At 73.1% G+C, this 57,671-nt stretch carries 44 protein-coding genes, 3 pseudogenes and 1 riboswitch (2 of these 48 running past the window's edge); of the genes and pseudogenes, 20 read left to right on the forward strand and 27 right to left on the reverse strand.

Going from position 1 to position 57,671, the window contains the following annotated elements; genetic code table 11:
• Window positions 1–125: the beginning of a DUF6214 family protein gene (locus tag ABZT03_RS14480; RefSeq protein ID WP_356038428.1), read on the reverse strand. It extends 331 nt beyond the left edge of the window; 125 of the gene's 456 nt are visible here — the first part of the coding sequence; its start codon is at window positions 123–125; the stop codon falls past the left edge of the window.
• Between the two features lie 201 nt (window positions 126–326).
• Between ABZT03_RS14480 and ABZT03_RS14485 the strand changes: the two genes are divergently transcribed.
• On the forward strand, window positions 327–1,673 hold the full coding sequence (locus tag ABZT03_RS14485; RefSeq protein ID WP_356038431.1) for an FAD-dependent oxidoreductase: 1,347 nt from the start codon (window positions 327–329) through the stop codon (window positions 1,671–1,673).
• A 109-nt stretch (window positions 1,674–1,782) separates the two neighbouring features.
• Here ABZT03_RS14485 and ABZT03_RS14490 read toward each other — a convergent pair whose 3' ends face one another.
• Window positions 1,783–2,139, reverse strand: coding sequence for a helix-turn-helix domain-containing protein (locus ABZT03_RS14490; protein ID WP_356038433.1), 357 nt, complete (start codon window positions 2,137–2,139; stop codon window positions 1,783–1,785).
• A 155-nt stretch (window positions 2,140–2,294) separates the two neighbouring features.
• On the opposite strand from ABZT03_RS14490, the gene ABZT03_RS14495 reads away from it, so the two are divergent.
• Complete coding sequence (locus ABZT03_RS14495) at window positions 2,295–3,374, forward strand: NADH:flavin oxidoreductase/NADH oxidase (RefSeq protein ID WP_356038436.1); 1,080 nt, start codon at window positions 2,295–2,297, stop codon at window positions 3,372–3,374.
• A gap of 380 nt (window positions 3,375–3,754) precedes the next feature.
• On the opposite strand, the gene ABZT03_RS14500 is transcribed toward ABZT03_RS14495, so the two are convergent.
• Window positions 3,755–5,071, reverse strand: coding sequence for a PHB depolymerase family esterase (locus ABZT03_RS14500; protein WP_356038439.1), 1,317 nt, complete (start codon window positions 5,069–5,071; stop codon window positions 3,755–3,757).
• 384 nt (window positions 5,072–5,455) lie between these two features.
• Here ABZT03_RS14500 and ABZT03_RS14505 point away from each other — a divergent pair, with 384 nt between their 5' ends.
• Complete coding sequence (locus ABZT03_RS14505) at window positions 5,456–6,436, forward strand: polysaccharide lyase family 1 protein (RefSeq protein ID WP_356038442.1); 981 nt, start codon at window positions 5,456–5,458, stop codon at window positions 6,434–6,436.
• A gap of 92 nt (window positions 6,437–6,528) precedes the next feature.
• Entirely contained in the window at window positions 6,529–7,338 is an 810-nt protein-coding gene (locus tag ABZT03_RS14510) for a pectate lyase (protein ID WP_356038445.1), read from the forward strand.
• A gap of 118 nt (window positions 7,339–7,456) precedes the next feature.
• Here ABZT03_RS14510 and ABZT03_RS14515 read toward each other — a convergent pair whose 3' ends face one another.
• Window positions 7,457–8,224 (reverse strand): PaaX family transcriptional regulator C-terminal domain-containing protein, encoded by a 768-nt coding sequence (locus tag ABZT03_RS14515; protein ID WP_356038447.1) that lies wholly within the window; start codon window positions 8,222–8,224, stop codon window positions 7,457–7,459.
• Between the two features lie 72 nt (window positions 8,225–8,296).
• Here ABZT03_RS14515 and ABZT03_RS14520 point away from each other — a divergent pair, with 72 nt between their 5' ends.
• Window positions 8,297–9,943 (forward strand): DNA alkylation response protein, encoded by a 1,647-nt coding sequence (locus ABZT03_RS14520; protein ID WP_356038450.1) that lies wholly within the window; start codon window positions 8,297–8,299, stop codon window positions 9,941–9,943.
• Between the two features lie 135 nt (window positions 9,944–10,078).
• On the opposite strand, the gene ABZT03_RS14525 is transcribed toward ABZT03_RS14520, so the two are convergent.
• A complete protein-coding gene (locus tag ABZT03_RS14525) occupies window positions 10,079–10,660 on the reverse strand; it encodes a hypothetical protein (RefSeq protein WP_356038453.1) in 582 nt (193 codons plus the stop codon).
• A 270-nt stretch (window positions 10,661–10,930) separates the two neighbouring features.
• Between ABZT03_RS14525 and ABZT03_RS14530 the strand changes: the two genes are divergently transcribed.
• A complete protein-coding gene (locus ABZT03_RS14530; protein ID WP_356038455.1) occupies window positions 10,931–12,016 on the forward strand; it encodes an exo-alpha-sialidase in 1,086 nt (361 codons plus the stop codon).
• 186 nt (window positions 12,017–12,202) lie between these two features.
• Here ABZT03_RS14530 and ABZT03_RS14535 read toward each other — a convergent pair whose 3' ends face one another.
• Both ABZT03_RS14535 and ABZT03_RS14540 read right to left on the reverse strand, forming a co-directional pair.
• Window positions 12,203–12,616 (reverse strand): signal peptidase I, encoded by a 414-nt coding sequence (locus ABZT03_RS14535; protein WP_356038458.1) that lies wholly within the window; start codon window positions 12,614–12,616, stop codon window positions 12,203–12,205.
• A gap of 84 nt (window positions 12,617–12,700) precedes the next feature.
• On the reverse strand, window positions 12,701–13,906 hold the full coding sequence (locus ABZT03_RS14540) for a glycosyltransferase (protein ID WP_356038461.1): 1,206 nt from the start codon (window positions 13,904–13,906) through the stop codon (window positions 12,701–12,703).
• 534 nt (window positions 13,907–14,440) lie between these two features.
• On the opposite strand from ABZT03_RS14540, the gene ABZT03_RS14545 reads away from it, so the two are divergent.
• On the forward strand, window positions 14,441–15,025 hold the full coding sequence (locus tag ABZT03_RS14545) for a hypothetical protein (protein ID WP_356038464.1): 585 nt from the start codon (window positions 14,441–14,443) through the stop codon (window positions 15,023–15,025).
• Window positions 15,026–15,189: 164 nt separating this feature from the next.
• On the opposite strand, the gene ABZT03_RS14550 is transcribed toward ABZT03_RS14545, so the two are convergent.
• Window positions 15,190–15,867, reverse strand: a complete 678-nt coding sequence (locus ABZT03_RS14550; protein WP_356038467.1) for a uracil-DNA glycosylase — start codon at window positions 15,865–15,867, stop codon at window positions 15,190–15,192.
• Between the two features lie 227 nt (window positions 15,868–16,094).
• Between ABZT03_RS14550 and ABZT03_RS14555 the strand changes: the two genes are divergently transcribed.
• Both ABZT03_RS14555 and ABZT03_RS14560 read left to right on the forward strand, forming a co-directional pair.
• Entirely contained in the window at window positions 16,095–17,096 is a 1,002-nt protein-coding gene (locus ABZT03_RS14555) for a BadF/BadG/BcrA/BcrD ATPase family protein (RefSeq protein WP_356038470.1), read from the forward strand.
• Between the two features lie 184 nt (window positions 17,097–17,280).
• The gene (locus ABZT03_RS14560) at window positions 17,281–18,204 is read left to right on the forward strand and encodes a hypothetical protein (protein WP_356038474.1); all 924 of its coding nucleotides are present in this window, start codon (window positions 17,281–17,283) and stop codon (window positions 18,202–18,204) included.
• Window positions 18,205–18,351: 147 nt separating this feature from the next.
• On the opposite strand, the gene ABZT03_RS14565 is transcribed toward ABZT03_RS14560, so the two are convergent.
• Window positions 18,352–19,383: a lactonase family protein gene (locus tag ABZT03_RS14565; protein ID WP_356038477.1), complete on the reverse strand. Its 1,032-nt coding sequence runs from the start codon at window positions 19,381–19,383 to the stop codon at window positions 18,352–18,354.
• Window positions 19,384–19,511: 128 nt separating this feature from the next.
• Window positions 19,512–21,005, reverse strand: coding sequence for an FUSC family protein (locus tag ABZT03_RS14570; protein WP_356038480.1), 1,494 nt, complete (start codon window positions 21,003–21,005; stop codon window positions 19,512–19,514).
• A gap of 313 nt (window positions 21,006–21,318) precedes the next feature.
• On the opposite strand from ABZT03_RS14570, the gene ABZT03_RS14575 reads away from it, so the two are divergent.
• A complete protein-coding gene (locus ABZT03_RS14575) occupies window positions 21,319–21,795 on the forward strand; it encodes an Lrp/AsnC family transcriptional regulator (RefSeq protein ID WP_356038484.1) in 477 nt (158 codons plus the stop codon).
• Between the two features lie 57 nt (window positions 21,796–21,852).
• On the opposite strand, the gene ABZT03_RS14580 is transcribed toward ABZT03_RS14575, so the two are convergent.
• From ABZT03_RS14580 to ABZT03_RS14590, 3 genes are all read right to left on the reverse strand, one after another.
• Window positions 21,853–23,268 carry an FAD-binding oxidoreductase gene (locus ABZT03_RS14580; RefSeq protein ID WP_356038487.1) on the reverse strand — a complete coding sequence of 472 codons (1,416 nt, stop codon included), beginning with the start codon at window positions 23,266–23,268 and terminating at the stop codon, window positions 21,853–21,855.
• A gap of 100 nt (window positions 23,269–23,368) precedes the next feature.
• Entirely contained in the window at window positions 23,369–25,978 is a 2,610-nt protein-coding gene (locus ABZT03_RS14585; protein WP_356038490.1) for an AAA family ATPase, read from the reverse strand.
• Window positions 25,979–26,234: 256 nt separating this feature from the next.
• Window positions 26,235–27,011, reverse strand: coding sequence for a LysR family substrate-binding domain-containing protein (locus tag ABZT03_RS14590; protein ID WP_356038492.1), 777 nt, complete (start codon window positions 27,009–27,011; stop codon window positions 26,235–26,237).
• A 58-nt stretch (window positions 27,012–27,069) separates the two neighbouring features.
• Between ABZT03_RS14590 and ABZT03_RS14595 the strand changes: the two genes are divergently transcribed.
• Window positions 27,070–27,456, forward strand: coding sequence for a DUF5997 family protein (locus ABZT03_RS14595; RefSeq protein WP_356038495.1), 387 nt, complete (start codon window positions 27,070–27,072; stop codon window positions 27,454–27,456).
• Between the two features lie 125 nt (window positions 27,457–27,581).
• Here the strand turns inward: ABZT03_RS14595 and ABZT03_RS14600 are convergent, their stop codons facing one another.
• Complete coding sequence (locus tag ABZT03_RS14600) at window positions 27,582–28,451, reverse strand: fructosamine kinase family protein (protein ID WP_356038497.1); 870 nt, start codon at window positions 28,449–28,451, stop codon at window positions 27,582–27,584.
• 46 nt (window positions 28,452–28,497) lie between these two features.
• On the opposite strand from ABZT03_RS14600, the pseudogene ABZT03_RS14605 reads away from it, so the two are divergent.
• The 6 genes and pseudogenes from ABZT03_RS14605 to ABZT03_RS14630 form a co-directional block, all read left to right on the forward strand.
• Window positions 28,498–28,809, forward strand: a pseudogene (locus tag ABZT03_RS14605) (glucarate dehydratase); the annotation flags it as partial.
• Between the two features lie 197 nt (window positions 28,810–29,006).
• A complete protein-coding gene (locus ABZT03_RS14610; RefSeq protein ID WP_356038500.1) occupies window positions 29,007–30,065 on the forward strand; it encodes an NAD-dependent epimerase/dehydratase family protein in 1,059 nt (352 codons plus the stop codon).
• A gap of 136 nt (window positions 30,066–30,201) precedes the next feature.
• Window positions 30,202–30,373, forward strand: a riboswitch (cyclic di-AMP (ydaO/yuaA leader).
• Between the two features lie 56 nt (window positions 30,374–30,429).
• The gene (locus tag ABZT03_RS14615; protein ID WP_356038502.1) at window positions 30,430–31,824 is read left to right on the forward strand and encodes an NlpC/P60 family protein; all 1,395 of its coding nucleotides are present in this window, start codon (window positions 30,430–30,432) and stop codon (window positions 31,822–31,824) included.
• A gap of 506 nt (window positions 31,825–32,330) precedes the next feature.
• Complete coding sequence (locus ABZT03_RS14620) at window positions 32,331–33,698, forward strand: cytochrome P450 (RefSeq protein WP_356038505.1); 1,368 nt, start codon at window positions 32,331–32,333, stop codon at window positions 33,696–33,698.
• Window positions 33,682–34,689 (forward strand): (-)-alpha-amorphene synthase, encoded by a 1,008-nt coding sequence (locus ABZT03_RS14625; protein WP_356038508.1) that lies wholly within the window; start codon window positions 33,682–33,684, stop codon window positions 34,687–34,689. Before ABZT03_RS14620 ends, ABZT03_RS14625 begins: the two co-directional genes overlap by 17 nt.
• Window positions 34,690–34,924: 235 nt before the next feature.
• Window positions 34,925–37,834: an AAA family ATPase gene (locus ABZT03_RS14630; protein ID WP_356038511.1), complete on the forward strand. Its 2,910-nt coding sequence runs from the start codon at window positions 34,925–34,927 to the stop codon at window positions 37,832–37,834.
• 98 nt (window positions 37,835–37,932) lie between these two features.
• On the opposite strand, the gene ABZT03_RS14635 is transcribed toward ABZT03_RS14630, so the two are convergent.
• From ABZT03_RS14635 to ABZT03_RS14655, 5 genes are all read right to left on the reverse strand, one after another.
• On the reverse strand, window positions 37,933–39,489 hold the full coding sequence (locus ABZT03_RS14635; RefSeq protein WP_356038514.1) for an MFS transporter: 1,557 nt from the start codon (window positions 39,487–39,489) through the stop codon (window positions 37,933–37,935).
• 127 nt (window positions 39,490–39,616) lie between these two features.
• Complete coding sequence (locus ABZT03_RS14640) at window positions 39,617–40,756, reverse strand: XdhC/CoxI family protein (RefSeq protein WP_356038516.1); 1,140 nt, start codon at window positions 40,754–40,756, stop codon at window positions 39,617–39,619.
• A complete protein-coding gene (locus tag ABZT03_RS14645; protein WP_356038519.1) occupies window positions 40,749–42,878 on the reverse strand; it encodes a xanthine dehydrogenase family protein molybdopterin-binding subunit in 2,130 nt (709 codons plus the stop codon). Before ABZT03_RS14645 ends, ABZT03_RS14640 begins: the two co-directional genes overlap by 8 nt.
• Complete coding sequence (locus ABZT03_RS14650) at window positions 42,875–43,867, reverse strand: xanthine dehydrogenase family protein subunit M (RefSeq protein WP_356038521.1); 993 nt, start codon at window positions 43,865–43,867, stop codon at window positions 42,875–42,877. Before ABZT03_RS14650 ends, ABZT03_RS14645 begins: the two co-directional genes overlap by 4 nt.
• A complete protein-coding gene (locus ABZT03_RS14655) occupies window positions 43,864–44,433 on the reverse strand; it encodes a 2Fe-2S iron-sulfur cluster-binding protein (RefSeq protein ID WP_356038524.1) in 570 nt (189 codons plus the stop codon). Before ABZT03_RS14655 ends, ABZT03_RS14650 begins: the two co-directional genes overlap by 4 nt.
• Window positions 44,434–44,645: 212 nt before the next feature.
• Here ABZT03_RS14655 and ABZT03_RS14660 point away from each other — a divergent pair, with 212 nt between their 5' ends.
• Window positions 44,646–45,224: a TetR/AcrR family transcriptional regulator gene (locus ABZT03_RS14660; protein ID WP_356038527.1), complete on the forward strand. Its 579-nt coding sequence runs from the start codon at window positions 44,646–44,648 to the stop codon at window positions 45,222–45,224.
• A 27-nt stretch (window positions 45,225–45,251) separates the two neighbouring features.
• Here the strand turns inward: ABZT03_RS14660 and ABZT03_RS14665 are convergent, their stop codons facing one another.
• From ABZT03_RS14665 to ABZT03_RS14680, 4 genes and pseudogenes are all read right to left on the reverse strand, one after another.
• Window positions 45,252–46,721 carry an alpha-amylase gene (locus tag ABZT03_RS14665; protein ID WP_356038530.1) on the reverse strand — a complete coding sequence of 490 codons (1,470 nt, stop codon included), beginning with the start codon at window positions 46,719–46,721 and terminating at the stop codon, window positions 45,252–45,254.
• Window positions 46,718–46,936: pseudogene (locus ABZT03_RS14670) on the reverse strand (hypothetical protein); the annotation flags it as partial. The gene ABZT03_RS14665 and the pseudogene ABZT03_RS14670, both read right to left, overlap by 4 nt.
• A gap of 141 nt (window positions 46,937–47,077) precedes the next feature.
• On the reverse strand, window positions 47,078–50,452 hold the full coding sequence (locus tag ABZT03_RS14675) for a pyruvate carboxylase (protein ID WP_356038533.1): 3,375 nt from the start codon (window positions 50,450–50,452) through the stop codon (window positions 47,078–47,080).
• Window positions 50,453–50,583: 131 nt separating this feature from the next.
• The gene (locus ABZT03_RS14680; protein WP_356038536.1) at window positions 50,584–51,006 is read right to left on the reverse strand and encodes a YjbQ family protein; all 423 of its coding nucleotides are present in this window, start codon (window positions 51,004–51,006) and stop codon (window positions 50,584–50,586) included.
• An 89-nt stretch (window positions 51,007–51,095) separates the two neighbouring features.
• Here ABZT03_RS14680 and ABZT03_RS14685 point away from each other — a divergent pair, with 89 nt between their 5' ends.
• The gene (locus ABZT03_RS14685; RefSeq protein WP_356038539.1) at window positions 51,096–52,178 is read left to right on the forward strand and encodes an NAD(P)-binding domain-containing protein; all 1,083 of its coding nucleotides are present in this window, start codon (window positions 51,096–51,098) and stop codon (window positions 52,176–52,178) included.
• Between the two features lie 13 nt (window positions 52,179–52,191).
• Here the strand turns inward: ABZT03_RS14685 and mltG are convergent, their stop codons facing one another.
• Both mltG and ABZT03_RS14695 read right to left on the reverse strand, forming a co-directional pair.
• Complete coding sequence (gene mltG, locus ABZT03_RS14690) at window positions 52,192–53,031, reverse strand: endolytic transglycosylase MltG (RefSeq protein WP_356038542.1); 840 nt, start codon at window positions 53,029–53,031, stop codon at window positions 52,192–52,194.
• Between the two features lie 43 nt (window positions 53,032–53,074).
• Window positions 53,075–54,877: an ABC transporter ATP-binding protein gene (locus tag ABZT03_RS14695; protein WP_356038546.1), complete on the reverse strand. Its 1,803-nt coding sequence runs from the start codon at window positions 54,875–54,877 to the stop codon at window positions 53,075–53,077.
• 93 nt (window positions 54,878–54,970) lie between these two features.
• Between ABZT03_RS14695 and ABZT03_RS14700 the strand changes: the two genes are divergently transcribed.
• Entirely contained in the window at window positions 54,971–55,426 is a 456-nt protein-coding gene (locus ABZT03_RS14700; protein ID WP_356038549.1) for a MarR family transcriptional regulator, read from the forward strand.
• A gap of 89 nt (window positions 55,427–55,515) precedes the next feature.
• Here the strand turns inward: ABZT03_RS14700 and ABZT03_RS14705 are convergent.
• Together ABZT03_RS14705 and ABZT03_RS14710 are read right to left on the reverse strand one after the other, a co-directional pair.
• A pseudogene (locus tag ABZT03_RS14705) lies at window positions 55,516–57,045 on the reverse strand (peptide-N4-asparagine amidase); the annotation flags it as partial.
• Window positions 57,046–57,293: 248 nt separating this feature from the next.
• On the reverse strand, window positions 57,294–57,671 hold the 3' end of the coding sequence (locus ABZT03_RS14710; RefSeq protein ID WP_356038552.1) for a hypothetical protein. It continues 465 nt past the right edge of the window; the window shows 378 of its 843 coding nt (coding positions 466–843); the start codon falls outside the window, past its right edge; the stop codon is at window positions 57,294–57,296.

The raw sequence follows: 57,671 nt of genomic DNA on the forward strand, positions 1-57,671 counted from the left end.
AGCCCGCCTCCGGACACCACCGCGAGGGCGTCGACCCGGGCGCCGTCGGTGAACGCCAGCCGTACATGGAACCACGAGGTGGCGTCGCCGTCCTCCCGCACCTCCCACGCGGGCCACACGGACACCGCACCGTCCGTCGGACAACGATCAGAAAGATTAAGAAAGGATGCTTCCAGCACACACGCAACGTAACCTCATGATCACAATCCATACGAAAGGACACGCGCACCCCGACCGGCCGCCACACCCTGTCAGCGCAGCGGCCGCGGTGCCATCCTGGAGGCGTGAGCGATCTCCGCTGAATCCTCCGGGTAAGGAGTTCCGCCGTGCTGCGTGTCGCCGTCGTCGGCTCCGGGCCGAGCGGGTGCTACACCGCCCAGAGCCTGGTCCAGCTGGACCCCGAGGTGCGTGTCGACGTCCTGGACCGGCTGCCGTGCCCGTACGGCCTGGTGCGGTACGGCGTGGCACCGGACCACGAGAAGATCAAGTCGTTGCAGGGCAATCTGCGGACGGTGCTGGAGCACGAGCGGGTGCGTTTCCTCGGCGGTGTCCGGATCGGGCCCGGCGGACCGTCCGCAGCCCGGCTGCGGGAGCTGTACCACGCGGTCGTGTACTGCGTGGGCGCCGCCACCGACCGGCATCTCGGCATCCCCGGCGAGGACCTGCCGGGCAGCTGGTCGGCGACCGAGTTCGTGTCCTGGTACAGCGCCCACCCGGACGCCGGCGCCGGCGACTTCGTGCTCGGCGCCCGCTCGGCCGTGGTCATCGGCGTCGGGAACGTGGCCGTCGACGTGGCCCGCATGCTGGCGCGGGGCCCGGCGGAACTGAGCCCCACCGACATGCCGCAGCCCGCCCTCGCCGCGCTGGCCGCGAGCCGGGTGACCGACATCCACATCGCGGGCCGGCGCGGCCCCTCGCAGGCCCGCTTCACCACCAAGGAACTGCGCGAACTCGGCGCCCTGCCCGGCACCGACGTGAGCGTGGACCCGGCGGAGCTCGCGCTCGATCCGGCCTGGCTGGACCCCTCGGCGCTGCCCGCCCCGCAGCGGCGCAACGTGGAGGTGCTGCGGGACTGGACGCGGACTCCGGCGACCGGCGCGGCGCGCCGCATGCGGCTGCGCTTCTTCCTGCGTCCCATCGCCCTCCTGCCCGACGGCGGCCGGGTGGGCGCGGTGCGCTTCGAGCGGACACGGCCGGACGGCCGGGGCGGAGTGACCGGCACCGGGCGGTACGAGGACATCGAGGCCCAGCTCGTGCTGCGTTCCGTGGGCTATCGCGGGGTGCCGCTGGAGGGGCTGCCGTTCGACGCGGCGAGCGGCACGGTCCCCCATCTGGCCGGCCGGGTGCTGCGCGAGGGCGTGGTCGCGCCGGGCGAGTACGTGGCCGGCTGGATCAAGCGCGGCCCGACGGGTGTCATCGGCACGAACCGGCCCTGCGCGAAGGAGACGGTGCTGTCGCTGCTGGAGGACGCCGACGTCGTCGCACAGAAGGAGATTCCCGGCGATCCGCTCACGGTCTTGCGGGCCGAGGGGCTCGATCCCGTCGAGTGGCCGGGATGGCAGGCGATCGAGCGGGCGGAGGCGCGGCTCGGGGCGTCGCTCGGGCGGGGCGTCGTCAAGCTCCCCGACTGGGAGTCGCTGCTGACGGCGGCCCGGCAGGCCGGCTCGGGGTAGGTGGCGGCGCCGGCCGCCTGACCGCGATCGCGCCGAACCTGCTCTTCAACCACCTTCCGGACTTTGCAACTCCCTGCCGGTCAGGGCGGGTTCGGCCGATGCCGCGGGCTCAGCCGCCGAGCCGGACGGCCTGCCGCTCGGCGGCGGCGAGCAGGCTGCCGAGAAGCCCGGGGAAGAGGTCGTCCAGGGCGGCGCGGCGCAGGCCGTTCATCTTGGCCGTGCCGCGGTAGGTCTGCCGTACCACCCCGCTCTCGCGCAGCACCCGGAAGTGGTGCGTGGTCGTGGACTTGGTGACGGGCAGCACGAAGTGGGAGCAGGAGAGCTCGCCGCCCTCGGCGGCGAGCTCGCGCACGATCCGCAGCCGCATCGGGTCGGACAGCGCGTGCAGCACCGCCTCCAGCCGGATCTCCTCCCGCGCCGGATGCGGAAGGTCACGGCTGCCTGCGGCGGGGACGGCGGTGGTCACGGCGGGCTCCAGTTCGTCCGGGAGGCTCCCCGTAGCGGGAGGGGCTCCAGTCTACGAGGCTTTGTACGGCAACTCTCGTAGTTTGACATCCACCGTACTACGATGCCTATCGTACGAGTCGTCCACCGGATCCGCGACGAACGGAGCAGCTCTCCATGAGCTCACTCTTCCAGCCCTTCGACCTGCGCGACGTGACCGTCCCGAACCGGGTCTGGATGCCCCCGATGTGCCAGTACTCGGCCGCTCCGCAGGGTCCGGAGACCGGCGCGCCCACCGACTGGCACTTCGCGCACTACGCGGCGCGCGCGGCCGGCGGCACGGGACTGATCGTCGTCGAGGCCACCGCCGTGTCGCCCGAGGGACGCATCTCCCCCTACGACCTCGGCATCTGGAACGACACCCAGGTCGAGGCGTTCCGCCGGATCACGCGCTTCCTCGCCGGCCAGGGCACGGTGCCCGCCGTGCAGCTGGCGCACAGCGGCCGCAAGGCCTCGACCGACCGGCCCTGGAAGGGCGGCGCGCCGGTCGGAGCGGACGCCCACGGATGGCAGCCGGTGGCACCGAGTCCGGTGGCGTTCGACGAACGGCACCCGGTACCGGACGAGCTGACCGTCGCCCAGATCCAGGACGTGGTCGGGCAGTTCGCCGACGCGGCCCGCCGCGCCCTGGCCGCGGGCTTCGAGATCGCCGAGATCCACGGTGCCCACGGCTATCTGATCAACGAGTTCCTCTCCCCGCACTCCAACCACCGCACCGACGGCTACGGCGGCTCGTTCGCCCACCGCGCCCGCTTCGCCCTGGAGGTCGTCGACGCCGTACGGGAGGTGTGGCCGGACGAGAAGCCGCTGTTCTTCCGCGTCTCGGCGACCGACTGGCTGGCGGACGGCGGCTGGACGGCGGACGACACGGTCCGGCTCGCCCACGAACTGCACGCCCACGGAGTGGACCTCCTCGACGTCTCCACCGGCGGCAACGCCTCCGGCGTGCGCATTCCGCTCGGCCCCGGCTACCAGGTCCCCTTCGCCGCCCGTGTGAAGGCCGAGTCGCCGATGCCGGTCGCCGCCGTCGGACTCATCACGGACCCCGAGCAGGCCGAGAAGATCCTGTCGAACGGCGAGGCCGACGCGGTCCTGCTCGGCCGCGAGCTGCTGCGCAACCCGTCCTGGGCACGGCAGGCGGCACGTGAACTCGGCGCCGGGGTACGGGTGCCGGAGCAGTACCACCGCTCGGTCTGACTCACGGCGCCCGGGGGCGCGCCGGGCTCCGCGGGAGCGTGTGACGCCGGGAACGCCCCCCCGAAAAACATGCACATCCCGACGAGTAGGTACTCCCGGAGAAGTACGGGCCACCTCGATGAGTGCTCCCGCAAGATCGGGGTAGATCCCTCCCGGGCACGATGCGCGCGCCCGAGCCGGCGACCAGGCTGGTCGCACCAGGCATGAGGAGGGCGTCATGAACCGCCAGATCCGCATTCGTGTCAGCCGTCGGCCCATTCCGTCCCGTGACCAGACGATCGACCGCAGGACGCCCTCGGGGCGCCTGCTGCCGTACTGATCTCGCCACGACCGGCGGCGGCCCGAGGGAGTTCTCCGGGGCCGCCGCCGGTCCGCGCGTGTCAACCGGCCGTGCACGCCTTCCCGTTGAGCGTGAAGGCCGCCGGTGCCGCGCTGTTGCCCGTGTGCCCGGCCTGATAGCCGATGGTGACGCTCGCGTTCGGCGCCAGCGTCCCGTTGTACGAGGCGTTCGTCGCCGTGACCGCGCCGGAGGCGGGCGCGTAGGTGGCCCCCCAGCCGTTGGTGATGGTCTGGCCGGCGGGCAGCGTGAAGGCGAGCTGCCAGCCGGTGAACGCGGTCGTGCCGGTGTTGGTGAGGGTGACCGAGGCGGTCAGGCCCGTGTTCCAGGCGCTGGTGGTGGCGGTCACCCGGCAGGCGCCCGGCTGCGGCCCGGAGCCGGAGCCGTCCAGGCCGAAGAAGGTGAGCGCGCGGGAGGCCATGCCGTAGCTGTACAGGTTGTGGCCGACGCCCTGGAGGCTGACGGCCTCCACGGGTGCCTGGTCACCGGTGGAGCCGTAGCGGGTGCGGGTCCAGCCGGCTGCGGGTGAGTCGGTCGCGGCCGGGGTCTGGCCGACGCCGAGCACGTTGGTCCACTGCTTGATCTCCTCCCCGAAGTTCGGGTAGCGCAGCACGTCGTCGTCGGTGCCGTGCCACACCTGCATCCGCGGCCGGGGCCCGGCGTATCCCGGGTAGGCGCCGCGCACCAGGTCGCCCCACTGCTGCGGGCTGTGGGTGACGGTGCCGCCGGAGCAGGCGCTGTTCCACTCCGAGCCGTCGGCGGTGGCGAAGCAGCCGAACGGCACGCCGGAGAACGCGGCGCCCGCGGCGAACACGTCCGGGTAGTCGCCCAGCAGGACGTTCGTCATCATCGCGCCGGAGGAGATGCCGGTGGCGAAGATCCGGCCCGGGTCGGCTCCGTAGGTGCGGGCGGTCCAGTCGACCATCGACTTGATGCCGACCGGGTCGCTGCCGCCGCCGCGCTTCAGCGCCTGCGGGGAGGAGACGTCGAAGCACTTGCTCGCGCGGGTGACCGACGGGTACACGACGACGAAGCCGTACCGGTCGGCGAGCGAGGCCCATTCGGTGCCCGAGTACATCGCAGGGCCGGACCCGGTGCAGTAGTGCACGGCCACCACGACCGCCGGGTGGGCGCTGACGTTCACCGGGGCGTAGACGTACATCTGGAGGTTGCTCGGGTTGTCGCCGAAGCCGGTGACCTCGGTCAGGGTGGCGGCGGGGACCGCGCCGGGCGCCTGCGTCCGCGCGGCGGCGGGGGTGGCGGCCAGGGTGGCCGCGAGTAACGGCACCAGTGCGGCGAGGAACGTCAGGAGCAGCGAACGCGGCCTGTTCCAGGCGGTGTTGCGGGGTGTGGGGGACACGTCTTCTCGAACCTTTCCGGTCGCGGCTTCGCGGGCGTGGTTCGGCGGCAGGCGTCCCGTCGGCGGACCGGGACGCGCCGGCTCTCTCGTCGGACCGCCCCTTCGGAAGGGAGGCGTCCGCCGAGCATCGTGGCATGGGCGGGGCCACCATGGAAGCGCTCCCACGGCATCGGATCCCAGGACCTCGGCCGCTTCACGGGTGGCCGAATGCCGTCTGCGCAAAGCGTTGACTAGAAAGCGCTTACCCCCTACGTTCCGTTCAGCAGTGTGACCAAGGGGCGCAGCTGAGTCCCTAACGGGCCGCACTGTCCTCGCATGGCGTTCAACATGGCGTACGGCATTCACGTACACGACCCCACTCGCACCCGGAAGGGACGCACCCGCATGCGTACTCACCCCCCGCGTACACAGCCGCAAAGGTCCAGCCTGGTGACGGTCGCAGCCGTGGCGCTCGCCACGGCGGCCGTCCTCGTCCTCCCGCAGTCGGCAGCCGCGGCGGACACCTCGCCGGTCGGCTTCGGTGCCGGGACCACCGGCGGCGGCAGCGCCTCGGCGGTCACCGTCTCGACCCTGAGCGCCTTCAAGACAGCCGTCACCGGCAGCACGGCCAAGGTCGTCAAGGTCAACGGCCTGATCTCACTGAGCGGTCAGGTCGACATCGGCTCCAACACGACGGTCCTGGGCGTCGGTTCGTCCTCCGGGTTCACCGGTGGCGGGCTGCGCCTGAAGAAGGTGACCAACGTCGTGGTCCGCAACCTGAACATCAGCAAGCCGGTGGCGCCGGCCGACGGCATCACCGTCCAGGCGTCGACGAAGGTGTGGATCGACCACAACTCCTTCTCCGCGGACCGCAATCACGACAAGGACTACTACGACGGTCTGCTCGACATCAACCACGGCTCCGACTACGTCACGGTGTCCTGGAACACCTTCAAGGACCACTTCAAGGGCTCGCTCGTCGGCCACAGCGACAACAACGCGAGCGAGGACACCGGGCACCTGCGGGTGACGTACCACCACAACCAGTTCAGCAACGTCTACTCCCGCATCCCAAGCCTGCGCTTCGGCACCGGCCACTTCTACGACAACTACGTCGTGGGCGCCGAGACCGCCGTGCACTCCCGCATGGGCGCCCAGATGCTCGTGGAGAACAACGTGTTCCGCTCGACGGTGGTCGCGGTCACCACCAGCCGCGACAGCGACGTGGACGGCTACGCCAACCTGCGCGGCAACGACCTCGGCGGAGCCGCCACCGAGATCTCGCGGGTCGGCACCTTCACCAGCGCTCCGTACAGCTACACCGCCGAGCCCGCCTCGACCGTCGTCGCCTCGGTGACCGGCGGCGCCGGCGCCGGGAAGCTCTGACGCCCCCGGCCCGCGTTCCGGACACGGCAGGCAAGACAGGCACGTCAGGCACGCCCCAGACGGACAGAATGACCAACAGAAGGAATCGGGACATGACTTCTGCAGCTCGGCCGCGCGCCCGCACGCGCGCACTGACCGGCGCCATGGCCGCACTCAGCCTCTCGGTTGCCATGATCATGACAGAGGGCGCTCTCACTCCGGCCGCCGCCGCCACCTGGCCCACCGCGAACGGCAGCCAGGCCGTCTCCTCCACCATCTCGGTGTCCGGCACCAAGGACTACGGGATGAAGCGCCTCTACGGCACCGGGGACCTCGGCAGCGGCAGCCAGGACGAGGACCAGGGGCCGATCCTGGAACTGGCCGCCGGCGCGGTCCTCAAGAACGTCATCATCGGCGCCCCCGCCGCGGACGGCATCCACTGCCTGGGCAGCTGCACGCTGCAGAACGTGTGGTGGGAGGACGTCGGCGAGGACGCGGCGACGTTCCTCGGCTCGTCGTCGTCCAACGTCTACACCGTCTCCGGCGGTGGCGCGAAGGAAGCCAGCGACAAGGTGTTCCAGTTCAACGGCGCCGGCACGCTGAACGTCTCGAACTTCGCGGTGAAGAACTTCGGCACGTTCGTCCGCTCGTGCGGCAACTGCAAGAGCGGCCAGTACAAGCGGACGATCAACCTCAACACCATCGAGGCGACCTACAAGGGCAACAAACTCGTCGGCATCAACACCAACTACGGCGACAGCGCGACCCTGAAGGCCATCACGATCGTCGGGGACAGCAGCAAGAAGATCGTTCCGTGCCAGAAGTACATCGGCAACAACACCGGCAAGGAGCCGACCACCAACGGCTCCGGCCCCGACGGCACGTACTGCAAGTACGCGGCGTCGGACATCACGTACAGGTGAGAGGGCGGGTGCCGGGCCGGGAGCGGGCGCCGGGCCGCCCTGACCGGCTCCCCTGATCGCGGCGCGGTGCAGGCGGCCGTATCCGGTGTCCCGCGGGGCGCCGGATACGGCCGCGCTCTCACACCCCGCCGTGCGCGTGCTCCCGCTGCGGGACCGTGTCCGCCAACTCCCGCTGGTATCCCTCGTAGGCGGTGCGGAGGTCAGCGCCCGGCCAGCCGGGCGGCAGGAGTTCGGGGGGCAGCACGGGGTCGGCGAGCAGATGGCGTACGACGGCTGCGAAGGTGGCGAGGCGGTCGGCCGGCCGACGGGTACGGCCCGCGCGGGTGAGCAGGGATCGGGCGACGGCGGACCAGTCGCCCAACGGCCACAGTTCGGCGGCGAGTTCACCGGCCGGGCGGTCCGGCCGGGCCGTGTACTGCTGTGCCACCTCGCCGAGCCGCTCCGGCAGCGGGCGGCGCAGGTTCGCGGGCCGCAGCCAGACGCCCTCGCGCGGTTCGGCCAGCCGGGCGGCGGTCAACCGGGCCCGCAGTTCGGCGCGTTCGGCGGGGCCGCGTCCCGTGGCGGTGACGACGACCATCTCCCAGTCGCCGTCCCATGCCCGCGTGTGCGGGTGGACGGCCTCGTCCTGGCGGTGCTGCCGGGCGAGCAGCCGGTCGCTGAGACGGTACCGGGTCTCGGCGCGGCGCAGATCGCCCGCCGCCACCATCCGGCTCAGCGCTGCCCGCAGCGTGGACGCGCCGACACCGAAGGGCTCCACCGCCCGGACGAGCTCCCTGGCCGACAGCTCCGGCGGGTGCGCTCCCAGCAGCAGGCTCAGGACGACCGACCGCGCGGACAACGGCCGCAGGCCGGCCTCGGGGGGCTGCACTGACACGTTCCTCGGCATGGTCACGTACTGTACGGACCGTCCTGATGTTGCACTATTGCTGCGACCGCAGCGAGAGTGCAACATTGGTCCATGGCCCCGACACCCACGCACGAGCACTCCGCCACGCACGACGTCACCAACCAGCCCCCTCCCCCGGTGCCCTACGACGCCTCCGAGGACACCGCCCTGCTCGAAGGGCTGCGGCGGGAGGGCGCCGGCTGGGCCGAGGAGGACGTCCGGCGGCTCGGGCTGACGGCCGGCAGCGCCGAGGCGCAGGAGTGGGGTGAGCAGGCCAACCGGCACGAGCCGGAACTGCGCACGCACGACCGGTACGGCAACCGGATCGACGAGGTCGAGTTCCATCCGAGCTGGCACCACCTGCTGCGGGTCGCGGTCGCCGAGGGCCTCGCGGGCGCGCCGTGGGCGGACGACCGGCCCGGCGCCCACGTCGCCCGTACCGCCGGCGGACTGGTGTGGGGCCACACCGAGGCCGGACACGGCTGTCCGACGTCGATGACGTACGCGGCCGTGCCCGCACTGCGCAGGCAGCCGGACCTGGCGAAGATCTACGAACCCCTGCTGACCGGCCGCGAGTACGAGCCCGGACTCCGGGTGCCGGCCGAGAAGCCCGGCCTGCTGGCGGGCATGGGGATGACCGAGAAGCAGGGCGGCTCCGACGTCCGTACGAACACCACCGTGGCGACGCCCACGGCCGAGCCCGGCGTCCACACCCTGCGCGGGCACAAGTGGTTCACCTCGGCTCCCATGTGCGACGTGTTCCTCGTGCTGGCCCAGGCGCCGGACGGTCTGTCCTGCTTCCTGGTGCCCCGCGTCCTGCCCGACGGCACCCGCAACACGTTCCGCATCCAGCGGCTCAAGGACAAGCTCGGCAACCGGTCGAACGCCTCCTCCGAGCCCGAGTTCGACAACACGGTCGCCTGGCTGGTCGGTCCCGCGGGGCAGGGCGTCAAGACGATCATCGAGATGGTCAACTGCACGCGTCTGGACTGCGTGATGATGTCGGCCACCCTGATGCGCAAGACGCTCGTGGAGGCGGGGCACCATGTGCGCCACCGCAGCGCGTTCGGCGCCCGGCTGGTCGACCAGCCGCTCATGCGCAACGTACTGGCCGACCTGGCACTGGAGTCGGAGGCCGCGACCACGCTCACGCTACGGCTGGCCGGAGCCGCCGACCGGGCGGTGCGCGGGGACGCCGGGGAGGCCGCGTTCCGCCGGATCGCCACCGCCGTCGGGAAGTACTGGGTCACCAAGCGGGGGCCGGCCTTCACGGCGGAGGCCCTCGAATGCCTGGGCGGCAACGGCTATGTCGAGGAGTCGGGCATGCCCCGCCACTACCGCGAGGCCCCGCTGCTGTCGATCTGGGAGGGCTCCGGAAACGTCAACGCCCTCGACGTCCTGCGGGCGTTGCGCCGGGCACCGGGCGCCGCGGACGCCCTGTTCGGTGAACTCGCCCTGGCGCAGGGGGCGGACGCCCGGCTCGACGGGGCCGTGACCCGACTCGGAAGCATGCTGTCCGAGACGACCGAGGCCGGTGCCCGCCGGCTGGTGGAACTGATGGCCCTGACCCTCCAGGCCTCGCTCCTGGTCCGTCACGCACCCGCCCCGGTCGCCGACGCCTTCTGCGCGAGCCGCCTCGGCGGCGACTGGGGTCACGCCTTCGGCACCCTCCCCGACACGGCCGACCTGACGCGGATCCTGGAACGGGCGCTGCCGTAGCGGCGGGGGCGGTCGGCTGCGAGACGCGGCTTGGTCCGCCTCGCGGCGCGAGTCCTCCGCGCCGGGGGCGCACGCCCCCGGCGGGGCAGGCCCCTCGCGCCGGGCGGTCCGGCGTCGCCGCCGCGTCGATGCCGGTCAGCCGGTCGTGCGCCCCCACATCGGGCCGAAGCGGGACCACTCCGCGTCCCACTGGTCCATACGGCGGCGTTCCATGCGGCCACGCAGCATGCGGCCGCCGACGAAGGGCACGGCCGCGGCGCTCACCCCCACCAGGCCGCCGATCAGCGAGGCCCGCAGCCGGGCCTGGGAGACGGTGGCGGGCCGGGTCACCAGGCGGCCCTGCCGGTCCGTCCACACGGTGACCGGAGCGCCCGGGACGCTGCCGGGCCGTACACGGACCTGCCCGGTGTGGGAGGTGTTCCCGACCGTCCAGGCGACCTTGGCCCACACCCGGTCACCGCTGGCCGAACCCGCGTGCGCGGACGCCGTTCCGGGGGCCCGCTCGGTGAGACGGGCGACGACGGGACGCCACTCCACGCGTTCCCGGGCCAGCCCGTCCTCGACCGACCGGGTCGCCGCGAGACCGGCCAGGACTCCGGCCAGGAGGGTGAGCAGCCAGGCGCCGAGTACGACCCAGGCCTCCACCGCGTCCGCGCGGCGCCTGAGCGGATTGCGCCGCCAGCGCCACAGCCACATCTTCGGACCACGGAACGCCATCGAAGGCATCCTCCTCACGAGCGCGCGAACCTGCCGGACCGCCTTCCCATACGGGGGACGCCTCCGGGATGCTCACGGCGGCTCCCGTGACTCCACCGTCCCATGAGTCCCACGCTCCCGCACGCGCCCCGGCCCGAGGGGGTGCCGGCGCCGGGCGGTGGGTCGCCACCACCGTTCCCACCTGCGACGAAGCGTTTTTCGGGCGTACTGTCAGTGGCGGGGTGCAGACTGGCCGGTGTCTGAGACAAAGATGTCGCGGAGGTGATCGGCATGACCGAAGTACTGCTCGCCGTGGGCACGCGCAAGGGCCTGTTCATCGGGCGCCGGCGCGGTGGCGCCTGGGCGTTCGACGAGAGCCCCTACTTCAACGCGCAGGCCGTGTACTCCGTCGCCATCGACACCCGCGGCGACAGCCCGCGGCTGCTGGCCGGAGGCGACAGCGCCCACTGGGGGCCCTCCGTGTTCCACTCCGACGACCTGGGCCGGACCTGGACCGAACCGGCCAGCCCCGCCGTCAAGTTCCCGCCGGACACCGAGGCCTCGCTGGAGCGGGTGTGGCAGTTGCACCCGTCGGCGGCCGAGCCCGACGTGGTGTACGCGGGCACGGAACCCGCCGCGCTGTACCGCTCGGAGGACCGGGGGGAGAGCTTCGAGCTGGTCCGCCCGCTGTGGGAGCACCCCACGCGATCGAAGTGGGTTCCGGGCGGAGGCGGCGAGGGCCTGCACACCGTGCTCACCGACGCACGCGATCCGCGCGCGGTCACCGTCGCCGTGTCGACGGCGGGGGTGTTCCGCACGACGGACGGCGGGGAGAGCTGGACGCCCGCCAACTCCGGTGTGTCGGCGTTGTTCCTGCCGGACCCCGACCCGGAGTTCGGCCAGTGCGTGCACAAGGTCGCCCGGGACGCGGCGACGCCCGACCGGCTCTACCTGCAGAACCACTGGGGCGTCTACCGCAGCGACGACGCGGGCGGGCACTGGACGGACATCGGGGAGGGCCTCCCCTCCACGTTCGGTTTCGCGGCGGCGACCCACCCGCGCCGCGGCGACACGGCGTACGTGTTCCCGATCAACGCCGACGCGGACCGGGTGCCCGCCGGCCGGCGGTGCCGCGTCTACCGCACGGCGGACGCCGGCAAGAGCTGGGAGCCGCTCACGGCCGGGCTGCCGCAGGAGGACCACTACGGCACGGTGCTGCGCGACGCCCTGTGCACGGACGACGCCGACCCGGCGGGCGTGTACTTCGGCAACCGCAACGGCGAGGTGTTCGCCTCCGCGGACGACGGCGACAGCTGGCAGCAGCTGGCCTCGCACCTGCCGGACGTGCTGTGCGTGCGGGCGTCGGTGATCGGCTGAGGCGGCCCGGTCGAGGCCCGGCCTCGGCCACCGGCCCCTCCCCTTCGGTGTCCGGCCACGTGATCCGCTCGGTCCTCGAGGCGGATACGGCGGCAGGATGAGGCTGTGGCACCGGGTCCCGGCTCGACGTCGTCGAACCGGGCCGGGCCGCCGACTGCCCGGCCGCGGGGGCGGCGTCGCCGGGGTTCAGTGACGGGCAGGGCCGTGCTCGGCGTCAGGACCCGTCCGCTCTTCCTCCTGCGGTACGGCGTATCCGGGCACGGAGGGCCATCGCACGGTCAGCACCACGGACTCCTCCTCGGCGACCCAGGAGTGGTCCACTCCCCGCTTCCAGACGACGTAGTCGCCCTGTTCCTCCAGCAGTACGCTGCGACCGGGGAACTCCATACGGAAGCGACCGTTGATGAGAACCAGGAGCGCTGTCCGCACTTCGCCCTTCACCCACTGAGCTCGCCGTTCACCCCGCGGGTGGACGCCCCACTTGACCTCCACGGCCTCGCTGTGGCGCGGGCCACCGTGCTCCTTGAAGTGCCCGAGCAGCCACCCCTGGTCCAGCGCCGCGTCCTTGCCCGCATTGCCCACGTACACGCCGTCGTCCATGCGCCGGAACGCTAGCAGTCGGCCACTGTCCCGATCACCACGCGATCAACGCCCGGGAAGCGGGTTTCGCGGGCGGGCGGACCCTCACCGGAGGGCGTCGCACAGCAGGCGCGCCGCCACCGCCGCTCCGTCGGTGCGGATCCTGCTGCCCAGAGCCCGCGCCCGCGCCCGGGTCCCGGGTGCCAGGGCCGTCTTGAACGCGAGCTCCAGCAGCTCGCCGGTCGCGGTCGGACCGTCGAGTGCCACACCGATGTCCAGGTCCGCCACCCGCCCCGCCCAGTACGGGTTGTCGGACAGCTGAAGAGGGACCACCACCTGCGGCACGCCCGCCCGGGCGGCCGTCACCGTCGTGCCCGCGCCGCCGTGGTGCACGACGGCGGCCATCCGGCCGAACAGACGCTGGTGGTTGACCTCGCCGACGGCGAAGCAGTCGTCCCGGCCGTCGACCAGGTCGAGGTCCGCCCAGCCACGGGAGACGAGGACACGGTGCCCCTGGGCGAGGATCACCTCGACGGCCCGGTCGGCGATGTCCTCCGACGGGCGCATGCTGCCGAAGCCCACGTAGACCGGTGGCGCGCCCGCGTCCAGGAACGCCTCCAGGTCGGCGGGGAGCGGCCGTTCGTCCGGCAGGCCCCAGGCACCCGTCTGCGTCACGTCGAGGCCGGGGGTCTCCCGCCACGGTCCCAGGACCGGGTCCGCCGCCAGCCACGGCCGGTCGGTGAGGACGTGGTCGCGGACGTTGTCCACCGGTGGCAGACGGAGCGACGCCCGGTGGCTGTTGAGGGTTTCACCGAACTGCGCGTCCACGTGCTGGGCGTCGGCCTCCCACAGTGTCCGGTTGTCGTTCGCCTCCGGCGCGGGCCAGCCCGGCCGCGGGGGCGGCGCGTGGTGCGGCGACGGCAGATGGACCGCCGCATAGCTGGCGTACACGTAGCGGATGCCGGCGGCCTCGGCCACGGACCGTGCGGCGATCTGCGCCAGGCCGGCGGCGACCAGCCCGTCACATCCGGCGGCCGCCGCAGGGAAGGCGTCGAACTGGGTGCCGACCATCTCGGTCCGGTAGCGGGCCAGATCGGCCGCCGAGGGAAGAGTCGTCCCGCGCATCAACGCCCGAACCGGGGGCCCCACCGGCACCAGTTCCACCCCGAGGCCGGCGAGCCGCTCCGCGAACTCGTCGTCGGGCGGGGCGCACATCCGCACCCGCACGCCGAGCTCCCGCAGCCGTACCGCGAGTGCCACCAGCGGCTCGACGTCGCCACGCGTTCCGTATGTGGACAACAGCACCCGCATTCCGCGTCCTCTTTCGTTCTGTCGCGCCAGACGTCCGCGTCGGTGGCCGCCCAGGCGTCGAGCGGTCCTCGTCGACGGCGATACGGCAGCCGTAGCGGGTGTGCGGCAGCAGTATACGTCGCATGATCAGAACGCGGCAGTGGTCCTCGAACACCGAACTGCCGGAGACCGCCTACGCCTTGCCGAGCCAGGTTGGGGAGCAAGTGAGCGACGTCGGAAGCGAGTTGAGGGAAGTCGGACGCGGCCCCTCGTGGACGGTTTCGTGATCGACGCCCTCTCGCGTGAGCCGTCCCCGGTGGTTACGGTGAGCGCCAGCGTGCCTTCCTGGCCGATGGTGCAGCGTCGGCCTTGGGCTGCCCGTACGCGACGAGGCGTGCAAGGTTCCCGATCGTCACACAACCTGAGAGCCACTCCATGCATAGTTCGTCCGCGCCCGTTCCGGATGTCTCGATCGTCTTGCCCTGCGCCGGGTTCGGAACGCGCTTCAGGGCGCCCTACCCGAAGGAGCTGCACTGTCTGGCTCCCGGAGTCACCGTGCTGGACCGCAGCCTGGAGGCCGTCGTCGAACTGGCGAAGAGCGGACTCTCCGTGCGCCTGGTCGTCGTGTTCGGGGCACACAAGCTGGAGACGGTGAGTTATCTCGCGCGCTACGCCGACCTCTTCCAGATGGTCTTCGTCTACCAGGACGAGTCGTTCGAGCCGGGTCTCGACGGCGCGATCCGGTCCGCCCTGCCGATGACGCAGGGACCGGTCGCCCTCGTCCTGCCTGACATCGTTATCAGCGGTCCGGGCAGTGCCGGCAGCCTTCTCGGCGCGCTTCAGCACCTGGGAGTGGCGGGTTGGAGCGTGGTGGCCGCGGAAGAGCGGGATGCCGACACGCTGCGGCAGATGGGCGCGCTCGCGGTGGTCGAGAGGGACGGCGTCGCAACGGTCGGGGCCGCCACCGACAAGCCGGCGGATCCGTCGGGTTACAACGCGTTCTGGGGCATGGTGGCGGTCACCGCGGAGGAGGCGCACCGGTTACCCGACGTGGTGAGCAAGGGGGTGGACAGCCCACTGGCCGGTGCGGTCGCCCTGATGGTGGAGGGCATCGTCAACTACAACACCGTGGCGGGCTGACTCCCCGGGCATCACCGCTCGTGCGCGGGTGGCGCCTCGCACGCTCGCCGAGGTCGGGCCGTCCGGTCCGGCGCAGTTCGGGGACAGGCGCGCCTGACAGACAATCACGAGCGCCATGTCTCACGGTTGTTCGCGTCGTGTCCCAGGGCAGTTCGCGCCGTTCCCTACGGCAGTTGCCAGTCCACCGGCGCGGCCCCCAGGCCGAGCAGCAGCTCGTTGGTCCTGCTGAACGGACGCGAGCCGAAGAAGCCCCGGTCCGCCGACATCGGAGACGGGTGCGCCGACTCGATCGCCGGCAGATCCCCCAGCAAGGGCCGCAGGTTGCGCGCGTCACGGCCCCACAGGACCGACACCAGCGGCTTGCCGCGCGCGGCGAGCGCCCGGATCGCCTGGTCGGTGACCTCTTCCCAGCCCTGCCCGCGGTGTGCGCCGGGCTTGCGCGGAGCCGTCGTCAGCGCCCTGTTGAGCAGCAGCACGCCCTGCTGTGTCCACGGTGTCAGGTCACCGTTCGACGGCCTGGGCAGGCCGAGGTCGGAATGCATCTCGCGGAAGATGTTCTCCAGGCTGCCCGGCAGCGACCGCACCTCGGGCGACACCGCGAAGCTCAGCCCGATGGCCATACCCGGTGTGGGGTAGGGGTCCTGACCGACGATCAGGACGCGGACGTCGTCGAAGGGCTGCTGGAAGGCTCTCAGGACGTTCGCCCCGGACGGCAGATAGGTCCGGCCCGCCGCCACCTCGGCCCGGAGGAAGTCCCCCATGGCGGCGATGCGGTCGGCCACCGGTTCGAGGGCCTTCGCCCAGCCCGCGTCAACAAGTTCGTTCAAGGGTCGTGGTGCCACGGCGCGTCACTCTACTGGCACACACAGGCGTCCCGCATACCCGGCGAAGCCTCCCCCAGGGCCGCCCCGCAAACGCTACTCTTCCTCCGCGTCACGGTCGTCGAGCGGATCACACGGCCGGACACCGAAAGGGAGGGGAGCGTGTTCCGTCCAGTGCCCGAGCCACTCCGCCACGGTCAGCACCCTCCCTCCATCAGGCCTTCGGTCCGCGGCGACCGGCGTCTGCCGTGACCGGCAACCCGGTCGCACCGGGGGCGGACGCGCCCGGATTCCTGGCCGTCGACTCGGGAGGCTCCGGTCTGCGGGTGGCCGTCGGGACGGCGGAGCACGGCGAGCTGGGCCGGCGGCAGACCCGGGAGCCGGTGCGCACCGGGCCGAAGGGTCTCGACCCGGAGCACCTGATGGCACAACTGGTCCCGTTGGTGCGGGCGTTGAGTGCGGAGACGGGGACGGTACGGCTGGACACGGCTGTCGTCGGGGCCGCGGGGACGGCCACCCTGGGCGATGCGCTGCGGGCCGAGCTGCCGGCCGCCCTCCGGCGGGAGCTGGGGGTCGGCACGGTCGCCCTGGCCGCCGACGCCGTCACCGCGTACACCGGCGCGCTCGGGTTCCGGCCCGGTGCCGTCGTCGCCGCCGGCACCGGACTGATCGCGGTCGGCACGGACCTGGCCCGCTGGCGTCGCGCCGACGGCTGGGGGCATCTGCTGGGTGACTGCGGTGGCGGCGCGTGGATCGGGCGGGCCGGGCTGGAGGCGGCGCTGCGCGCCTGGGACGGACGGGCCGGCGGTTCGCGGGGGCTGCTGGCGTCCGCCGAGGAGATGTTCGGCCCGATGCCGGAACTGCCCGGCAAGCTGTATCCGCGCCCGGACCGGCCCGCCGTTCTGGCCTCCTTCGCGCCCCGGGTGGCCGCAGGCGCCGCCGAGGACCCAGTCGCCGCGGGCATCCTGCGGGACGCGGCCCGGCACATCGCCGAAGCGGTGGCCGCCGTGTGCCCCACCGCGGGCGAGCCCCTGGTCGCGCTGACCGGCGGCCTGTCCGCACTGGGCGACCCGCTCCTGCTGCCGCTGGCGAGGGAGCTCGCGCAACGGCTCCCGCACGCGCGGCGGGTGCCCGCCGAGGGCGATCCGCTGTACGGAGCGGTCCGCATCGCGGCCCAGTTGGCGACGGGTGCTCTCACCCTCCCGGGTGACGAGAAGCTGCTGCGGGTGGTGATCACAAAGGAGGACTGAGCACGCCATACGGCACCTGTCCGACAAGGTGGCCCACATCGCGCGCCCACCGGCGTCCTCCCCGGGGAGAACGCGCTGATCACGCGCGATCCGTCCGTAACTCATCAGACAAAACCGGACGGATACCGCTCACCTGCACCCTCCCCGAACAGGGGAACCCCGGAAACCAGTAACATGCGACGCCATGAGCTCCCCCACTGGGCCCGCGTCCGGCCTGCCAGTACGAATGCCGCGACCCCGCCAGCCCGGGCGGCACCGCCGACCTGAGCCCCTGGCGGCTCCCGAGGGCGCGCCCGCGCTCGTCCTCGCGGTGCCGGGCACGCCCGGTCCCGCCACGCGCAGTCTCGCCGAGGAGGTCGTGAGCATCGCCCGCTCCGAGCTGCCCGGCCTCGACGCGCGGATCGGGTACCTCGACGGGGACGACTCCGAATTCCCCACGCTCCAGGTCGTGCTCACGCGGGCCGCCGAGGAGCGCACCGCCCGCTACACGCAGGCCAAGGCCGCCGGCCTGGACGTCCGTGAGCCGGACGGCCCGGTCGCCGTGGTCGTGCCGCTGCTCGCCGGCCCCGACGGGTCGCTGCTGCGCCGCATCCGTCAGGCGGTGATGGACAGCCGCATCGCCGCCGACCTCACCGACGTGCTGGGCCCGCACCCGCTGCTCGCCGAGGCGCTGCACGTGCGGCTGTCGGAGGCCGGCCTCGCCCGCGCCGACCGCGCCCGCCTGTTCACCGTGGCGACCGCGGCGGACGGCATCGTCCTGGCCTCCGTGGGCGGCGAGGAGGCCGTGCAGGCGGCCGGTATCACCGGCATGCTGCTGGCCGCGCGTCTGGCCGTGCCGGTGATGGCGGCGGCGCTCGACGAGGAGGGCTCGATCGCCTCCGTCGCCGAGCAGCTGCGGTCCTCGGGTTCGCAGCAGCTGGCGCTCGCGCCGTATCTGATAGGGCCCGAGATCGACCCGGGCCTGGTCGCGGAGGCCGCCAAGGAGGCGGGCTGCTCGGCCGCCGACCCGCTCGGCCCCTACCCGGCGATCGGCAAGCTGGCGCTGGCCAAGTACACGACCGCGCTGGGCATCGCCCCGCAGCAGACCCAGGGCACGCCGGTGCGCTGACCCGCAGGACATCCCGTACACGGCGAAGGGCCCGCTCCAGGCAGAGGAGCGGGCCCTTCGGCGTGCGGGACGGAGGCAGCCGTACGCCGTGGCGGGCGGCGGTCGCGGCCCGGCCGCGCCGACGGCGCGTGGCGTCCGGGCGGGGTGTCAGCCGAGCACCACGCACGACGCGGCGGGGACGGCGAGGGAGCCCCGGTACCGCGGCAGCCCGGTGTCCGGGTCGACGGCGAACCAGGTGACGTCGCCGGAGCGCTCGTTCGCGACGTAGAGGAACCCGTCCGACGCGGCGATGGCCCGGGGCCAGTGTCCGCCGCAGGGCGTGGTGGCGAGCAGCCTCAGGCCGTCCCCCTCGACCGCGAAGGTGGACAGGACGTCCTCGCCGCGGGTGGCGGTCCACACGAAGCGGCCGTCGGCCGACACGACCACCCCGGACGGGTAGGCGTCGCCGGCCGGGGCGCCGGGCAGCACCGGGATCTCCGCCAGCGGCTTCAGCACACCCAGGGAGGCCTCCCAGCGGCAGACGGTGACGGTCGGGGCGAGTTCGTTGAGGACGTAGGCGTGCGAGCCGGCGGGGTGGAAGGCCAGGTGGCGCGGCCCGGAGGCGGGGCGCAGGGCGGTCTCGTGGTGGACGCGGAGGCGGCCGTCGGCGAGGCCGCACACCCGCACCGAGTCGGTGCCGAGGTCGACGCTGACGGCCCACCGGCCGCTCGGGTCGGGCTGGACCTGATGGGCGTGCGGCCCCTGCTGGCGGGGGGTGTACGGGCCCGATCCGGTGTGGGTGAGGACTCCGGAGGCGGTGGCCGCGAGTGAGCCGTCGACGCGGACGGGTACGGCGGTGACGCTGCCGGAACCGTAGTTGGCGGTCAGGACGTGCCCGGCGAACAGGCTGAGATGGGTGGGGCCGTGGCCGCCGACCGGGACCGGCGGGCCCGCCGGTTCGGGGGTGTCCCGGGTGACGCGGTACGCGGCCACCGCGCCCTCGTCCGTCTCACTGACGGCGTAGAGCGTCCCGCCGTCGGCCGACAGGGTCAGGTAGGAGGGGTCGCGGAGGCCGTTCATGCTGCTCAGCGGGGTGAGCCCACCGGTGTCCGCGGCCACGGCCGCTGTCACGATCCCCGGGCCGCCGGCCGCCGTGAACGATCCGATGAAGGCGCGCCGCCGTCGTCCGCCGTCTGTCACCGTCGTCCCCTTCGCGTCAGTGCTGTCCGGGGCGACGGTAGCAGTCGATCATTTGCGGTCTAGACCAAAGGACTGAAGTGTGCCGATTCGAGATCACCGGCCCAGGACCGCGACCGTGGCGGGGCCGGCTACGCACCGACCCGTGGTGAGGCCGCCGGCGTCCGCAGGGGCGCGGCCAGGTCCGCGAGGGCCCGCTCCACGCCGTGCAGATGGGTCAGGGCGGTGTCCGTCGCGGGCGGCCGGAGCGCGGCGGCGGGTACGTCCGCCGCGCCGCCGGTGAGGGCCTCCACCGCCGACTCCACCCGCCAGCACGCGGCGGCCAGGCGGGCGTCGTGGGAGGCCTCGGGGTCGGCCGCCACGGACACCAGGCCGCGGATCTCGCGGGCGCAGTCGTCGAGCAGGGCGAGGACCTGCCGGGCCCGGCGCTTGCGGCCGACCATCGGGTTCAGCGGGTGCACCAGCGGCGCCACCGACAGCCGTACCCGGCCCAGGAGCTGTTCCAGTTCGACCACGCGCCGCGCCGGGTCGGCGCCGCGGGAGCCGGAGAGCCGCGCGGCGGCCTCGGCGGTGCACGCGTGGACGCAGCGCAGGGCCCGCTGTATCCAGGCGTCGGTGGTGGCGTGCGTCGTGACCGGCAGGACCAGGAAGACGGCGAGTGCGGCGCCGATCGCGCCCACGCCGGTCTCCGCCAGCCGCAGCGCCAGCAGGGCGGGGTTGAGGACGCCGAGGAGGCCGTAGAGGAGCTCGGCGAGGAGCGTCACGCTGAGCATCATCCAGGTGTACGACACGGCGGCCGAGTAGAAGATGCCGAAGACGCAGACGGCGAGGAGCACGGCGGTGGGCAGCGGGGCGCCGTGCAGCGGGACGGCGACGAGCAGACCGAGGCCGATGCCGATCACCGTGCCGAGGACCCGGCGGAAACCGCGGACCAGGGTCTCGCCGCGCGAGCTGGTGTTGACGAAGATCCACCAGGTGGCTCCGACGGCCCAGTACCAGCGCTGGCCGGAGACCAGTTGCCCCACGACGAGGGCGAAGCCCGCGCCGGCGGTCGCCTGGACCGCCTGGCGGGTCGTGACCCGGGCGAGGCCGGTGCCGGCGGAGGGGGCGGCCAGGGCGGCGGGGGGCAGGCGGCGCTCGTAGCACCACAGGCCGAACCGCACCGCGGCGGCCGTCAGCACGGACAGCGCGACGGCGGCGAACAGTTCGGGCAGCCGCTCGGTGGTGGCGTGCAGGAACTGGGCCACGAAGAAGGTCATGAACGCGAACACGCCGAGGCTGTGCCCGCGGGGGCCCCAGCGCCGCGCGTACACGCCCGCGCCCGTCACGGCGAGGAAGGCCAGATCCCGCGCGAGGGGGTGGTCGTGCAGGGTGGCGGCGGCGGTCAGCACGGGCAGTCCCACGGCGGGCAGCAGCGCGGTGGTGACCGCCTGGGCCCGGACCGTGGTGTCCGCGACGGTGAACAGGGCGAGCAGCGCGGCGAGCCCGCCGGTGACGGCCCCGGCGAGGGAGTGCCCGGCGAGGCCGCACGCGACCACCGCGCCGCCGATGCCGAGGACGGCCCGCGCGGCGAAGCGCAGGCGCACCCGTCCCGGGTCCGGAGCCACGAACACCCTCTTCAGCACTGCTCGCTCCCCCTCGGGCACCGGTCCGGGAACCGGCGTTGTTCGGCCGCACGCACCCGCGGGTCTGGGCGCGCACCGGCATGGAAAAGGCGCCGCGGAGTCCGCAGCGCCATCGACACCCCCATGAGAGCACCCCTCCCTCCCCTGGCTCAACCGGCACCGAAAAGGGTGGGCCAATGGCACAGTCCCGGCGCTTCGGGCATGGGCGGGGGCGGACCAACGGACCACGTCACGGTGTCCGTCCGGGGAGCACCCCGCTGGGCCATTGGTACAGTCGGAGGTGATCACCGACGTACGAGGAGGCCGTCGCGCCATGGCCGTGGACGAGCTCGACACCCGCATCCTGCGGCTGCTCCTGGAGCAGCCACGCACGAGCGTGCGCGAGTACGCCCGGGTGCTCGGCGTCGCGCGCGGCACGCTTCAGGCCCGGCTGGACCGCCTAGAGCGGGACGGCGTGATCACCGGCACGGGCCCGTCCCTCTCCCCCGCCGCGCTCGGTCATCCGGTGCTGGCGTTCGTGCACATCGAGGTCACCCAGGGCCATCTCGACGACGTGGGCGACGAGCTGGCCGCCGTACCGGAGATCGTCGAGGCGTTCTCGATCACCGGCGGCGGCGACCTGCTGACGCGGGTGGTGGCGCGCGACAACGCCCACCTGGAGGACGTGATCCAGAAACTGATCAGCCTCCCCGGTGTGGTGCGTACCCGCACCGAGGTGGCGCTGCGCGAACGCGTCCCGCACCGGCTGCTGCCGCTGGTGGAGTCCATCGGCCGTACCGGCCGGAAGTGAACCCGGGCGGCGGATGTCCGCCCGGGCCGGGTGGCGGCGGGGTGTCGGCCCGCCGGTTCAGGGGCGGGTCTCGAAGTGGGGCTTCGGGGCCGGGCGGATGTTCTGGTTGAGCCGGAAGACGTTGTCCGGGTCGCGGTCGGCCTTGACGCGGGCCAGCCGGTCGTAGTTGTGGCGGTAGCTGGCCCGGACGCGTTCCTGCCCCTCGTCCATCATCATGTTCACGTAGGCACCGCCCGCCGAGTAGGGGTGCAGGGCCTCGAAGTAGTCGACGGTCCACCGGGTGACGCGTTCGGCGCCCGCCGGATCGGAGTCGACGCCGGCGTACACCGACGCCCAGCGTGCGTCGCGGTAGGCCCAGGGGGTCTCCTCGGGGCCCACGTCGTGGGCGGCGCCGTCGATCGGGTACATGTGCATCGTGGACTGCATGGTGGGCGCCTCCGCGCCGTACTTGGCGTGCAGTTCCAGGGCCTCGTCGGGGACGTCGTTCACGAAGTCGGCCCGCCAGTACCACTGGTGACCGGGCGGATAGAGCCCGTCGAACATGGCCTGCATGTCGGGGTGCGGCATCGGTCCGGCCGCGTGCAGCATCGGCGCGGGCAGGGCGTCGAGCAGCGGGGCCATCGCGCGGGCCGCCGCCTCGGTGTCGTCGCCGACGTAGCACCACACCACACCGGCCGTCTTGCGCAGCCGGATCTCCTCGGGGAACGGCGGGGCCGGCGGGACGGTGCCGTGCAGGAAGAAGCCGCTGAGCTCGCGGGGCGCGTTCGGGAGGAAGTCGCGGTAGGCGCCGAGGACGTCGGCGCTGACCTCGATGGGCCAGAACGTGGGCCCGGCGATGACGGTGCTCACCTCGTGCAGCCGGAACAGGAACGACGTGACGACGCCGAAGTTGCCGCCGCCGCCCCGGATCGCCCAGAACAGGTCGGTGTTCTCGTCGGCGCTCGCCCGCACCCGCTGCCCGTCCGCCAGGACGAGGTCCGCCTCCAGCAGGTTGTCGATGGTCAGGCCGCACTTGCGGGTCAGGTGGCCGACCCCGCCGCCGGTGGCGATGCCGCCGACGCCGGTGGTGGAGATGATGCCGCTGGGGGTGGCCAGGCCGTGCCGGTTGGTGGCACGGTCCACCTCGCCCCACACGCAGCCGCCGCCGACCCGTACCGTGCGGGCCGCCGGGTCGACCTGGATGTCCTTCAGCAGGGACAGGTCGGCGACCACGCCTCCTTCGACCGTGCCGAGGCCGGCGCCGTGGTGGCCGCCGCCCCGGACCGCGAGCCGCAGCCCGTGGGTGCGGGCGAAGCCGATCACGTCGGCGATTGCGGCCGCGTCGGCGCAGCGCGCGATGAGCGCGGGACGCCGGTCGATCATGGCGTTGTAGACGGCGCGGGCGTCGTCGTAGGCCGCGTCGTCGGGGCCGATGAGCTCCCCGGTGAAGCCGGTCAGTTCCCGGCGGGCTGCCTGGGCAGGTGTACTGGACATGCGGTGTCCCCGTTTCGTTTCGGGTCGATTCGCACGTTCTAGCCCGATTACGGCGGTGTGGGCATCCGTGCCCGTCACCCAGCTCGGCCGGCCGGCATACCTAGCTTTCGTGGCCGTCCAGCAGCCCGAGCTCCGCCGCGCGGACGGAGACCTGGCGCCGGGTGGGCGCGTCCAGCTTCTCCAGCACCGCGCGGACGTGGTTGTCCACCGTGCGGACCGAGACGACGAGCCGGCCGGCGATCTCCGCGTTGGTCAGGCCGTCGGCGAGCAGCCGCAGGACCTGCACCTGGCGTTCGGTGAGACCGGCGGGGTTCTCGCGGGTCGCCGCGAGGGGGCCGCGCGGGACGTGGCGTACGCCGTGGCGCCGCAGGTCGGCCCGGATCAGCCGGGCCTGCGGTTCGGCGCCCAGGGCGTCGAGCGCCGCGAGCGCGGTGAGCCGGTCGGCGGGGTCGGGGCTCTGCGCGAGCGCGACGGCGTGCTCGTAGGGGCAGCCCGCCGCCTGCCAGAGCGCCGCCGCCCGCCGCCATTCCCCGCGTGCCTGGCAGGCGTACGGGTGGTCGGAGCCGTCCGTCTCGGCCGGCCGGCCCGCCCTGGTGAGCCAGTAGGCGAGCTCGGCGCGGTAGGGCACGCCCGGCAGGGAGCGGGCCTGGACGTAGACGGGTTCGGCGGCCGCGCGGACACCGGCCGGGTCGCCGCGCAACCAGGCCGCCTCCGCGCGTGCCGCGGCCACCGGTCCGGTCCGCTGGAGTTCACCGGTCCGTACGGCGGTCTCCCACGCCTCGGTGAGCAGCTCGTCGGCGCCGGGCGCCCCGCCGCGGCGGACGCGGACGCGGGCGAGCACGGTCAGGGCGGGGCAGCGGGCGGGCACGAAGGCGTGCATGCCGTACTCGGCGTGCCGTTCGGCGTGCTCCCAGTCGCCGGCCGCGAAGCGCCGCATGGCCAGCTCGACGTGCAGGTAGGTGAGGAACCCGAGGTGTTCGGCGCGGTCGGCCAGGTCCATCGCCGGGGGCAGGAAGCGGTCGGCCTCGGCGTACTGGAGGTGGTCGAGCAGGGTCCAGATGAGGTTGGCGTAGGCGCGGCATGCGTGTTCGACCTCGCCGGCGGCGAGGGCCACGTCGAGGCTCTCCTCCAGCTGGTCGCGCCCTCGGGGGTCGCCGCCGCGCCAGCGGGCGGTGCCGACGTTGTTCAGGGCGTGCGACAGGATCGCGGGGTCACCCGCCTTCTGCGCCAGGGCGATGGCGCGCTCGCCGTGCGCGACGGCCTCCGCGTAGCGGTCGGACAGCATCCGCAGCTGGGCGGTGTTGCTGACGGCGAGCGCCAGCAGCCGGTCGTCACCCGCGTGCTCCAGGACGGTCACGGCCTCCCGGGCGGCTTCCTGTGCCGGGGCGGCGTCCCCGGCCCACCAGTGGATGCGGGACAGCCAGCGCAGGTCGGCGCCGAGCGCGCGGATGTCGCCGAGTGTGCGGCGCAGGGCGACCGCGTCCCGCTGGGCGGCGACGGCGGCGGCCGAGTCGGCGATGGTGTAGCTCTCCACGGCGTAGCGTTCGAGCAGGTCGGCGAGTTCGGCCGGGGTGTAGCGGTGCCGCGCGCGCAGGACGAGCCGCAGCTGGGCGGCGGCCTCACGGTGGGCTCCGGCCCCGGCGGCGTCCCGGGCGGCGTCGGGTCCGTAGCGGGCGACGGCGTCCTCGTCGCCGGCCTGTGCCGCGTGGTGGACGAGGCGGGCGGCGTCGGACCCGGGACGGGCGACGAGCGCCGCGAGGACGGTGCGGTTGAGTTCGATCCGGCGTGCGGCGGGCAGCGAGTCGGCGACGGCCCGCCGGATCAGGTCGTGCCGGAACGCCACCCGCTCCGGCGCCACCGCCAGCAGACCGCGCTGCTCGGCCGCGGTCAGCCCGGCCACCCCGTCCGCGAGCAGGGCGTCGATGAGGGGCCGCTCCACGGCGGACGGTACGACGGCCAGCTGCTCCAGGGCGGCCACGGTCGCGCTGTCCAGGCCGCGGAGCCGGGCGAGTACGGCGTCCACGACGGTCGGGGGCACGACCCCGGTGCCGCCCGCGGCCAGCACCTCCGCGACGAAGAAGGGGTTGCCCGAGGTCACCTGGTGCACCTCGGCGGGGTCGAGGTCGAGCCGCCCGGCCGCGCTCAGCGTGCGGACGGCGTCCAGGGAGAGTGGGGCCAGTGGGAGCCGGTGGACGCGCTGGGCGCGGGAGACCTGGCCGAGGAGGTGACGCAGGGGGTGTCCGCTGCTCACCTCGTCGTCGCGGTAGGTCAGCACGAGCAGCGCGGGCAGCCGCTCGATGCGCCGTACCAGAAAGCGCAGGGCGTCCAGCGACGCCTCGTCGGCCCAGTGCGCATCCTCTACGACCAGTACGGCGGGATGGGGGGTGCGGGCCAGTTCCTCGTGGAGGGCCGCGTAGACGCGGTTGCGGTCGCCGCCCTCCGTGACGGCACGCGCCAGCTCGGTGCCGACGCTGCCGACGAGGTCGCGGAACGGTCCCAGGGGCCGCCGGGTGGCGAGGTCGTCGCACTCGCCGACGAGCATCCGTGCCTGCCCGGGCAGCCGCTCCGGCATGGCTTTGACCAGGCTCGACTTGCCGATCCCCGCCTCCCCGAAGACGAGCGCGACCGACCCGGCCCCCTCCGCTGCTTCCTGTGCGGCGGCAGCCAGTCGCACCAGCTCGGACTCGCGCTCGAGGATGGGCAGGTCCACGAGGCCGATTCTGCCACTGACCGCCCCGGCACCGGGGGTTCTCGGGCCGTCGGCGGACGCGCAGGACGCGCACGCCGCCAGGCGGAACGAGCGGCTCCGGGGCCGCGAACCTGCTGCGCCCAGGTCCGCCCGGCCTTCGCGCCTTCCGGCCCCTTTGTCGCTTTGTCGCCTTCTCGTTCTGCCGGCCAGTCGCCCTGTCGCCTTGTCGCCGTGCTGTCCGGTCGGACGGGTGCCGCTCCCCCGGCCGGGTGCCGCGCTACGAGCGTCGGCGGGGCTTTCCTCGCTGGGCGCCCTTCGTGGTCCTGGCCCCCTTGGCGCCGCCGCCGGATCCGGTGCCGCGGGAGCTCTTGCCGGTGGCCGGCTTGCGGGCGCCGCCCTTCTCGGGCCGCTTGCCCTCCTGCCGCGTCTCGGCCTCGGGCTTGGCGCGTCCCCGGGTGCTGTTGACCGTGCGGCCCCGGACGATCCCGATGAAGTCGTCGACCAGGTCGGTCGTCGCGTCCTCCGGCCAGGACAGCGCCACGCCGGACTCCGGCGCGTCCACCAGCGGGCGGTACGTCAGGTCCTTGCGGTGGTGGAGCCTGGCCAGCGACTGCGGGACGGCGAGGAGGCCGATGCCCGCCGCGACCAGCTCGACGGCGTCGGCGGTCGTGGCGGGTCGCTCGAAGGCGGGCAGGCCCGGCGGGCGGTCCCAGTCGAGGACGTCGTCCAGGGGGTGCAGCAGGACCTCGTCGGCGAGTTCGGCCGCGGACACCTGGTCGGCGACTGTCACCACGTGGTCGTTGGGGACCATCACGACCGTCGTCTCGGTGTACAGGGGGATCGCGCTCAGAACCGTGCGGTCCACCGGCAGCCTTACCAGGGCCGCGTCCGCGTCGCCGCCGCGCAGCACCTCGGACGCCTCGGCGGCGGGCACCTGCACGAGGGTCAGGGGGACGTCGGGCCGGCGCTCGTTCCAGATCCGCACCCACTTGCCGGGGGTCACGCCGGGGACGTACGCGAGGCGGAAGGAGGAAGGTGCTTGCGAGCCTGTCACCAGGCCAGGCTACCGGGCGTGGTCGGACGTCCCCTCGGCGGTCGATAGTCTTGACACCATGAAGTCGCACCAGAGCGCCCAGACGATGAAGCCCGCCACCGCGGCGAAGAAGCTGGGCGTGTACCTCCCGGCCACCCCCGAGGACTTCCGGTCGGGCGTGGTCTCGCGCGCCGAACTCGGCGAGCTGCAGGAGAACCCGCCCGAGTGGCTCCAGCAGCTGCGGAGCTCCGGCCCGCACCCCCGGCCGGTGGTCGCCGCGAAGCTCGGCGTGTCCATCGCGGGTCTCGCGCGCGGCGGCGTCACCGAGGCGCTCACCACCGAGCAGATCGAGGCGCTGAAGCAGGACCGGCCCGAGTGGCTGGAGAAGGAGCGCGCCACCCAGGCCGAGGTGCGCAGGGAAGCCGCGCGGATCAAGCAGAAGAACGACGAGCAGGACGCTTCCTGACCGCGTGAACGTCTGACCGCCGGACCACGCCACCGGGGGCGGCGGGGCGCGTCTTCACCGTGCGGACGCCGCCCGCGGCCCGGTGCCGCCGTATCGCCTACGGGGCCTGACCGTCCCCGCCCCGCTCACCGTGCGAGCGCCGTCCGTGCCGCGTCCAACGCCTGTACGGCGTATCCGCGTCCGAACAGCACCGTGTGCACCAGCAGCGGGAAAAGCTGGTGCAGGCTGACGCGGTCGGCCCAGTCGTCGGCGAGCGGCCGGGCCCGCCGGTAGCCGTCCAGCACGGACTCCAGGTGCGGGCAGCCGAAGAGGTGGAGCATCGCGAGGTCGGTCTCGCGGTGCCCGCCGTGCGCGGCCGGGTCGATCAGCCAGGCGTGCCCGTCGGCGCCCCACAGCACGTTGCCGTTCCACAGGTCGCCGTGCAGTCGTGCGGGCGGCTCGGCGGGGCCCGCCAGTTCGGGCAGCCGTTCGCAGACCCGCTCCACGACGGCTGCCTCCGCCGGGCGCACGGTCCCGGCGTCGACCGCTCGGCGCAGGTACGGCAGCACCCGGTGCTCGGCGTACCAGGACGGCCAGTCCCGGCCGGGTACGTTGCGCATCGGGGCGCGGCCGATGTACGCGTCCTCGGGACCGCCGGGCGGCGGGGCGCCGAAGGCGGGCGCGCCGGCGGCGTGCAGGGCCGCCAGTTCATGGCCGAGGCGGAGCGCGGCGCGGGCGTCGGGGCGTCCGGCCGGGACGCGGTCGGTGAGCAGCCAGTCCTCGTCGAGCCCGCGCACGGCCGGAACCCGCGCCCCGGCCTCCGCCAGCCAGCGCAGCCCGGCCGCCTCGGCCCGCACCGCGCCGGGTTCCTCACCGGGCTTCACCACGACGGTCGTGCCGTCTCCGAGAGAGATGTCGGTGAGTCCCCCGGCCGCCCCGCGCTCGCCGGTCACCGCGAGTCCGGTGAGCCGGGCCGCCGCGGCCCCGGCTCCCTCACCGCCGTCGCCTCGCCGCATGCCTCGGGCCTCCCCACGTCTCCGGTTGCCGACCCTACTGCGGGCCGCCGCGAAGGTGGCCGTCGGCATGGACGTCTTCGACACCACCGCCGTCGTCGCCGCGATCGACCGGGCCCTGCTGCCGTCGGTGCCCGGTTCCCCCGAGCGCGGCTGGACCACGTCCGCGGTGGAGGCGGCCTGCCTCGACGCGCAGGGCGGACTGCTCGGGTGACCGGTCGGTGACCTGCTAGGCGGCACGGTCCGCGACACGGTTGCCCTTCGCCGCGGCCTCTTCTGCAAGTGGGGGGAACACCCGGCGCTCGACGGCCGGCCCGCCACCGGCGACGACCGGGGCGAGGCCCTCGATCCGGCGGGGATGAAACTGACGTCCGCCTGCGAGGCGTTCGGGCTGGCAGCACGACGGCTGCGAGGCCGGCCCGCACCGCAACAGGGCTGCGGGCGAAGCCTGTTGCCCTCCGGCTGTTCCCATTCCGCCCGGTCATGCCCGAGGCTTCCCCCAGGAATGGGATCGCCGGGAGTCCGGCGGACCTCCGACCAGGACCGGGGAGTGAGAGCGTGGGCGCAGGCGGGGAGACGACCGTGGTGGTGACGGGCGGCAGCGGCTTCGTCGGCAGTCATCTGGTCCGGCGACTGCTGGAGCGCGGCTACCGCGTCCGCGCCACCGTGCGCGACGCCGCCGACCCTGCCAAGGTGAGGCCGCTGCGGGAGATGCGGGAGGCGTTCCCCGGCCGGCTGGACCTGTTCGAGGCGGACCTGCTGCGGGAGGGGTCCTTCGACGAGGCGGTGCGCGGCAGCCGGGTGGTCTTCCATGTGGCGTCGCCGTTCCTCATGCCGGAGAAGATCAAGGACGGCCGCCGGGACATGGTGGACCCGGCGCTGCTCGGCACGCGTAACGTGCTGGCCGCCGTGGAGCGGACACCGACGGTCGAGCGGCTGATCCTCACCTCCACGGTCGGCGCGATCTTCGGCGACTACGCAGACGTCCTGCGCATGGACGAAGGGGTGTTGACGGAGCGGTACTTCAACACCACCAGCACGGTGCGGAACAACCCCTACCACTACGCCAAGACCCTCGCCGAGCGTGCCGCGTGGGAGGCGGAGGCAGCCCAGGACCGCTGGCGCCTGGTGTCCGTCAACCCCGGCCTGATCCTTGGCCCTTCCCTCACCCCGGCGTCGGAATCGGGCAGCCTGTTCCTGTTGGACGAGTTGTTCAAGGGCTACTTCTTCTACGGCGCACCGGACTTCAGCTTCACGACGGTGGACGTGCGGGACGTCGCCGAGGCCCACGTCGCGGCGGCGGAGCGGCCGGAGGCGAGGGGACGCTACATCGTCGCCGCGCAGCACATGACGTCCTTCCACGAGATGTCCCGCGTCATCCGGACCCGGTACCCGCGCGACCTCCGCCTCCCGCGCACCGCGCTTCCGCACTGGCCGGTACGGGTGCTCGGCCCGGCGTTCGGGCTGAGCCAGGACTACATCCGCAAGCACCTCGGCATCCGCTTCCGGGTGGACAACAGCCGCAGCGTGCGCGAACTGGGCGTCTCCTACCGCCCGATCGAGCAGACCCTGCTGGAGCACTACGAGTCCTGGCGGGGCCGGAGAGACGCGAACTGAGCGCCGGGACACCGCCGTACGACGAAGGTCACAATTACGTATCGGACATACCGCGCACCAACCTTCACACAAGGCGCACAAGTTGGTTAAGTTGACGCCAGACCGTTCGACTCGCTCCGGCGGACCCCGCCGGGTCGTACGGCCTCCGCCGAGTTCGGTGCGCCCTGAGGCAGCCGGAGCCGGGGACCCAACCGAAGACTTGGGGTGAATCGGTCCGTCGCCTCTCGGGGCAGGGCCGTAGGGCACACCTTCCGCAGCAGAAGCCCGAACCCGTCAGCTAACCCGGTAGGCGGAGTACGGAAGGAGTACGTCTCTCATGGCGCCGGAACGAACATCGCGCCCCAGAGGTCTCGGCCTCCCCGGCATGGGCGGTTCCGCCCTCGCGACGGCCGCGCTCACCTCGGTGGCCCTGTTCTCCCAGACCGCCGACGCCGTACCCCTCTCGGGGGAGGACATCCCCAGCCGCGACGAGGTCCAGCAGCGGGTCAACACGCTCTACGACCAGGCCGAGAACGCCACCGGCAACTACAACGCGACCCGGGCCATGACGACGGGGGCGCGCCGCCGGGGCGAGCCGGCTCCCACCGCCCGGCCCCGGCGTGACGACCCGTCGCTCGACGCCGTCACCCGGCAGTGGTTCGACGGCGTCCGCGCCCGGCTCGGCCCGACCGTCCCCGCGGTGCTGCCGCGCGACCGGGCACCCGAGGTCGCGGCCCCGGCCCGCCCCGCCGAACGGCCCGTCGCACCGGAGCCGGCGATCGAGCGGGCTCCCGCCGTGCCGGAACTCCCCGCCGCACGGCCCGTCCTGGAGCTGACCGCCGGACCCGCCACAGCCGCCCTGCCCCCCGCGGCCACCGGAGCGATCGCCGCGCTGCCGGCCGTGCCGGGGCCCCGGCAGGAGACGGCCGCCGCGCCGGCCGCCGACACCCAGCGATCCTCGCTGCGGACCTCCAAGGAGCAGAACCAGCGCAAGCTCGCCGAGGCCCGCGACCTGCTGACGCGGTACGCCATGGTGCAGCGCACGCCCGTCGCGGCGATCGCCGCGCCGCCGGCCCAGGAATCCTGGCCCACCTCCCCCGGCCTCCCCGCCGTCACCGACACGACGCCGGCTCTCCCGGTGGCCGAGGAAATGGCCTGGCAGCAGCCGGCTCCCTTCCAGACGCAGACCCAGGTGCCGGTCCCGGCCCCGGTCCCGGCCCTTCCGGTGGCCGAGGAAGTGGCGTGGCAGCAGCCCGCTCCCTACCAGGCGCAGGTGCCGTTCTCCCCGCTCCCGGTGGCCGAGGAAATGGCTTGGCAGCAGCCGGCTCCCTACCAGGCGCAGATTCAGTCGGTCCTCGACACGGGTCATCCGGTCGGCCTCGCCCTCTCCGGTCCGGTGGTTCTGGCGGAACGGGCCAGCGGCGGAAAGGCCGTACGGGCGCTGGAGTTCGCGCGCGCCCAGATCGGCAGGCCGTGCGTGTGGGGCGCGACCGGACCGGAGTCGTACGACTGCGCCAGTCTCACCCAGGCCGCCTGGCGCGCGGCCGGTGTCGCCCTGCCGCGCAACGCGCCCGACCAGGCGAGCGCGGGCACCGTCATCCCGCTCGGTGACGTCCAGCCCGGGGACCTCATCTTCTTCTACGACAACCTGAGCCACCTCGGTCTGTACACCGGCGACGGCATGATGATCCACGCGCCGGGACCGGGGACGTACATCCGTGAGGAGTCGGTGTACTTCGCCGGGGAGTCGGCGGTCCGCGGGGCCGTACGGCTCGCCTGAAACCGGCAGGCACCCGCCGCAGGACCGGCCCTGAAAACCCGAGGAATGCGATACCCGGGAGAGGCCGGTCCTGTCACCGCGCAACGATGCCCTGGCCACCACCCCAGTGCCGTCGTCAAGGCAATCCGGCACGAAAAGGACCGGGCGCAGGGAAGGGATCGCGCGGGATATTTCGCTTTTCCCGTGAATTCGTCGGCGAGCGCCGCCCCAGCGGATGCCGGGCGCCACGAAGGGGGCTCACCCAGTGCTTCCGCGTGCTCCCGTGCGCCCCGGCGTACGGCGGCTTCGGGGAGCCGAAAGCCCCAGCACTGGGCAGGAGATGACACAAACGCAGGTCGGTGGATCAGCCACCGATTTCGTGTGTCGATTGGGGCAGATGGTATTCGATGAACGATACCGCGCCTGAAAAAGAGCACGTCTGGACGGTGGGTACTGCGCCGGGCATATTCCCTTTCACCGGCCACGCCATCCCTTTGTTCCGCCGACCGCTTGCTTTTCTGAATTCTTTGCCGTCCCACGGCGATCTGGTCGAGATCAGGCTTGGTCCCCTGCGCGCCTGGATGGCGTGCCATCCGGATCTGGTCCGCCAGGTCCTGCTGGACACGCGCACCTTCGACAAGGGCGGCCCCTTGTACGACCGGCTGCGGCCGCTCATGGGCGACGGCCTGGTCACCTGCCGGCATGACGTGTACCGGCGGCAACGCGCGCTGCTGCGGCCCGACTTCCGCCCGGCCGGGGTGAGCGCCCACACCGAACTGATGGGCCGGGAGGCCGAGTCGGCGTGCGGCCGGTGGCAGGCGGGCCAGGAGGTCGACGTCAGCGCGGAGATGCTGGCCCTGACCACCCGGGTGATCAGCCGTGTCCTGTTCTCCGACTCGCTCGGCGACGAGCCGGCCGCCGAACTGCGGGACTGCCTCGCCGTCATCGTCCGCGGCCTGTTCGTGCGGACTGCCGTGCCGGTCGACGCCCTGTTCCGGATCCCCACACCCGCCAACCGCCGTTACCGCCGCGCCGTCGCCCGGGTCCACGCGATCGTCGGGGACGCCGTCGGGGAACGGCGGGCCGCACGGTCGGCGGAGCCGCAGGAACGACCCGACCTGCTGGAGACGCTGCTGGCGGCGGCACGCGGGGACAACGGGGTCGCCGCGATCACCGGACAGGAGGTGCACGACCACCTCGTCACGCTGCTCCTCACCGGGGCCGAGAGCACCGCTCTGTGCCTGGCCTCGGCCTTCGACCTGCTCGCGCGCAACCCGCGGGCGGAGCGCCGGCTGCACGCGGAGGTCGACAGCGTGCTCGGCGGACGACGACCTGGCGCCGAGGACCTGCCGAACCTCCCCTACACCCGGTGCGTCGTCAGCGAGACCCTGCGCTGTCGGCCGCCCGGCTGGCTCTTCATGCGCGTGACGACCGGGCCCGCCAGGCTCGCCGGACACCGGCTCCCGGCGGGAGCCACGGTCCTGTACAGCCCGTATCTGCTCCAGCACGACCCGGCCTCGTTCCCCGACCCGGAGCGGTTCCGGCCCGAACGGTGGCTGCCGGAAGGAGCGGCCGGGATCCCGCCGGGCGCGATGCTGCCGTTCGCCTCGGGCGCGCGCAGGTGCCTGGGCGACAGGTTCGCGGTGGCGGAGGCCACGGTGACCGTGGCGGCCGTCGCCGCCCGCCGGCGCCTGCTCCATCTGCCGGGCCCCGCCGAACAGCCCCGCCCAGGCGCCACGTTGGGGCCGCGGTCGCTCGTGATGACCTCTGTCCCCCGACCGCACGGGCCGGCCGGCCCGCCACCTCGCGCCCGTTCGCTCGCCCCCCGGGCAGCCGCGGCGCCCCTCTCGCACGAAGTCCGGACGGCAGGTGACGACGGTGTCGACGACGCATGAGGAAGCCGCGGTCGGCCCGCGGAACGCGCCCGGGGCCGACAGCCTCGGGGACCTGATCGACGCCCACCTCCACATGCCGTTCCCCTTCGCGTGCAACCGGCACGTGTCCGCGGCGACGGCCGGCGTCGACCGGTGGCTCAGCACCTGGGGCCTCACCGACGAGCCGGAGCAGGCGGCGATGATCGCCCGCACCCGCCCCGCCGAACTCGCGGCCTTCACCAGCCCCACGGTCGACGCCGGACTCCTCCAGATCGTGGCCGACCAGATCGCCTACCAGTTCGTCTACGACGACCGGGCGGAGGAGTCGGGGCGGCACGAACCCGGCCGGCTGCTGCCCATGCTCTCCGAGAGCGTCGGCATCCTGCGGGACGGCCTGCCCCCCAGCACCCGCCTCGGGGCCGCGCTCACCGACCTCCACCGCCGGGTGCGGGAACGGTGCACGCCCGCCCAGGCGGCCCGCTGGGCCTGGCACAGCCGTGAGTACGTGCACGGCCTGCTGTACGAGGCGGTCGCCCAGGCGCAGCCGGCGCCGCCGCCGACCGGGCTGTGCACGTCGATACGTTCCCTCATCGCAGGTGTCGAGCCGTTCCATCCGCTGTGCGAGGCCGCGCAGGACACCGAACTCGACGCCCGTGAGCTGCACCATCCCGTCGTACGGCGCCTCGGACGCCTGTCGGCCGACGCGGCGGTCTGGATCCCCGACCTGTACTCCGCCGTCAAGGAGCAGCGCACGGGCGGCATGATCAATCTTGCCCTCGCCTGCCGCCGGGCGCACCGGTGTTCGCTGCCGGGCGCCGTACTGCTGGCGATCCGGCGGATCAACGACACCATCAGGGAGTTCGAGCACCTCCGTGACGAGGTGCGGCCCGAACTGAGCCCGGCCGGTCTGGGGTACGTCGACGGGATGGCCGGGTGGATCAGGGGGTGTTACCACTGGTCGCGCACGGTGCCCCGGTACGCGGACACAGCGGCCGCCTCCGCAGCACCCTGAGAGAAGCCGGCGCACGAGGAACCGCGGCGGGAGGGACCGCCGGCACGAGGAGCCGCTCGCGCGAGGAGCCGCGGAGTCAGCGAAGCCGCGAGATTGTATCCGCAGGACGGACGCACGGGCGGCTCCCGCGGAAAGTTCACCCTTCCCTGTCGTCCTGGTGTCTTAATACGGCCATCCGACACACGCAGGACTTACGCTCGGCGCCCGCCCTCAACGACAGGAAGCGGTAGCGCACATGGCACCTGGGCCGCGGCAACCGATCGACCGGTACCGTCCGTTGCTCGAACGCCGCAGCGAACTGCGCGCCCTCGAATCCGCCGTGTCGGATCTCCGTGGTGCCGACGACGGTGTGCCACGGCCGGCATGCGGCGGATTCCTCGCCTTCGCCGGTCCGGCCGGACTCGGGAAGACCACCCTGATCACGCTCGCCCGCGCCCGCGCCGCCGCGCTCGGGCTCACCGTGCTGTCGGGCAAGGGCGGCGAGAAGGAACAGGGGCTGGCGTTCCACGTGGTCCGCCAGCTCCTGCAGCCCTCGCTGGCCGCGATGGACGAGACCGAGCGCCGGACGTTCCTCGGGAGCTGGTACGACATCGTCGCCGCCGCCCTCGGTCTGGAGGCGGCTGACACGGCCCACGTGCCGGACCCGGTCGGGGTCCGCGACGGCCTGGACTGGATCATGACCCGCCTGACGATGATGAGGGCGCCCGTCGTGCTGCTCCTGGACGACCTGCACTGGGCCGACGCGGAGTCCCTGGGCTGGCTCTCCGCCTTCGCGTCCCGGACCGCGGACCTGCCGCTGCTCGTGGTCGCCGCCTACCGGCCCGACGAACCGCCTCCGGAAGCCGCCGCCTTCCGCACCCTGCTCGAAGCTGGCGGCAACCGCCCCCACCTGCTGGAGCGCCTGAGCGCCGAGGCCGTGGCGGCGATCGTCCGGGAGGAGATCGGGGAGGCGGCGGAGGACGAGTTCTGCCACGAGTGCTGGACGGTCACCGGCGGAAGCCCCTTCGAGGCCGTCGAACTCGCCCTGCGACTCGCCGAGCGGGGAGTGCGGGGCACCCGCGGCGACCTGCCCGCGATGCGGGACCTGGCCGCGGCGGTCAAGGGCCCGGGACTCGTCCAGCGTCTCAAGCGGCTCGGTACCACCACGGTGCGCTTCGCGTGGGCCGCCTCCGTGCTCGGTGGTTCCTTCTCGCCGCAGATCGCCGCCGACCTCTCGGTGATCGGCAGCCAGGAGGCCGCCGAGGCGACGGAGAAACTGCGCGCCGCCCGCATACTGACGGACAGTCACGGGCCGGTCGGGGAGCTGGAGTTCGTCCATCCTCTGATCGCCACGACGGTCTACCGCTCGATCCCGCCGAGTCTGCGCGTGGGACTGCACAACGCGGCCGCCGAAGCGGTCCGCGCCGCGGGATTCGGCCCCACCGCCGCCGCCCGGCATCTGCTGGAGGTCCCCTGCGACGAGCGGCCCGAGGCGGTCGAATGCCTCCGGGCCGCCGGGCGCGAGTACCTGCGCGCCGGAGCCCCCGAGGCCGCCCGGCGGGTCCTCACCAGGGCGCTGCGGGAGCCGCCGCAGCCCGAGGAGCGCGCGGCCATCCTCCACGAACTGGCCTGCTCGACCTTCCTGATCGAGCCCACGGCCACGGTCAGCCATCTCCGGGAGGCGCTCGCCGAGCCCGGCGTCGACCCCGACCTGCGCGCCTCCATCGTCTACCGGCTGACCCAGGCGCTGGCGCACACCGACCGGCTGGCCGAGGCGGCGACCGTGGCCGCCGACGAGGCCCACCAGGCCACCGGTCCGCGCATCCGGCTGCGCATGCAGGCCGATCACTTCGTGTGGAGCGCGTTCCGCACCGACGAGCCCGACTCCGCCGCACGCTCCCGGCAGCTGGCGAAGCTGGCCACCAAGCTGACCGGACGGGGTCTGGAGGAGCGCTACATCCTGGGCCTGCGGGCCTGGGACGCCCTCGTGCGCGGCGAGCCCCGGCAGACCGTCCTCGCCTGCGCGGAGGAGGCACTGCACGGCGGCATGAGCTGGACCACCGAGAACCGGGGTTTCGAGGTGCCCGTCTCGGTCGCCCTGGTGTTCATGTACTGCGACCAGCCACGGCGGGCGGAGGAACTCTTCAGCACGGGCATGGCCGAGTGCGAGGAGAAGGGGTGGCGGGGCTCCCACCTGGCGCTGGGCCACACCCTGCTCGGCTACGTCCGCTACCGGCGCGGCTGCCTCGCCGAGGCGGAGGAACTGGTGCGGGAGGGGCTGCGCATCGCCGACCGGGTGGAGGGGGCGGTGCCCGCCCAGTGGTTCGCCATCGGCATCCTCCTCCAGATCCTGCTGGCCCGCGGGCGGACCGGCGAGGCCCGCCGGCTCGCCGACCACTACCACTACGGCGACGTCGTCCCGAACGCCGTGATCTACCCCGACCCCCGCACGGTGTACGCGGAGCTGCTGCTGGCGGAGGGGCGCCGGTCCGAGGCGCGGTCGCTGCTCACGGCCGTGGGTGACCGGCTGGAGGCCCGGGCCTGGCGCAACCCCGCGTGGTGCCCCTGGCAGCTGGATCTGGCGCCCGCCCTCGCCCCCACCACGCCGGAGCGGGCGGTCCATATCGCGCGGGACGCCGTGAAGCGGGCCCGGGACTTCGGGGCGGCCTCGGTGATCGGTCAGGCGCTGCACGTCGAGGCGGAGGTGACCGGCGGCCCCGCGGCGCTGGCACTGCACGCGGAGGCGGTGCAACAGCTGGAACAGTCCCCCGCCTCGTACGAACTGGCCCGTGCGCTGGTCGGGCACGGCACGGCGCTGTCCCGCGGCGGCCGGCTCCAGGAGGCCGCGGACCGGCTGTACCGGGGGCTGGAGACCGCCGTCCACTGCGGCGCCGAGGCGGTGGCGGGGCGAGCACGGGAGGAACTGTCGGCCGCCGGGTTGCGACCGCTGCCGCTGCGCTACGCGCAGGCCGACACGCTCACCGCGCACGAACGCCGGGCCGCCGAGATGACCACCCGCGGCCAGAGTGCGGCGGTGGTCGCGAAGGAGCTGCGGCTGACCGAGCAGGGGGTACGGCAGCTGCTCTCCGCCGTCTACCGGAAGATCGGCACGGACACCGTCGGTCTCGCCGGAGCCCTGAGGACCTTTCCCCGTCCGCTGCCCTGAGGAAGCGCGGCGCTGTCGGCGTCCGCGGCATGGCGGCCGCCGCCCGGCTCGGCGTCCCCGCCGTGGGCGTCTACCCCTGGGGGCGCGGCCGACCGCTTTCAGAGCGCGCCGGGTTGCCCGGCCCCGCCCTTGAGGCGTTCCAGGTCGGAGGGCCGTACCTGGATGACCACCACGGCGATCAGCGCGGCGACCACGGTGAAGATCGCCGCGGTGACGAAGGCGGCCGAGACGCCGGCGGTGAGCACCTCGTCGGACCACGGCGCGGGAAGCTGCCCGGTGCGCTGGAACCGCAACCGTTCGAGCGGGGTGGCCTGGGCCAGGAAGCGCGGGATCTGTTTGTCCGCCTCGTTGGTGCTGGCCGTGCCGAACATGGTGACCAGGATGGACAGTCCGAGGGAACCGCCCACCTGCTGCGTGGCGTTGAGGAGCCCGGAGGCGGCGCCGGTCTCCCGTGGGGAGACGTTGGACAGCGCCATGAGGGTGAGCGAGACGAACTCCATGCCCATGCCCAGGCTGAAGACGAGCATCGGGCCGAGGACGCTGCCCGCGTACGTGGAGTGCACGTCGGTCAGGGTCAGCCAGGCCAGGCCCGCCGCCGCGAGGACCGCGCCGCCCACCATGAAGGGTTTGGGGCCGTAGACGGGCAGGAACCGTGAGGCCAGTCCGGCGCCCACCGCGATGACCGCGCTGACCGGCAGGAACGCGAACCCGGCCTGCAACGGGCTGAAGCCCAGCACGTTCTGCACGAACAGCGTCAGGAAGAAGAACATGCCGAAGATCGCCGCGGCCAGGCACAGCATGATGCCGTAGGTGCCCGCGCGGTTGCGGTCGGCGAACATGTGCAGCGGGGTGATGGGCTGCCTGGAGCGCCGCTCGACCAAGACGAACAGCACGAGCACGACGGCGGCTCCGGCGAACGAGGCCAGCGTGAGGGCGTCCCGCCAGCCCTCCTGCGCGGCTCTGATGAACCCGTACACGAGCAGCACCATGCCCACCGTGGAGGTGAGCGCGCCGGTGATGTCGAAGTGGCCCGGGTGGCGTTCGGACTCCTTGATGAAGCGGGGTGTGGCGACGGCGATGAGCAGGCCGATGGGGACGTTGACGAACAGCACCCACCGCCAGTTGAGCCACTCCACGAGGATTCCGCCCATGAGCAGGCCGATCGCGCCGCCGCCCGCGGACACCGCGGCGAACACCCCGAAGGCGCGGTTGCGTTCGGGGCCTTCGCGGAAGGTCGTGCTGACCAGGGACAGGGCGGTCGGGGAGGCGATGGCGCCGCCGACCCCCTGGAGGGCGCGGGCGGCGAGGAGTTGGGTCTCGTTCTGGGCGAGCCCGCCGAGCAGGGAGGCGAGCACGAAGAGCAGGACGCCGAAGATGAACACGCGCCGCCGGCCGAGGATGTCGCCCGCCCGGCCGCCGAGCAGCAGCAGTCCGCCGAAGGTGAGGGTGTAGGCGTTGACCACCCAGGCGAGGCTGGTGGTGGAGAAGCCCAGGGACCGCTGGATGTCCGGCAGCGCGATGTTCACGATGGTGATGTCCAGGACCACCATCAGCTGGCAGGACGCGATGACGAGCAGCGCCATCGCACTGCCGCCACCGCCGGTTTCGCCGGCGGTGGCCTGTGCTGCGGAGGTCGGCTGGGGGCTGCTGCTCATGGCGTCTCGCACTCTCGGGGGTCGGGCCCGCGCGAGGGGTCGGTGAACGGTCCCGTCCACCGCTGTGTCCACCGTTCGACCGTACGCCCGGGGCCCGGCCGTCACCACTCGGGCACCCCGCGCCCCCTCAGGCCGCCGCCGACTCCCGTTCCCCGCTGTCGCGGTGGATGGGGGATCCCGAGCCGGTCAGCGGGGTGCCCGTGCCGCCCCGGCGCAGCGCGACGATCTCCGCAGCGATGGACAGGGCGGTCTCCTCGGGCGTACGGGCGCCCAGGTCGAGGCCGATGGGGGACCTCAGCCGGGACAGTTCCCGCTCGCCCAGCCCCGCCTCCCGCAGCCGCCGGTCGCGGTCGGCGTGGGTGCGGCGGGAGCCCATCGCGCCGACGAACGCGACCGGCAGCCGCAGGGCCGCCGTCAGCAGGGGGATGTCGAACTTGGCGTCGTGGGTGAGGACGCACAGGGCGGTGCGCGCGTCGGTCCTGGTGCGCCGCAGGTAGCGGTGCGGCCAGTCGACCACGAGGTCGTCGGCCTCGGGGAAGCGGGCCCGGGTGGCGAAGACGGGGCGGGCGTCGCAGACGGTCACGTGGTAGCCGAGGAACTTGCCGGCGCGGACCAGGGCCGCGGCGAAGTCCACCGCCCCGAAGACGATCATGCGGGGCGGTGGCACGCTCGCCTCGACGAGCAGGGTGAGTCCGCCGGGGCAGTGCGTTCCGTCCTCGGAGAGCTCGACGGTGCCGGTGCGGCCGGCGTCCAGCGCGGCGCGGGCCTCGGCGGCTGCGGTCCGGTCGAGTTCGCCGGCGCCGCCCAGCCCGCCGTCGACAATGCCGTCGGGACGTACCAGCAGGGCCGAGCCGAGGAGTTCGGCCGGGCCCCGGACGACCCGGGCGACGGCCGCGGGCTCGCCCCGGGCGGCGGCCGACAGCGCGGCGCGGACCACCGTCCGGGCGGGTGCCTTCGCGGTCAGCGGGGTGACCAGGATGTCGATGATCCCGCCGCAGGTCAGTCCGACCGCGAAGGCGTCCTCGTCGCTGTAGCCGAAGCGCTCCAGAACGGTCTCGCCGTCCTGGAGCGCCCGCAGGCACAGCTCGTACACGGCCCCTTCGACGCAGCCGCCGGAGACCGAGCCGACGACCGTGCCCTCGCTGTCGACGGCGAGGGCGGCGCCGGGTCCGCGCGGCGCGCTGCCGCCGACGGCCACGACCGTGGCCACGGCGAAGTCCCGGCCCTCCTCGGCCCAGACGGCGAGTTCGGCGGCGATGTCAAGCATGCGGGGCCGCCGTCAGGACGCGGTCGGGCCGGATGGGCAGGTTGCGGTGGCGTACGCCGGTCGCGTGCCAGACGGCGTTGGCGACGGCGGCCGCGGCGCCGACGATGCCGATCTCGCCGATGCCCTTGATGCCGACCGGGTCGTCCGGGTCGGGGTCGTCCACCCAGTCGGCCTCGATGCGGGGGACGTCGGCGTGCGTGGCGACGTGGTAGCCGGCGAGGTCGGCGCCGTAGAGGCCGCCGGAGACCTGGTCTCGGACCGCCTCCTCGTGCAGGGCCATGGAGATGCCCCAGGTCATGCCGCCCACGAACTGGCCGCGCGCGGTGAGCGGGTTGACGATCCGGCCCGCCGCGAAGATGCCGAGCATGCGGCGCACGCGCACCTCGCCGGTCGCGGGGTCCACGGCGACCTCCGCGAACTGCGCGCCGAAGGAGTGCCGTTCGCGTCGGGCGAGGGCACCGACGGCCTCGGTGGTGTCCGAGCGGACGGTGATGCCCTCGGGCGGGACGGTGGTGCCCGGTGTGAGCCGTTCGCGCAGTTCACGGCCCGCCGCCGTGACCGCCCAGGCCCAGGAGCGGGTGCCCATGGAGCCGCCGGCGATCATCGCCGGTCCGAAGTCGCTGTCGCCGATGCGTACTTGGACGTTCTCGGGCGCCGTCTCCAGCGCGTCCGCGGCGACCAGGGTGAGCGCGGTGCGGGCTCCGGTACCGATGTCGGCCGCGGCGATCCGTACGGTGAAGGTGCCGTCGGCCTCCGCCGTCACGGCCGCCGTGGACGGCGCCGCCCCGGCGGGGAAGGAGGCCGCGGCCGTGCCGGTGCCGAGCAGCCAGGCGCCTTCGCGGCGCAGGCCCGGACGCGGGTCGCGGTCCGCCCAGCCGAACCTGCGGGCGCCCTCGCGGAAGCAGGCGAGCAGGTTGCGGCCGCTGAAGGGCAGTCCGGAGACGGGGCCGCGGTCGGGTTCGTTGCGGGCGCGCAGTTCGATCGGGTCGAGCCCGCACTTCTCGGCGAGTTCGTCGAGCGCGCACTCCAGGGCGAACGATCCCGGCGCCTCGCCGGGTGCGCGCATCCACGTCGGCGAGGGGACGTCGAGCCGCACGAGCCGGTTGGCCGTGTGGTGGGCCTCGGCGTCGTACATCGTGCGGGCGGGCCCGGAGGCGGGCTCGACGAACTCGTAGACGGTGGAGGTGAGGTTGAGGGAGTCGTGCTCCAGGGCGCGCAGCCGACCGTCGGCGTCGGCGCCGAGCCTGACCCGCTGGATCGTGGGGCTGCGGTAGCCGGCCAGGGTGAACATCTGCCGGCGGGTCAGCACGACCCGCACCGGGCGCTGCAGGATCGTCGCGGCCATGACGGCGGCCACCTGGTGGGCGCGGACGCCCTTGCTGCCGAAGCCGCCGCCGACGTGTTCGGACCGCACCCGCACCGAGGCCGGGTCGAGGGAGAACAGCTTCACCAGTTCGTCCGAGACCCAGCCGCTGCCCTGGTTGGAGTCGACGAGTTCGAGCCGGCCGTCCTCCCAGCGGGCCGTCGCGGCGTGCGGCTCCATCGGGTTGTGGTGTTCCTCGGGGGTGGTGTACTCGGCGTCCACGACGGCCGCGGAGCCGGCGAGCGCGGACTCCAGGTCGCCCTTGGCCGCCACCGCAGGCATGTGGCCGTCCAGGGCGTAGGCGCCCGGGCTCGCGGCGGAGAACGCGACCTGGTGCGGCTCCTGGTCGTAGTGCACCACCAGCGACTCGGCGGCTTCCCTGGCCTGTTCGGACGTCTCGGCGACGACGAGGGCCACCGGCCAGCCGAGGTGCGGGACGCGGTCGTGCTGGAAGACGGCGCAGGTGGGGTCCGGCGCGGTGCCCAACAGGCCCACGTAGCCGGTCTCCAGACGCGGGGCGTTGCCGTGGTGCAGCACCGTGACCACCCCGGGCATGGCGAGGACGGGGGCGTCCTGCACCGCGCGGATCCGGCCCCGGGCGACGGTGGACAACACCAGCCAGCCGTGGGCGAGTTCGGCGAAGGGGATCTCGCCGGCGTAGCGGGCCGCTCCGGTGACCTTGTCGCGTCCCTCCACGCGGGTGTGCGCGGTGCCGACGGCGCCCCGCATCCTGGGGGTGCCGGTGGTGGCGGTGGTCATCGGGTGTCCTCCCTGGCGAGTTCGGTGAGCACGGCCACCACGAGGTTGCGGGTCAGCGGCACCTTGTACCCGTTGCGGGGCAGCGGCTCGGCGGCGGCGAGTTCGGCGTCGGCGGCGGCGGCGAAGCTCTCGGCGTCCGGCGGCGCCCCGGTCAGCACGCGTTCGGCCGTGCGGGCCCGCCACGGCCGGGAGGCGACCGCCCCGAAGGCCAGCCGTACATCTCGTACGACGCCGTCCCGGACGTCGAGCGCGGCGGCGACCGAGCCGATGGCGAAGGCGTACGAGGCGCGTTCGCGCACCTTGCGGTAGCGGGAGCGCGCGGCGACCGGGGCCGGCGGCAGCGTGACGCCGGTGATCAGCGCGCCGGCCGGCAGGGCGGTCTCCCGGTGCGGGGTGTCGCCCACGGGCAGGTAGAACTCGGTGAGCGGCAACTCCCCTGGCCCGTCGGGTGTTTCGTAGGTGACGACGGCGTCGAAGGCCGTCAGGGCGACGCCCATGTCCGAGGGATGGACGGCCACGCAGTGGTCGGAGGCGCCCAGGATCGCATGGTTGTGGTGCTCGCCCTCGACGGCGGGGCAACCGCTGCCGGGCACGCGCTTGTTGCAGGGTTTGGTGACGTCGGTGAAGTAGCCGCAGCGGGTGCGCTGGAGCAGGTTGCCGCCGACCGTGGCCATGTTGCGCAGCTGTCCGGAGGCGCCGGCGAGCACGGCCTGTGCCAGCGCCGGGTAGCGGCGGCGGACGTCGGGGTGGGCGGCGAGCGCGCTGTTGGTGACGGTCGCGCCGACGCGCAGGCCGCCGCCGTCGGTGGACTCGATCCCGTCCAGGGGCAGTTCGCGTACGTCGACGAGCCCGGAGGGCCGTTCGACGCCGGTCTTCATCAGGTCGACGAGACTGGTGCCGCCACCGAGGTAGCGTGCGTCCGGGTCGGCGTCGAGCAGGGCGAGGGCGCCGGAGACGTCGAGCGCGCGCCGGTAGGTGAACTCCTTCACGCGGCGGCCTCCGAGGTCTTCTTCTCGGCGTGGGCGCCGGCGGCGCGGGCGACGGCCTCGACGATCGACACGTAGGCGCCGCAGCGGCACAGGTTTCCGCTCATCCGTTCGCGGATCTCCTCGGCGGTCAGGGGTGGGGGTCCGGCCTCGGGGCGGACGTCCTCGGTGACGGCGCTCGGCCAGCCCGCCGCGTGTTCCTCGATCACGGCGACGGCCGAACAGATCTGGCCGGGTGTGCAGTAGCCGCACTGGTAGCCGTCGAGGTCGAGGAACGCCTGTTGCACGGGGTGCAGTCGGTCGCCCTCGGCCATGCCTTCGATGGTGGTGATCTCGCGTCCCTCGGCCGCCACGGCGAGCTGGAGGCAGGACACGGCCCGGCGGCCGTCGAGCAGGACGGTGCAGGCGCCGCACTGGCCCTGGTCGCAGCCCTTCTTGGTGCCGGTCAGGTCGAGGCGCTCGCGCAGGGCGTCGAGCAGGGTGGTGCGGTGGTCGACGGTCAGAGCGTGCTTCTCGCCGTTGACGTTCAGGGTGATGGCGCTGTACGTCGATGGAGGGGCTGTGGTCATGATCAGCCTTCTTTCGCGTATCGCGGGTTCGGGGGCGCCGCCGGAGGACGCTCCGGCCGCCGGACGGTTCGGGAGGAAGGTGGAGTGCTCCGCGCGGGGCACCGACGCTAGAGTGGACTCAACCGGACAGCTGTCCGTTACCGGTAGAACGTAGTGGACAACTGTCCGGTTAGCAAGAACGGGTTTCGGCCGCGAGCCCGTGAGGAGGACGAGTGGAGCAGAAGAAGGACGGGCCTCTGCGCTCGGACGCGCAACGCAACCGCGAGCGCATCCTGGACGTCGCGCTGGCCGAACTGACCCGCTCCGCGGACGCGCCGCTCAGCGTCATCGCCAAGAAGGCGGGCGTGGGACAGGGCACGTTCTACCGCAACTTCCCCAACCGCGAGTCGCTCGTGCTGGAGATCTACCGCCACGAGATGCAGCAGGTCGCCGACGCGGCGCCAAAGCTGCTGGAGACCCACGAACCGGACCGGGCCCTGCGCGACTGGATGGACCGGCTCGCCCAGTTCGCCATGGCCAAGGCCGGCCTGGCGGACGCGATCCGCCAGGCCACCAGCGCACCCGGGACGCCGGAGAAACCCGGCAACGCCCCGGTGACCTCGGCGGCCGAACTTCTGCTGCGGGCCGCCGAGGAGGCGGGCACCGTCCGCCCGGGTGTGAGCGCGGACGACTTCTTCCTCGCGATCGGCGGCCTGTGGCAGCTCGACCCCCGCGGCGACTGGCAGCCGCGGGCCGCCCGGCTGCTGGACCTGATCATGGACGGCCTGCGGGCCGGAGCGACCGGGCGCTGAGCGCCGCCGCCCCGGCCCGCCCCCACCTCAGCCGGTCTCCCCGCCCGTGACGGACACGGCGAAGACCTGCCCCTCCCAGGGGTCCAGCGCGACGAACAGGCCCGGGTCGCACAGCTCGTCGCCCGCCCGGTCGTACGTCCGGTCGCCGAGCAGGTCACTCAGGCGGTGCCGGAGCCCGCGCAGGTCCTCCCACGGGAGGGGCAGCCGCGCCTGGGCCGGGCGGTCGGACTGGTTCACGACGACCAGATGGCGGGCGTCCGCGTGCGTCCAGGTCCAGGCCAGCACACCCCGGTGGGTGTCGTTGTCGGGCCGGCCCACCGGGGCGAGGGGCCGCCACACCCCCCGGCGTGCGGTGGCCGCGGCCGGGAGCAGACGGCCGTAGAACGCGCGCAGCGGTTCGTCGACCGGCTCGCGGGGGCCGCGCGCGAGGAACACCGGTGTCCGCGTCCGGCGGCCCTCGAACTGGCCCTCGTGCCACAGCGTCGCCCCGGGGAGGGTCGCGACGACCACGGCCGCGGCCCGGCCCCGCTCCCCGGGCAGGACGGCGGCGGCCCGCGGCTCGTCGTGGTTCTCGACGAAGCGGACGAGCCCTCGCTGGTAGGCCGGGTCGGCCCGCAGATGGGCGCGGACGGAATCGGCGTCCTCGTGCAGCAGCCGGTCGTACAGCCGCTTGTCGTAGCAGTGGTCGAAGCCCTGCTGGAGCAGCGCCCCTTCGAGGTCCCAGTACGCCTCCGCGACGAACAGGAAATCCGGATGGCGCTCGCGGACTCGCTCGATCACCCGCGGCCAGAAGTCCTCGGCGGGCGGTGGGCCCGCCCGCTCCCCCCACGTCCTGGCGAAGACGTCGTTCATCATCAGCATCGCCATGTCGCAGCGCACGCCGTCCGCCTGGTCGCCCACGGACACCAGCGTCTCCACCGTCGCCTCGCGCAATTCCTCGCTGAAGGCGTTCAGCTGGACCACGTCGGGCCAGGGCGGGAAGTAGGGGTCGCGGCCCCGGGCGTAGACGTGTCCGCTCGCCTCGACGAAGGCGTCCGGATCACGCGCCAGGTCGTCGGCGCCGCCCCGGATCAGCCGGTCCGGGTACCGGGCGGTCCACAGGTGGTCGGGGGCCACGTGGTTGGGGACGTGATCCAGGATCAACCGCAGCCCGCGCGCCGCGAGTTCGGCGCGCGCCGCGGCCAGCCCGGCCGTCCCGCCGAGGGACGCGTCGACCACGTAGGCGCGCACGCAGTACGGGGAGCCGGCGACGTCCGCCTCGGTGACGTCGGGCAGCGCCTCGCGGAAGGACGCCATGAGGCCCTCCTCACGCAACGCGATCCGCAGCCCGGCCGGGCTCCGCTCCCAGACCCCCATCAGCCAGACGGTGTCGACGCCCGGCCGGGCCACCTCGTCCCAGACCTCGCCCGGCACCTCACCGAGCGTGATCCGGCGCCCGTAGCGGACGGTCAACTCGCCCAGCCAGACGAGGGTGTTGATCTCGTGGACGACCGTCATGACAGAAGTTCCTCCCGCAGCGCGCCCCAGTCCGCGGAGTCGACCTGGTGGAACAGGGTCGCGGTGACCGCGGCCAGTCCGCTCCAGCCGGTCTGGTGGGAGGCGCCGAGACCGCTGCCGTCGTCGCCGTGGAAGTACTCGTAGAACAGGACGAGGTCCCTCCAGTGCGGGTCCTTGGCGAACTTGGCCTGGGCGCCGTGCACCGGCCGGTGGCCCTGCCCGTCGCGCAGGAACGGGCGGCCGGGTCGCCGCCGGGTTCGGTGCCGGCCACCTCGCGGGCGAGGTGGCGGACCATGTCGTGGGCGTTGGCCGGGAATCGGCGGCGCCCTTCCGGCGGCGGCCGGAGCCGCGGGATCTCAGCCGATCTCGACGAGCAGGTCCCCGCCCTCCACCTGCTGGATGCGGGTGATGGCCAGCCTGGACACGCGCCCCGCCTTCGGGGCGGTGATCGCCGCCTCCATCTTCATCGCCTCGATGGTGGCCACCATCGCACCGGCCGCCACCTCGTCGCCCTCGGCGACCGCCAGCGTCACCACCCCGGCGAACGGGGCGGCCACATGGCCGGCGTTGGAGCGGTCGGCCTTCTCCGTCGCGGGCACGTCGGCGGACGCCTTGGCGTCGCGGACCTGGATCGGCCGGAGCTGGCCGTTCAGGGTGGACATCACGGTACGCATACCGCGTTCGTCGGCCTCACCGACGGCTTCGAGGCCGATCAGCAGGCGCACTCCCGGTTCGAGGTCGACGGTGTACTCGTTGCCCGGCCGCAGACCGTAGAAGAAGTCCTTGCTGTCCAGCACGCTGGTGTCGCCGTAGCTCTGCCGGTGGGTCTCGAAGTCCCGCGTCGGACCGGGGAACAGCAGCCGGTTGAGGGTGGCGCGCCGGTCCTTCTCCAGTCCGGTGCGGTCTTCCTCGCTCAGCTCCGGCACCGGCCTGGCCGCGGCGCGGCCCTCCAGCGCCCTGGTGCGGAACGGCTCCGGCCAGCCTCCGGGCGGGGTGCCCAGCTCACCGCGCAGGAAGCCGATCACGGAGTCGGGGATGTCGAACCGGTCCGGCGCCGCCTCGAAGTCCTCGGGCGTCGTCCCTGAGCCCACCAGGTGCAGGGCGAGGTCGCCGACGACCTTCGAGGAGGGGGTGACCTTCACCAGGTGGCCCAGGATGCGGTCGGCGGCGGCGTACATCGCCTCGATGTCCTCGAAGCGGTCGCCGAGCCCGAGCGCCACCGCCTGGGTGCGCAGGTTGGAGAGCTGGCCGCCGGGGATCTCGTGGTCGTAGACGCGTCCCGTCGGCGAGGCGAGGCCCGCCTCGAACGGCGCGTAGATCCGGCGGACGCTCTCCCAGTACGGCTCCAGGTCGCCGACCGCCCTGAGGTCGAGGCCGGTGGGCCGCTCGGTGTGGTCGGTCGCGGCGACGATCGCCGACAGGGAAGGCTGCGAGGTGGTGCCCGCCATGGACGCCACCGCACCGTCCACGGCGTTCGCGCCGGCCTGGATCGCGGCCAGGTAGGTGGCGAGCTGACCGCCCGTCGTGTCGTGGGTGTGGATGTGCACCGGCAGGTCGAACTCGCGGCGCAGGGCCGACACCAGTGTCGCCGCGGCCGGTGCCCGCAGCAGCCCCGCCATGTCCTTGACGGCCAGGACGTGCGCCCCGGCGTCCACGATCTGCTCGGCCAGCCGGAGGTAGTAGTCGAGCGTGTACAGCCGCTCGGCCGGGTCGGACAGGTCGGAGGTGTAGCACAGGGCGACCTCGGCGACGGCCGTCCCGGTCTCCCGCACCGCGTCGATGGCGGGCCGCATCTGCCCGACGTCGTTGAGCGCGTCGAAGATCCGGAAGATGTCGATGCCGGTGTCCGCGGCCTCCTGCACGAAGGCGTCGGTGACCTCCGTCGGGTACGGCGTGTAACCCACGGTGTTGCGGCCGCGCAGCAGCATCTGCAGGCAGATGTTCGGTACGGCGGCGCGCAGTGCGGCCAGCCGCTCCCAGGGGTCCTCGGCGAGGAAGCGCAGCGCCACGTCGTAGGTGGCACCGCCCCAGCACTCCAGGGACAGCAGCTGGGGCAGGGTCCGGGCCACCGTCGGGGCCACGGCGAGCATGTCCCTGGTCCGCACCCGGGTGGCGAGCAGCGACTGGTGGGCGTCGCGGAAGGTGGTGTCGGTGACGCCGACGCCCGGCGACTCGCGCAGCCAGCGGGCGAACCCCTCGGGGCCGAGTTCGGTGAGCCTCTGTTTGGAACCGGCGGGCGGCTCCAAGGCCGGCAGCGGCTTCAGCTTCGACACGGGGTGGATCAGGTCGGGCCGCTCGCCGTGCGGCTTGTTGACCGTCACGTCGGCCAGGTAGGTGAGCAGCTTGGTGCCGCGGTCCGCGGAGTGGCGGGCGGTGAGCAGGTGCGGCCGCCGCTCGATGAACGACGTGGTGACCCGGCCCGCCTGGAAGTCGGCGTCGTCGAGGACGGCCTGCAGGAACGGGATGTTGGTGGCGACGCCGCGGATGCGGAACTCGGCCACGGCACGCCGGGCGCGGTTGACCGCGGTGGTGAAGTCCCGCCCTCGGCAGGTGAGTTTGACCAGCATCGAGTCGAAGTGGGCGCTGATCTCGGTGCCGGCGTGGGTGGTGCCGCCGTCGAGCCGGATGCCGGAGCCGCCGGGCGAGCGGTAGGCGCTGATCCGGCCGGTGTCGGGGCGGAAGCCGTTGGCCGGGTCCTCGGTGGTGATCCGGCACTGCAGCGCGGCACCGTGCAGCTTCACGGTCTCCTGGGAGAGGCCGAGGTCGGCGAGGGTCTCACCGGCCGCGATGCGCAGCTGTGCCTGTACGAGGTCGACGTCGGTGACCTCCTCGGTCACGGTGTGCTCGACCTGGATGCGCGGGTTCATCTCGATGAAGACGTGGTTGCCGTCGCGGTCCAGCAGGAACTCCACGGTGCCCGCGTTGCGGTAGCCGATCTCCCGCGCGAACCGTACGGCGTCGGCGCAGATCTGCTCACGCAGGGCCGGGTCGAGGTTCGGCGCGGGCGCCAGCTCGATGACCTTCTGGTGGCGGCGCTGCACGGAGCAGTCGCGTTCGAAGAGGTGGATCACGTTGCCGTCGCCGTCGGCGAGGATCTGCACCTCGATGTGCCGGGGCTCGACGACGGCCTTCTCCAGGAAGACCGTGGCGTCGCCGAACGCGGACGCCGCCTCGCGCGCGGCCGCCTCGATCGACTCGCGCAGCGTCGCGGGGTCCTCCACGCGGCGCATTCCGCGCCCTCCGCCGCCGGCGACCGCCTTCACGAACAGGGGGAACCCGACGTCCCCGGCGGCTCGCAGCAGTTCGTCCACGTCACTGGAGGGGGCCGAGGAGCCCAGAACCGGCACACCGGCCGCGCGGGCGGCGGCCACCGCGCGCGCCTTGTTGCCGGTCAGTTCCAGGATGTGCGCGCTCGGCCCGACGAAGGTGATGCCGGCCTCCTCGCACGCGCGGGCCAGCTCGGGGTTCTCGGACAGGAAGCCGTAGCCGGGGTAGACGGCGTCGGCGCCCGCCTGCCGGGCCGCGCGCATGATCTCCTCGACGGAGAGGTACGCCCGGACGGGGTGTCCCGGTTCACCGATCTCGTAGGCCTCGTCCGCCTTCAGGCGGTGCAGCGAGTTGCGGTCCTCGTGCGGGAAGACGGCGACGGTCCGCGCGCCGACCTCGTATCCGGCACGGAACGCACGAATCGCGATCTCGCCACGGTTGGCGACCAGTACCTTGCGGAGCATTCCCGATCCCTTCGGCCTGCCGGTGAGAAACACCATGGTCTCGACTATGCCGGTGCCGTGCCATGAGAGCCGGGTCACTCGCCGCGATCAGTACGCGGTCCCGGTCCCGTCGCCGCCGCGCGGCGATCCGCTCACCCCAGGAAGCTCAGGCGTACCTGCCGGTTCGGATTGTCCTTGTTCGTGTCCACCAGGCACACCGACTGCCAGGTCCCCAGCTCCAGCCGGCCGCCCAGCACCGGCAGCGTCGCGTGCGGCGGCACGATCGCGGGGAGGACGTGGTCGCGGCCGTGACCGGGGCTGCCGTGCCGGTGCTGCCAGCGGTCGTCTGCGGGCAGCAGGGTGTGCAGGGTGGCGAGGAGGTCCTCGTCGCTGCCCGCGCCGGTCTCCAGGACCGCGATGCCGGCGGTGGCGTGGGGGACGAAGACGTTCAGCAGGCCGTCGCGGCCGGCCGCCGCATCCCGCAGGAACTCCGCGCAGTCACGGGTGAGATCGACGACCTGCTCCGCGGAGCCGGTCGCCACGTTCAGGACTCGGGTGGTGAAGGCGTCTGGCATGACTCCATCCTCACCCACACGCCGGATTCCACACCGCCGATCTTCCCGCGTGCGGGAAGATCCGCGCCGCCGGAGCGGTTGGTGGAAAGGTGAACAATGCGCATGAGGTCGAAGTGGTCGTCATCGGCGCCGGACAGGCCGGACTGGCCGCCGCACACCACCTGCGGCGCACCGGGTTCGAACCGGACCGCGACTTCGTGGTGCTCGACCACTCCCCCGGCCCCGGCGGCGCCTGGCAGTTCCGGTGGCCCTCGCTGACGTACGGCAGAGTGCACGGGATGCATGCCCTGCCCGGCATGGAACTCACCGGCGCCGATCCCGCGCGGCCGTCCGCCGAGATCATCACGGAGTACTTCGCCGCCTACGAGCGCGCCTTCGACCTGCGCGTCCGCCGGCCGGTGGACGTCCGGGCGGTCCGCGAGGGGTCCGCCGGCCGACTGCTCGTGGAGACCTCCGCGGGGAACTGGTCGACGCGGGCCCTGATCAACGCGACCGGGACCTGGGACCGGCCGTTCTGGCCGCGCTACTCCGGGCAGGAGACCTTCCGCGGACGGCAGTTGCACACCGCGCGGTACCCGGGACCCGAGGAGTTCGCGGGACAGCGGGTGGTCGTGGTGGGCGGGGGCGCGTCCGGCACCCAGCACCTGCTGGAGCTCGCCCCCTACGCGGCCGCCACCACCTGGGTCACCCGGCGGCCGCCCGTCTTCCGCGAGGGCCCCTTCGACGAGGGGGCCGGCCGGGCCGCCGTGGCCCTGGTGGAGGAACGGGTACGGCAGGGGCTGCCGCCCAGGAGCGTGGTCTCGGTCACCGGCCTGCCCCTCAACGACGCCGTACGGCAGGGGCTCCGGGACGGGGTCCTCGACCGGCTTCCGATGTTCGACCGGATCACTCCCGACGGCGTGGAGTGGAACGACGGCCGGCGGGTGGAAGCCGACGTCCTGCTGTGGGCGACCGGGTTCCGCGCCGCCGTCGACCACCTCGCGCCCCTGCGGCTGCGCGAGCCGGGCGGCGGCATCCGCGTGGAGGGGACCCGCGCCAGCGCCGATCCGCGCGTCCACCTGGTGGGCTACGGCCCCTCGGCCAGCACCGTCGGCGCCAACCGCGCGGGCCGCGCCGCCGTCCGGGACATCAGAGGGCTGCTGGGGTCCGCCGGGGAGCCGGCCGCCGCGTGACGCCCCCGGCGGGTCACTTCGTCGGGTGCGGGTTCTTCTGGTGGGCGTTGAACTCGGCGACGTTGCGCCGGTGCTCCTCGTAGCTCGCCGTGAAGCGCGTGTCGCCCGGTTTGACCGTGACGAAGTACAGCCAGTCGCCCGGAGCCGGATCGATCGTGGCGCGCATGGCCTCCTCGCCCGGGTTGTCGATCGGCGTCGGTGGCAGCCCCATGCGCTGGTAGGAGTTGTAGGGGCTCTCGATCCGGGTGTCGTGAGCCGTCGTCTTCAGCGTGGCCCGGCTCAGCGCGTAGTTGATGGTGGAGTCCATCTGCAGCGGCATGCCCCGCTCCAGCCGGTTGAAGACGACCCGGGCCACCTTGCTCATGTCGGCCTTGGTGGCGGCCTCGGCCTGCACGATGCTCGCGATGGTGACCGCCTGGTAGACGTTCATCGCGTTGTGCTGCGCGCCGGCGGCGACCGGGGCGCCGTTGAACTTCTTGTTGGCGGTCTCGACCATGTACGACAGCAGGGACTCGGGAGTCGCCTTGTCGGCAAGGGGATAGGTCGCCGGGAACAGGTAGCCCTCGGGGTTTCCCTCGGCGTCGTTCGGCAGTTTCAGCGCGGCTCTCGGGAGTGACTTCTCCGTGGTGCCGGCGGGCAGGGCGAGTGCCTTGTCCACGGCTTCGTAGACCTGGCCCGCACGCCACCCCTCGGGGATCACGAGCGCGGCGGGCCTGGCCTCCCGGTCGCTGTCGACGCTGAGCAGCGGCACCGCCACGGCGGTGCCGGCCACGACGGCTCCGGTCGCGATGAGAGCGAGCCGGCCCCGCCGTGTCAGTCGGGTGGTCTTCCGTGGCGGAATGTTGATCTGCATGGGGGCACGGTAACCCGCATATCATCTCAAACCCGGCATATCGTCAGCTTGTCGGTTCCAGCCGGGAGTCCCTGCGGACCAGGGCCGCGTACCGGCCGTCCTGCTCCAGCAGTTCCTCGTGCGTGCCCCGTTCGGCCACCCGCCCGGCGTCGAGGACCACGATCTGGTCGGCGTCGCGGACGGTGGACAGACGGTGCGCGATGGTGAGGGTGGTCCGGTCGGCGGACAGCGCGTCGATGGCCTCCTGCACGGCGACCTCCGTACGCGTGTCCAGGGCGCTGGTCGCCTCGTCCAGGATCAGCACCGGCGGATCACGCAGGATCGTGCGGGCGATCGCCAGGCGCTGCTTCTCGCCGCCGGAGAACCGGTGGCCGCGCTCGCCGACGACGGTGTCGTAACCGTCGGGCAGGGAGACGATGTGTTCGTGTATCTGGGCCGCCTTCGCCGCCTCCCACAGCTCCTCGTCGGTGGCGTCCGGCTTGGCGAAACGCAGGTTCTCGGCGATCGAGGCGTGGAAGAGGTACGTCTCCTGGGAGACGACGCCGACCGCGCGGGCGAGCGTGTCGAAGTCGAGGTCGCGCACGTCGACCCCGTCGAGGGTCACGCGTCCCCCGGTCACGTCGTACAGCCGCGGCACGAGATAGCCGAGCGTCGACTTGCCGGCGCCGGTCGGGCCGACGACCGCGAGGCCGGAGCCCGCCGGTACGTCGATGTCGACGCCGTCGAGGATCGGGCCGCTCTTGTCGTCGTAGTGGAACTCGACGTTCTCGAAGCGGACCTCGCCCTTGACCTGGTCGAGGTGGACGGGCCGCTCCCGTTCGGTGATGTCGACGGGCAGGTCCAGGTACTCGAAGATGCGCTGGAAGAGCGCGAGCGAGGTCTGGATCTGGACGCCGGTCGACAGCAGGCTGACGGCCGGGCGGAACAGGCCCTGCTGGAGCGAGACGAAGGCCACGATGGTGCCGATCGAGACATCCGGGCCGCCCATCTGGAGCGCGAGTCCCGCGGTCCAGTAGATGACGGCCGGCATGGCGGCCATCACGACGGTGATCACGGCCATCCGCCAGCGGCCGGCCATGTTCGAGCGCACCTCCAGGTCGACCAGGCCCTCCGACTCCTCGGAGAAGGACCGCGTGAGCGAGTCCGAGCGGCCCATGGTGCGGCCGAGCAGGATGCCGCTGACGGAGAGCGACTCGGTGACCGTCGCCGCCATCGCCGCCATCTGCTTCTGGCGCTGGGTGGTGATCTTCTTGCGCTCGTTGCCGACGCGGCGGCTGATCCACACGAACGCCGGCAGCAGGAGCAGCGAGACCACGGTCAGACGCCAGTCCAGGGCAAGCATCGCGATGATCGTGGCGACCACGCTGGTGACGTTGGAGACCAGGGAGGTGGCCGTCGAGGTGACGGTCGCCTGCATGCCGCCGATGTCGTTGGCGATGCGGGACTGCACCTCACCGGTACGGGTGCGGGTGAAGAAGGCGAGCGACATGCGTTGCAGCCGGCCGTAGACGGCGGTGCGCAGATCGTGCATGACGCGCTGGCCGACCGTGGTGGAGATGAGGGTCTGCAGCACACCGAACACGCTGGTCAGGACGGCGCTGACGATCATGCCGAGGGCCAGCAGACTGAGCAGACCGGTGCGTCCCTGCGGAATGGCGACGTCGAGGGTCTCCCTCAGGAGGAACGGGGTCGCCACGGTGACCAGGGACGAGGCGCCGACCAGCAGGCCGACGACGGTGAGCTTGGCGCGGTAGGGCTTGAAGAGCTTCAGGATGCGGCGCACCTGCCGAGGCTGGTCGGTCGAGGTGCCGGGAGACGGGGTCCAGTTGATGTCGTCGCGGGGCATGGCTCCTACGGGTGGTAGAGGGCGAGGATGAACGGGAGCATAGCTCATTGTTACCTATACTCACAATGAACCAGCTCCTGATATTGTTCCCGTATGAGCTCCCCCGATTCCGACGGCCTGCTCGCCGAACGGCTGCTGCGGCTCACCCGTCGGGTGCACCGCATCCAGAAGCATCATCTGGAGCAGCGCGGCCTGGGCGTCACCCCGGCCCAGGCCCGCCTCCTGCGCACCCTGGCGCACTGTGACGCGCCGCCCCGGATGGCCGACCTCGCCGAGCGCCTGGACGTGGTGCCGCGCGCCGTGACGACTCTGGTCGACGGCCTGGAGGCGAGCGGCAAGGCACGCCGGGTCCCCGATCCGACCAACCGCCGGGTGATCCGCATCGAGCTCACGGACGACGGGCACGAGGCCCTGCGAGAGCTGCGCGGCGCACGCCGGGCCGCCGCGGAGGAGATCCTCGCCCCCCTCACCGACGAGCAGCGCGAGATGCTCGGCAGCCTGCTGGACACACTGGTCGAGGGGGCACCCGAGCGGGGGCGGCGGTGCTGAGGGGCGGGGCGTCGGGGGCTCGTTGATCAACTGGGCCGGGACGAACGGCGGTTCCTCCCCTTCCGGCGCCGCAACGCACACCACACGCCTCAGCAGCGGACGCGATCCTCGGTCAGCACTCCCTGAACCGTCGTCAGGGACCGGTCGTAGCAGCCCTGCGAGCCGTACGACCGGTAGCGCTCACTCGTCGTGGCCACCGCGTGCCGCTGGTCCCGCGGCACGTTCACGGTGAACGTCGCGTCTCCCGTGTAGGTGTCGTCGAGTCGCGACCACGCGGTCCGACGGCCGCCACGCGCCTCGGTGACGGTGGCACGGTCGCCGAGGCCCAGTACCGTGCGCAGCCGGTCGTCCGCACCGATCGTGGTCGTGCCGTCCATGGTGTACGTCCGGTGCGTCCGGGTCGTGCGCGCCGGCCCGTGCCCGTCGACGCTCACCCATTCGTCGTCCGTCCAGACGGCGTCGAGGCCGTCCGTGGTCTCACCGTCGGTCCAGCGGTGCGCGGACCTGTTGCGGAGCGTCCGGCCGACCGTCGTCGTCACCCTGCCGTGCGAGGTGTCGACGTAACCGGCGACCGTGAACCGATGACCGCCCTCGGTGTCCACCCGCCGCTCCGAACCAGGTGTATACGTCGAGGAGTTGGTGAGGTCGCCGACCCGGTGCGTGGTGAGGCCGCCGGTGACGTGGGCGCGCTTCGCGTCCTGCCAGACGAGCACGTTGACGGGAGTGCTCCAGCCGCTCTGCCCCTGCGGGACGCCGACGACGGACACCTCCACGCGGTGCGGCCGGCCGTCGTCGAGGATTCCGGCGAAGGGCGTCAGGTCGTAGGTGATCGGCTTGACGTCGAAGGCGCGCGGGGCCGGGACGACGTACCAGAGGAAGGGATTGGACCAGCCGCCGGTCCACACGGTCGGGAACGGCGCGGCGATGCCGGCGAGTTGACCGTCGACCGTGATCTGCACCTCGCGGTAGGGCCCGCCGTCGGCCTGGCAGGAGTACGGCGCGGAGTCCGGCACCGCCAGGTACCAGTACTCCTCGCAGCCGCCGCCCGACCCGGTGGCGTACACCTCGGCGACGATGCGCTCGCTGTTGCGCGGGGTGGTGAGGGTCGCGCCGCCGGTTCCGTCCGCGAGCGTGAGGACGCGGTCGGGGGTGCGCGCCGCGTCGGGTCCGCCCGGGTAGAACGTCAGGGTGACCTTGACGTCGATGACTCCCGTGTACGTGTCGTCGACGACGTTCCCGATGAGCATCTCGACGTCCTGGCCGCGCCGGAACGTGTCGCTGTAGCGGGTGACGTCCTTCTCCACGGACCACTCGATGCCGTCGGGCGAGGGCTCCGGCGTCGACGTGCGGAAGACCTCCACCCCGCCGACGTGCACATAGCCGAGCCGGTCGAACTGGCGGCCCTTGACCTTGCCCTCCAGTCGCAGCACGACCCTGCTCCAGCGGTCACCGCAGCCCTCCGGCGGTGCGTAGGCCCCTCGATATGGGGTGAAGTCGCGGAACCGGGCCTGTGCCAGGGTGACTTGGCAGGATCTTCCGCCGGGCCTGGTGACCGGTGGGGCGGCGGTGAGGGGATCGTGCCAGTCGGACCCGAACTCGGCCGGGACGCCCGCGGATCGGGTCCGCACGTCCTCGGACGGGGTCTGGGCGTTGGCGGGGCGGGCCGGGGCCTGAGCGTGGGCGTTCCGAAGAGGCGTCCTGATGCCGGTGGCCTGCGCCGGAGCGCTTCCGAGGAGAGTGCTCGCCAGCAGGGTCGCTCCGGCGAGCATGGACATGATGATCCGTCTGGTCATGGCGGTGTTCTACGGAAAGACAGCCCTTTCCGCAATGAGGCCTCTCCCCGGAAGCATCCGCAACACCGCTGGTCTCACCAGGACTTGAGGGCGGCCCGGTCCCCCATCACCACCACCGGGCGCAGGGCGGGATCGAGGGTGCGCAGCAGGTGCCTCATCGCGGTTTCGGACAAACTGACACAGGCCGACGTACCGCTGCCGTGGTCCATGTGCAGCCAGATCCCGCCACCCTTCGACGGGCCCTCGGGGCGGGTCGGGTCGTTCGGCGGGGTGCCCTTGACACGGTTGTAGTCGATGGCGATCACGTAGTCGAAGTCGTGCCAGTACGCCCTGGCCCAGCGGCGGGGAGCGGCGAACGCCGCCGACCGCGTGTACGGAAGCCTGGACCCGGGGTCCGCGAGCACACCGCCCGCGTCGGTGAGGGTGAACACGCCGACCGGACTGCGCCGGTC

The sequence above is a fragment of the Streptomyces sp. NPDC005574 genome (assembly GCF_040605435.1).
Taxonomy (GTDB): Bacteria; Actinomycetota; Actinomycetes; order Streptomycetales; family Streptomycetaceae; genus Streptomyces.

Excerpts from the sequence above, each read along its gene's own strand:
- ABZT03_RS14495 (WP_356038436.1), top strand. The coding sequence starts at position 2,295 with ATGAGCTCACTCTTCCAGCCCTTCGACCTGCGCGACGTGACCGTCCCG.
- ABZT03_RS14505 (WP_356038442.1), top strand. The coding sequence starts at position 5,456 with ATGCGTACTCACCCCCCGCGTACACAGCCGCAAAGGTCCAGCCTGGTG.
- ABZT03_RS14510 (WP_356038445.1), top strand. The coding sequence starts at position 6,529 with ATGACTTCTGCAGCTCGGCCGCGCGCCCGCACGCGCGCACTGACCGGC.
- ABZT03_RS14515 (WP_356038447.1), bottom strand. The coding sequence starts at position 8,224 with ATGCCGAGGAACGTGTCAGTGCAGCCCCCCGAGGCCGGCCTGCGGCCG.
- ABZT03_RS14520 (WP_356038450.1), top strand. The coding sequence starts at position 8,297 with ATGGCCCCGACACCCACGCACGAGCACTCCGCCACGCACGACGTCACC.
- ABZT03_RS14525 (WP_356038453.1), bottom strand. The coding sequence starts at position 10,660 with ATGGCGTTCCGTGGTCCGAAGATGTGGCTGTGGCGCTGGCGGCGCAAT.
- ABZT03_RS14530 (WP_356038455.1), top strand. The coding sequence starts at position 10,931 with ATGACCGAAGTACTGCTCGCCGTGGGCACGCGCAAGGGCCTGTTCATC.
- ABZT03_RS14535 (WP_356038458.1), bottom strand. The coding sequence starts at position 12,616 with ATGGACGACGGCGTGTACGTGGGCAATGCGGGCAAGGACGCGGCGCTG.
- ABZT03_RS14540 (WP_356038461.1), bottom strand. The coding sequence starts at position 13,906 with ATGCGGGTGCTGTTGTCCACATACGGAACGCGTGGCGACGTCGAGCCG.
- ABZT03_RS14560 (WP_356038474.1), top strand. The coding sequence starts at position 17,281 with ATGAGCTCCCCCACTGGGCCCGCGTCCGGCCTGCCAGTACGAATGCCG.
- ABZT03_RS14575 (WP_356038484.1), top strand. The coding sequence starts at position 21,319 with ATGGCCGTGGACGAGCTCGACACCCGCATCCTGCGGCTGCTCCTGGAG.
- ABZT03_RS14580 (WP_356038487.1), bottom strand. The coding sequence starts at position 23,268 with ATGTCCAGTACACCTGCCCAGGCAGCCCGCCGGGAACTGACCGGCTTC.
- ABZT03_RS14595 (WP_356038495.1), top strand. The coding sequence starts at position 27,070 with ATGAAGTCGCACCAGAGCGCCCAGACGATGAAGCCCGCCACCGCGGCG.
- ABZT03_RS14600 (WP_356038497.1), bottom strand. The coding sequence starts at position 28,451 with ATGCGGCGAGGCGACGGCGGTGAGGGAGCCGGGGCCGCGGCGGCCCGG.
- ABZT03_RS14615 (WP_356038502.1), top strand. The coding sequence starts at position 30,430 with ATGGGCGGTTCCGCCCTCGCGACGGCCGCGCTCACCTCGGTGGCCCTG.
- ABZT03_RS14630 (WP_356038511.1), top strand. The coding sequence starts at position 34,925 with ATGGCACCTGGGCCGCGGCAACCGATCGACCGGTACCGTCCGTTGCTC.
- ABZT03_RS14635 (WP_356038514.1), bottom strand. The coding sequence starts at position 39,489 with ATGAGCAGCAGCCCCCAGCCGACCTCCGCAGCACAGGCCACCGCCGGC.
- ABZT03_RS14640 (WP_356038516.1), bottom strand. The coding sequence starts at position 40,756 with ATGCTTGACATCGCCGCCGAACTCGCCGTCTGGGCCGAGGAGGGCCGG.
- ABZT03_RS14645 (WP_356038519.1), bottom strand. The coding sequence starts at position 42,878 with ATGACCACCGCCACCACCGGCACCCCCAGGATGCGGGGCGCCGTCGGC.
- ABZT03_RS14655 (WP_356038524.1), bottom strand. The coding sequence starts at position 44,433 with ATGACCACAGCCCCTCCATCGACGTACAGCGCCATCACCCTGAACGTC.
- ABZT03_RS14665 (WP_356038530.1), bottom strand. The coding sequence starts at position 46,721 with ATGACGGTCGTCCACGAGATCAACACCCTCGTCTGGCTGGGCGAGTTG.
- ABZT03_RS14675 (WP_356038533.1), bottom strand. The coding sequence starts at position 50,452 with ATGCTCCGCAAGGTACTGGTCGCCAACCGTGGCGAGATCGCGATTCGT.
- ABZT03_RS14680 (WP_356038536.1), bottom strand. The coding sequence starts at position 51,006 with ATGCCAGACGCCTTCACCACCCGAGTCCTGAACGTGGCGACCGGCTCC.
- mltG (WP_356038542.1), bottom strand. The coding sequence starts at position 53,031 with ATGCAGATCAACATTCCGCCACGGAAGACCACCCGACTGACACGGCGG.
- ABZT03_RS14695 (WP_356038546.1), bottom strand. The coding sequence starts at position 54,877 with ATGCCCCGCGACGACATCAACTGGACCCCGTCTCCCGGCACCTCGACC.
- ABZT03_RS14700 (WP_356038549.1), top strand. The coding sequence starts at position 54,971 with ATGAGCTCCCCCGATTCCGACGGCCTGCTCGCCGAACGGCTGCTGCGG.